The 56,592-nt window shown below is 74.0% G+C and carries 50 protein-coding genes (2 of these 50 cut by a window edge); 19 read left to right on the plus strand and 31 right to left on the minus strand.

Features of this window, described 5'->3' with window-relative positions; genetic code table 11:
• Window positions 1-919, plus strand: the 3' portion of a protein-coding gene (gabT, locus tag ACIBPB_RS01040; protein ID WP_396838148.1) for a 4-aminobutyrate--2-oxoglutarate transaminase. Its footprint begins 353 nt before the window's first position; the window shows 919 of its 1,272 coding nt (coding positions 354-1,272); the start codon falls outside the window, past its left edge; its stop codon occupies window positions 917-919.
• 40 nt (window positions 920-959) lie between these two features.
• On the opposite strand, the gene ACIBPB_RS01045 is transcribed toward gabT, so the two are convergent.
• Complete coding sequence (locus ACIBPB_RS01045; RefSeq protein WP_396837615.1) at window positions 960-1,220, minus strand: hypothetical protein; 261 nt, start codon at window positions 1,218-1,220, stop codon at window positions 960-962.
• Between the two features lie 155 nt (window positions 1,221-1,375).
• On the opposite strand from ACIBPB_RS01045, the gene ACIBPB_RS01050 reads away from it, so the two are divergent.
• Genes ACIBPB_RS01050 through ACIBPB_RS01060 form a run of 3 tightly spaced genes read left to right on the plus strand, consistent with a single transcriptional unit; the run spans window position 1,376 to window position 3,668 of the window.
• Window positions 1,376-1,780 carry a GntR family transcriptional regulator gene (locus ACIBPB_RS01050; protein ID WP_357315639.1) on the plus strand — a complete coding sequence of 135 codons (405 nt, stop codon included), beginning with the start codon at window positions 1,376-1,378 and terminating at the stop codon, window positions 1,778-1,780.
• Between the two features lie 11 nt (window positions 1,781-1,791).
• Complete coding sequence (locus tag ACIBPB_RS01055; protein ID WP_396837616.1) at window positions 1,792-2,682, plus strand: ABC transporter ATP-binding protein; 891 nt, start codon at window positions 1,792-1,794, stop codon at window positions 2,680-2,682.
• Window positions 2,679-3,668 carry a transporter gene (locus tag ACIBPB_RS01060; RefSeq protein ID WP_396837617.1) on the plus strand — a complete coding sequence of 330 codons (990 nt, stop codon included), beginning with the start codon at window positions 2,679-2,681 and terminating at the stop codon, window positions 3,666-3,668. The genes ACIBPB_RS01055 and ACIBPB_RS01060 overlap by 4 nt, the downstream gene beginning before the upstream one ends.
• Before the next feature lie 67 nt (window positions 3,669-3,735).
• Here the strand turns inward: ACIBPB_RS01060 and ACIBPB_RS01065 are convergent, their stop codons facing one another.
• From ACIBPB_RS01065 to ACIBPB_RS01090, 6 genes are all read right to left on the minus strand, one after another.
• Window positions 3,736-4,428 carry a hypothetical protein gene (locus ACIBPB_RS01065; RefSeq protein ID WP_396837618.1) on the minus strand — a complete coding sequence of 231 codons (693 nt, stop codon included), beginning with the start codon at window positions 4,426-4,428 and terminating at the stop codon, window positions 3,736-3,738.
• Window positions 4,429-4,509: 81 nt separating this feature from the next.
• A complete protein-coding gene (locus ACIBPB_RS01070) occupies window positions 4,510-5,145 on the minus strand; it encodes a M15 family metallopeptidase (protein ID WP_396837619.1) in 636 nt (211 codons plus the stop codon).
• A complete protein-coding gene (locus tag ACIBPB_RS01075; protein WP_396837620.1) occupies window positions 5,142-6,275 on the minus strand; it encodes a D-alanine--D-alanine ligase family protein in 1,134 nt (377 codons plus the stop codon). Before ACIBPB_RS01075 ends, ACIBPB_RS01070 begins: the two co-directional genes overlap by 4 nt.
• Complete coding sequence (locus ACIBPB_RS01080) at window positions 6,272-8,377, minus strand: pyridoxal-phosphate dependent enzyme (protein ID WP_396837621.1); 2,106 nt, start codon at window positions 8,375-8,377, stop codon at window positions 6,272-6,274. The genes ACIBPB_RS01075 and ACIBPB_RS01080 overlap by 4 nt, the downstream gene beginning before the upstream one ends.
• Window positions 8,378-8,477: 100 nt before the next feature.
• A complete protein-coding gene (locus ACIBPB_RS01085; RefSeq protein WP_396837622.1) occupies window positions 8,478-9,530 on the minus strand; it encodes a sensor histidine kinase in 1,053 nt (350 codons plus the stop codon).
• Window positions 9,527-10,192 (minus strand): response regulator transcription factor, encoded by a 666-nt coding sequence (locus ACIBPB_RS01090; protein WP_396837623.1) that lies wholly within the window; start codon window positions 10,190-10,192, stop codon window positions 9,527-9,529. The genes ACIBPB_RS01085 and ACIBPB_RS01090 overlap by 4 nt, the downstream gene beginning before the upstream one ends.
• A 307-nt stretch (window positions 10,193-10,499) precedes the next feature.
• Here ACIBPB_RS01090 and ACIBPB_RS01095 point away from each other — a divergent pair, with 307 nt between their 5' ends.
• Genes ACIBPB_RS01095 through ACIBPB_RS01105 form a run of 3 tightly spaced genes read left to right on the plus strand, consistent with a single transcriptional unit; the run spans window position 10,500 to window position 13,676 of the window.
• A complete protein-coding gene (locus ACIBPB_RS01095) occupies window positions 10,500-11,786 on the plus strand; it encodes a GAF domain-containing protein (protein ID WP_396837624.1) in 1,287 nt (428 codons plus the stop codon).
• A 40-nt stretch (window positions 11,787-11,826) separates the two neighbouring features.
• Window positions 11,827-13,332 carry an aldehyde dehydrogenase gene (gene adh / locus ACIBPB_RS01100; protein ID WP_396837625.1) on the plus strand — a complete coding sequence of 502 codons (1,506 nt, stop codon included), beginning with the start codon at window positions 11,827-11,829 and terminating at the stop codon, window positions 13,330-13,332.
• The gene (locus ACIBPB_RS01105) at window positions 13,332-13,676 is read left to right on the plus strand and encodes a DUF779 domain-containing protein (RefSeq protein ID WP_396837626.1); all 345 of its coding nucleotides are present in this window, start codon (window positions 13,332-13,334) and stop codon (window positions 13,674-13,676) included. The genes adh and ACIBPB_RS01105 overlap by 1 nt, the downstream gene beginning before the upstream one ends.
• 282 nt (window positions 13,677-13,958) lie before the next feature.
• On the opposite strand, the gene ACIBPB_RS01110 is transcribed toward ACIBPB_RS01105, so the two are convergent.
• The 9 genes from ACIBPB_RS01110 to ACIBPB_RS01150 form a co-directional block, all read right to left on the minus strand.
• On the minus strand, window positions 13,959-14,705 hold the full coding sequence (locus ACIBPB_RS01110; RefSeq protein ID WP_396837627.1) for a LamG-like jellyroll fold domain-containing protein: 747 nt from the start codon (window positions 14,703-14,705) through the stop codon (window positions 13,959-13,961).
• 274 nt (window positions 14,706-14,979) lie between these two features.
• Complete coding sequence (locus ACIBPB_RS01115) at window positions 14,980-15,657, minus strand: DUF559 domain-containing protein (protein ID WP_396837628.1); 678 nt, start codon at window positions 15,655-15,657, stop codon at window positions 14,980-14,982.
• Between the two features lie 418 nt (window positions 15,658-16,075).
• Window positions 16,076-17,089, minus strand: coding sequence for an agmatinase (gene speB / locus ACIBPB_RS01120; protein WP_396837629.1), 1,014 nt, complete (start codon window positions 17,087-17,089; stop codon window positions 16,076-16,078).
• Window positions 17,086-18,288 (minus strand): saccharopine dehydrogenase family protein, encoded by a 1,203-nt coding sequence (locus ACIBPB_RS01125; protein ID WP_396837630.1) that lies wholly within the window; start codon window positions 18,286-18,288, stop codon window positions 17,086-17,088. Before ACIBPB_RS01125 ends, speB begins: the two co-directional genes overlap by 4 nt.
• Window positions 18,288-19,709: an NAD(P)/FAD-dependent oxidoreductase gene (locus ACIBPB_RS01130; RefSeq protein WP_396837631.1), complete on the minus strand. Its 1,422-nt coding sequence runs from the start codon at window positions 19,707-19,709 to the stop codon at window positions 18,288-18,290. The genes ACIBPB_RS01125 and ACIBPB_RS01130 overlap by 1 nt, the downstream gene beginning before the upstream one ends.
• On the minus strand, window positions 19,706-20,542 hold the full coding sequence (locus ACIBPB_RS01135) for an ABC transporter permease (RefSeq protein WP_396837632.1): 837 nt from the start codon (window positions 20,540-20,542) through the stop codon (window positions 19,706-19,708). The genes ACIBPB_RS01130 and ACIBPB_RS01135 overlap by 4 nt, the downstream gene beginning before the upstream one ends.
• 55 nt (window positions 20,543-20,597) lie before the next feature.
• Entirely contained in the window at window positions 20,598-21,509 is a 912-nt protein-coding gene (locus ACIBPB_RS01140; RefSeq protein WP_396837633.1) for an ABC transporter permease, read from the minus strand.
• Window positions 21,506-22,660, minus strand: coding sequence for an ABC transporter ATP-binding protein (locus tag ACIBPB_RS01145; RefSeq protein WP_396837634.1), 1,155 nt, complete (start codon window positions 22,658-22,660; stop codon window positions 21,506-21,508). The genes ACIBPB_RS01140 and ACIBPB_RS01145 overlap by 4 nt, the downstream gene beginning before the upstream one ends.
• 5 nt (window positions 22,661-22,665) lie before the next feature.
• Entirely contained in the window at window positions 22,666-23,850 is a 1,185-nt protein-coding gene (locus ACIBPB_RS01150) for an extracellular solute-binding protein (RefSeq protein ID WP_396837635.1), read from the minus strand.
• Between the two features lie 209 nt (window positions 23,851-24,059).
• On the opposite strand from ACIBPB_RS01150, the gene ACIBPB_RS01155 reads away from it, so the two are divergent.
• From ACIBPB_RS01155 to ACIBPB_RS01170, 4 genes are all read left to right on the plus strand, one after another.
• Window positions 24,060-24,572, plus strand: coding sequence for an Lrp/AsnC family transcriptional regulator (locus ACIBPB_RS01155; RefSeq protein ID WP_396838149.1), 513 nt, complete (start codon window positions 24,060-24,062; stop codon window positions 24,570-24,572).
• Window positions 24,573-24,720: 148 nt separating this feature from the next.
• On the plus strand, window positions 24,721-26,067 hold the full coding sequence (locus tag ACIBPB_RS01160; RefSeq protein WP_396837636.1) for an aspartate aminotransferase family protein: 1,347 nt from the start codon (window positions 24,721-24,723) through the stop codon (window positions 26,065-26,067).
• A complete protein-coding gene (locus ACIBPB_RS01165) occupies window positions 26,052-26,819 on the plus strand; it encodes a pyridoxamine 5'-phosphate oxidase family protein (protein WP_396837637.1) in 768 nt (255 codons plus the stop codon). The genes ACIBPB_RS01160 and ACIBPB_RS01165 overlap by 16 nt, the downstream gene beginning before the upstream one ends.
• Window positions 26,819-28,195: an NAD(P)/FAD-dependent oxidoreductase gene (locus ACIBPB_RS01170; protein ID WP_396837638.1), complete on the plus strand. Its 1,377-nt coding sequence runs from the start codon at window positions 26,819-26,821 to the stop codon at window positions 28,193-28,195. Before ACIBPB_RS01165 ends, ACIBPB_RS01170 begins: the two co-directional genes overlap by 1 nt.
• A gap of 23 nt (window positions 28,196-28,218) precedes the next feature.
• On the opposite strand, the gene ACIBPB_RS01175 is transcribed toward ACIBPB_RS01170, so the two are convergent.
• A complete protein-coding gene (locus tag ACIBPB_RS01175; protein WP_357315723.1) occupies window positions 28,219-28,587 on the minus strand; it encodes a DUF3499 domain-containing protein in 369 nt (122 codons plus the stop codon).
• 154 nt (window positions 28,588-28,741) lie between these two features.
• Here ACIBPB_RS01175 and ACIBPB_RS01180 point away from each other — a divergent pair, with 154 nt between their 5' ends.
• Window positions 28,742-29,191 carry a metallopeptidase family protein gene (locus ACIBPB_RS01180; protein ID WP_046562606.1) on the plus strand — a complete coding sequence of 150 codons (450 nt, stop codon included), beginning with the start codon at window positions 28,742-28,744 and terminating at the stop codon, window positions 29,189-29,191.
• A 97-nt stretch (window positions 29,192-29,288) separates the two neighbouring features.
• Here ACIBPB_RS01180 and ACIBPB_RS01185 read toward each other — a convergent pair whose 3' ends face one another.
• From ACIBPB_RS01185 to ACIBPB_RS01210, 6 genes are all read right to left on the minus strand, one after another.
• Window positions 29,289-29,549, minus strand: coding sequence for a WhiB family transcriptional regulator (locus ACIBPB_RS01185; protein WP_013284161.1), 261 nt, complete (start codon window positions 29,547-29,549; stop codon window positions 29,289-29,291).
• A gap of 492 nt (window positions 29,550-30,041) precedes the next feature.
• Window positions 30,042-30,383: a phospholipase gene (locus ACIBPB_RS01190; RefSeq protein WP_396837639.1), complete on the minus strand. Its 342-nt coding sequence runs from the start codon at window positions 30,381-30,383 to the stop codon at window positions 30,042-30,044.
• A gap of 11 nt (window positions 30,384-30,394) precedes the next feature.
• Complete coding sequence (locus ACIBPB_RS01195; protein WP_396837640.1) at window positions 30,395-31,792, minus strand: DUF4331 domain-containing protein; 1,398 nt, start codon at window positions 31,790-31,792, stop codon at window positions 30,395-30,397.
• A gap of 97 nt (window positions 31,793-31,889) precedes the next feature.
• Entirely contained in the window at window positions 31,890-32,168 is a 279-nt protein-coding gene (locus ACIBPB_RS01200; protein ID WP_396837641.1) for a hypothetical protein, read from the minus strand.
• A gap of 152 nt (window positions 32,169-32,320) precedes the next feature.
• Window positions 32,321-34,894: a bifunctional FO biosynthesis protein CofGH gene (locus tag ACIBPB_RS01205; protein ID WP_396837642.1), complete on the minus strand. Its 2,574-nt coding sequence runs from the start codon at window positions 34,892-34,894 to the stop codon at window positions 32,321-32,323.
• A 99-nt stretch (window positions 34,895-34,993) separates the two neighbouring features.
• Window positions 34,994-35,929 carry a hypothetical protein gene (locus tag ACIBPB_RS01210; RefSeq protein WP_396837643.1) on the minus strand — a complete coding sequence of 312 codons (936 nt, stop codon included), beginning with the start codon at window positions 35,927-35,929 and terminating at the stop codon, window positions 34,994-34,996.
• Window positions 35,930-36,029: 100 nt separating this feature from the next.
• On the opposite strand from ACIBPB_RS01210, the gene cofD reads away from it, so the two are divergent.
• A complete protein-coding gene (gene cofD, locus ACIBPB_RS01215) occupies window positions 36,030-36,977 on the plus strand; it encodes a 2-phospho-L-lactate transferase (protein WP_357315742.1) in 948 nt (315 codons plus the stop codon).
• The gene (locus ACIBPB_RS01220; RefSeq protein ID WP_396837644.1) at window positions 36,974-38,062 is read left to right on the plus strand and encodes a coenzyme F420-0:L-glutamate ligase; all 1,089 of its coding nucleotides are present in this window, start codon (window positions 36,974-36,976) and stop codon (window positions 38,060-38,062) included. Before cofD ends, ACIBPB_RS01220 begins: the two co-directional genes overlap by 4 nt.
• A 124-nt stretch (window positions 38,063-38,186) precedes the next feature.
• Here ACIBPB_RS01220 and ACIBPB_RS01225 read toward each other — a convergent pair whose 3' ends face one another.
• Window positions 38,187-39,182: an ArsR/SmtB family transcription factor gene (locus ACIBPB_RS01225; RefSeq protein ID WP_396837645.1), complete on the minus strand. Its 996-nt coding sequence runs from the start codon at window positions 39,180-39,182 to the stop codon at window positions 38,187-38,189.
• 310 nt (window positions 39,183-39,492) lie between these two features.
• Here ACIBPB_RS01225 and ACIBPB_RS01230 point away from each other — a divergent pair, with 310 nt between their 5' ends.
• Window positions 39,493-40,068 carry an NUDIX hydrolase gene (locus ACIBPB_RS01230; protein WP_396837646.1) on the plus strand — a complete coding sequence of 192 codons (576 nt, stop codon included), beginning with the start codon at window positions 39,493-39,495 and terminating at the stop codon, window positions 40,066-40,068.
• Window positions 40,069-40,071: 3 nt separating this feature from the next.
• On the opposite strand, the gene ACIBPB_RS01235 is transcribed toward ACIBPB_RS01230, so the two are convergent.
• On the minus strand, window positions 40,072-41,163 hold the full coding sequence (locus ACIBPB_RS01235) for a mannose-1-phosphate guanylyltransferase (protein WP_396837647.1): 1,092 nt from the start codon (window positions 41,161-41,163) through the stop codon (window positions 40,072-40,074).
• Between the two features lie 65 nt (window positions 41,164-41,228).
• Window positions 41,229-42,374 carry a glycosyltransferase family 4 protein gene (locus ACIBPB_RS01240; RefSeq protein ID WP_396837648.1) on the minus strand — a complete coding sequence of 382 codons (1,146 nt, stop codon included), beginning with the start codon at window positions 42,372-42,374 and terminating at the stop codon, window positions 41,229-41,231.
• A 150-nt stretch (window positions 42,375-42,524) separates the two neighbouring features.
• On the opposite strand from ACIBPB_RS01240, the gene ACIBPB_RS01245 reads away from it, so the two are divergent.
• Window positions 42,525-43,214 (plus strand): TIGR03089 family protein, encoded by a 690-nt coding sequence (locus tag ACIBPB_RS01245; RefSeq protein WP_396837649.1) that lies wholly within the window; start codon window positions 42,525-42,527, stop codon window positions 43,212-43,214.
• An 89-nt stretch (window positions 43,215-43,303) separates the two neighbouring features.
• On the opposite strand, the gene ACIBPB_RS01250 is transcribed toward ACIBPB_RS01245, so the two are convergent.
• Both ACIBPB_RS01250 and ACIBPB_RS01255 read right to left on the minus strand, forming a co-directional pair.
• Window positions 43,304-45,292, minus strand: a complete 1,989-nt coding sequence (locus tag ACIBPB_RS01250; protein ID WP_396837650.1) for an acetoacetate--CoA ligase — start codon at window positions 45,290-45,292, stop codon at window positions 43,304-43,306.
• A gap of 208 nt (window positions 45,293-45,500) precedes the next feature.
• Complete coding sequence (locus tag ACIBPB_RS01255) at window positions 45,501-46,019, minus strand: acyl-CoA thioesterase (protein ID WP_357315765.1); 519 nt, start codon at window positions 46,017-46,019, stop codon at window positions 45,501-45,503.
• Between the two features lie 23 nt (window positions 46,020-46,042).
• Between ACIBPB_RS01255 and ACIBPB_RS01260 the strand changes: the two genes are divergently transcribed.
• Window positions 46,043-46,696 (plus strand): hypothetical protein, encoded by a 654-nt coding sequence (locus ACIBPB_RS01260; RefSeq protein ID WP_396837651.1) that lies wholly within the window; start codon window positions 46,043-46,045, stop codon window positions 46,694-46,696.
• Between the two features lie 49 nt (window positions 46,697-46,745).
• Here ACIBPB_RS01260 and ACIBPB_RS01265 read toward each other — a convergent pair whose 3' ends face one another.
• Window positions 46,746-47,909, minus strand: coding sequence for an acyl-CoA dehydrogenase family protein (locus ACIBPB_RS01265; RefSeq protein ID WP_396837652.1), 1,164 nt, complete (start codon window positions 47,907-47,909; stop codon window positions 46,746-46,748).
• Window positions 47,910-48,155: 246 nt separating this feature from the next.
• On the opposite strand from ACIBPB_RS01265, the gene ACIBPB_RS01270 reads away from it, so the two are divergent.
• Window positions 48,156-49,583 carry a UDP-glucose dehydrogenase family protein gene (locus ACIBPB_RS01270; protein WP_396837653.1) on the plus strand — a complete coding sequence of 476 codons (1,428 nt, stop codon included), beginning with the start codon at window positions 48,156-48,158 and terminating at the stop codon, window positions 49,581-49,583.
• Between the two features lie 150 nt (window positions 49,584-49,733).
• Complete coding sequence (locus ACIBPB_RS01275) at window positions 49,734-54,629, plus strand: SCO7613 C-terminal domain-containing membrane protein (RefSeq protein WP_396837654.1); 4,896 nt, start codon at window positions 49,734-49,736, stop codon at window positions 54,627-54,629.
• Window positions 54,630-54,891: 262 nt separating this feature from the next.
• On the opposite strand, the gene purE is transcribed toward ACIBPB_RS01275, so the two are convergent.
• Window positions 54,892-55,383: a 5-(carboxyamino)imidazole ribonucleotide mutase gene (purE, locus tag ACIBPB_RS01280; protein ID WP_396837655.1), complete on the minus strand. Its 492-nt coding sequence runs from the start codon at window positions 55,381-55,383 to the stop codon at window positions 54,892-54,894.
• A gap of 53 nt (window positions 55,384-55,436) precedes the next feature.
• Window positions 55,437-56,592 carry the 3' portion of a 5-(carboxyamino)imidazole ribonucleotide synthase gene (locus ACIBPB_RS01285; RefSeq protein WP_396837656.1) on the minus strand. 5 nt of this gene lie beyond the right edge of the window, so the window shows 1,156 of its 1,161 coding nt (coding positions 6-1,161); its start codon lies off the right edge, out of view — the gene reads right to left on this strand; the stop codon is at window positions 55,437-55,439.

Raw genomic sequence — 56,592 nt, forward strand, 5'->3', positions numbered from 1 at the left:
CGTGAAGATCGCCCGGCACGCCACCGGGCGGCCGGCGGTGGTGGTCTTCGACCACGCGTACCACGGCCGGACCAACCTGACCATGGCGTTGACCGCGAAGAACATGCCGTACAAGCACCGGTTCGGGCCGTTCGCCGGGGAGATCTACCGGGTGCCGATGTCGTACCCGCTGCGCGACGGTGGCCTCGACGGGGCGACCGCGGCGGCCCGGGCGATCGAGCTGGTGGAGAAGCAGGTCGGCGCGGAGAACGTGGCGGCGCTGCTGATCGAGCCGATCCAGGGCGAGGGCGGTTTCGTGGTACCGGCGGAGGGTTTCCTGCCGGCGCTGCGCGAGTGGGCGACGGCCGCCGGGGTGGTCTTCGTCGCCGACGAGATCCAGACCGGGTTCTGTCGCACCGGCGACTGGTTCGCCTGCCAGCACGAGGGCGTCGAGCCGGACCTGATCACGCTGGCCAAGGGGATCGCCGGCGGCCTGCCGCTGGCCGCCGTCACGGGCCGGGCCGAGCTGATGGACGCGGTGCACGTCGGCGGTCTGGGCGGCACGTACGGCGGCAACCCGATCGCCTGCGCGGCCGCGCTGGCCGCGATCGAGACCATGCGCGAGCTGGACCTGGTCGCCGCCGCCCGCCGGATCGGCGCGGTCATGGCGGACCGGCTGCGCGCGATCGCCGCCCGCGATCCGCGGATCGCCGAGGTGCGCGGCCGGGGCGCGATGCTCGCCGTGGAGCTGGTGCAGCCCGGCACCCTGACCCCGGACCCGGCCGCCACGGCGGCGGTCTCGGCGGCCTGCCACGCCGCCGGCCTGCTCACCCTCACCTGCGGCACGTACGGCAACGTGCTGCGCTTCCTGCCGCCACTGGTCATCTCCGACGACGAACTGGCGCGGGGTCTGGACATCCTGGACGCCGCCTTCGGCTGACCGGCGGTCGGCCGCGCCCGTGCTCCGCCGCCCTGATCGATCAGGCCAGGCGGGACGGCAGCGCGGCCACCTCCTCGCCCGTCGAGCGCGAGCTCAACCCGACCACCGACGTGCTGCTCCACGGCCGGCCCGGCCGCCTCGCCTCCGTCCATCCGGTGCGCGGCGACGGTGGCATCGCCGCGTTCATCTGGCGCAGCGGACCCGTGCCCGGCGGCGCCGCGTCCTCAGTGTCACTGTTCGGCGCGGGGTCGAGCCGGGCGATGGCGGGGCGTACCCGCTCGCGCGGACGCCGGCCGAGCACCATATCGCCCTCGGGCAGGGCCTGAAGGCCGGCGCAAGGTCGGTCGACGGCACCGCCGCTGAGGGCTCTCCGACACGCCCGATCGCCACAGGGGTCCCAACCGCCGCCATCCTGTCCTATAGTCCTACTGTCGTAGGACAATAGAAGGGCCCCTCGTGATCGAGTTCGTATTGGACGGCCGGTCCAAGGTGAACACCTATGTGCAGCTGATCCAGCAGGTCAAACAGGCCTTACGGGTGGGGCTGCTGACGCCGGGCGACCAGTTGCCGAAGGTCCGCGACGTCGCGCAGTCGCTGGCCATCAACCCCAACACGGTGCTGAAGGCGTACCGCGAGCTGGAGATCGAGGGTCTGGTCGAGGGACGCCCCGGCGTCGGCACCTTCGTCCGCCGGACCCTCGCCGGCTCAGCGCTGGCCGATCAGACCGAGCTTCGCGACGAGCTGGTCGCCTGGCTGCACCGCGCCCGCGCCGCCGGGCTCACCCCGGAAGACGTCACCGCCCTGGTCGAGACCACCATGCGGGCCGGCACGACGAGCGCCGAACCCGCCTCAGCAGGATGAGAGGACAGCCGATGGACATCGCGCTCGAGGCCGAGCAGCTTGGCAAACGGTACGGAAGAACCTGGGCGCTGCGGGACTGCTCGCTGCGTCTGCCCACCGGGCGGATCGCCGCCCTGGTCGGCCCCAACGGCGCCGGCAAGAGCACGCTGCTGCACCTCTCGGTCGGACTGCTGCGGCCGGACGCCGGCGCGGTACGGATCTTCGGCGAAGCGCCCTACGCCAACCCGTCGGTGCTGCCCGACATCGGCTTCGTCGCCCAGGACACCCCGCTCTACCGGGACTTCACCGCGGCCGAGCTGGTGGAGCTGGGCCGCCGGATGAACAAGCGCTGGGACGGGGCACTCGCCCGCAACCGGCTCGCCCAGCTCGGCATCCCGCCGAAGCTGCCCGTCGGCAAGCTGTCCGGCGGCCAGCGGGCGCAGGTCGCGCTGGCGCTCGCCCTCGCGAAGCGGCCCCGGCTGCTGCTCCTGGACGAACCGGTCGCCAGCCTCGATCCGCTGGCGCGCCGCGAGTTCCTGCAGTCGCTGATGGGCAGCGTCGCCGACTCGGAGACGACCGTGCTGCTCTCCTCGCACCTGCTGGCCGACCTGGAACGGGTCTGCGACTACCTGGTCGTGCTGCAGGCCGCCCGGGTGCACCTGGTCGGCGGGGTTGACGATCTGGTCGCCGCACACCGGCAGCTGGTCGGGCCCCGGCACGGCGGCGAACCGATCAAGGGCGTGGCGGCCGTGGTCCGGGCCAGCCACACCGCTCGCCAGTCGACCCTGCTGGTCCGGACCGACGGCGACATCACCGATCCGGAGTGGGCGGTGCACGACGTGACACTGGAGGACCTCGTGCTGGCCTACCTCGCCGACGGCGAGACCACCACGAGCCACGCGGCCTGGGAGGTGCCGGCATGATCTGGCTGGCCTGGCGGCAACACCGCAAGCAACTGCTCTTCACCCTGATCGGCTTCGCCGCGCTCGCCGCCCTGATGATCCCGATCGGCCTGTCGATGCGGCACAGCTTCACCGAGCTCGGGCTGCCGAACTGCGTCACCCAGCTGGCGCGTCCGGACGTCGACCCGATCACCGCGAACGGCTGTGAGTCCGCGTTCCACCAGTTCAGCAACCGCTACGCGAGTTTGAACCTGGTGGCGGTCCTGCTCATCACCCTGCCGGCGCTGGTCGGTCTGTTCTGGGGCGCCCCGCTGGTCGCCCGGGAGGTGGAGCACGGCACGCACCGGTTCGCCTGGACGCAGGGCATCGGCCGGACGCGGTGGGCCCTGGTGAAGTTCGGCCTGGTCGTCGTGGTCACGGTGACCCTGGCCATCGGCTACGGACTGGGCATGGCCTGGTGGGTCAGCCCGCTGACCGAGGCCGCGCGTGAGGGCCGCCTCGGCGTCATCGTCTTCGACCTGCAGGGCATCGCCCCGATCGGTTACACCCTCTTCGCGGTGGCGCTCGGCATCTTCGCCGGCACCCTCTGGCGCCGGATGCTGCCCGCCATGGGCGTCACCCTGGCCGCGTTCATCGGCGTTCGGGCGGCGGTGGCGATCCTGGCCAGGCCGCACTACCAGCCCGCCCGCACCCGCACCTTCCCGATCGAAGGGGCCGATCTGCCGCGGGAGTCCAGGGGCGACTGGCTCCTCGCCAGCGGCGTACGCAACCCCGACGGGAAGATGGTGTCGGCCGACACCCGGATCATGTGCCCGCCGGGCGCCAAGGCACCGGACGGCGGCCGCTGCGGGGCCGAGCTCGGTGCCCAACCCGGCGCCTACAACTGGGAGCTCTACCAGCCGGCGGACCGGTTCTGGCTGTTCCAGTGGATCGAGACCGGCATCTTCGTCGCCCTGGCCGCGCTCCTGCTCTACCTCGCCGTACGCCGGCTCCGCCGGATCGCCTGAGCGGCCCGGCCGGTGGAACGCCACGGCGCAGCCGCCCTGGCGTTCCACCGGCGCGCCACGGGAACGGTCAGCGCAGCAGCTCCACCGTGTTGCGCCGGACCAGGTTCTTGCCGGGCTCCCGGATCAGGTCCATGGCCGCCGCGTTGAGCAGCACACAACTGCCCGACGGACCGGTCACCGTGACCGTCGCGGCCCGGCCGTTGTCCAGGTTGGTCACCCGCAGCCGGGTACCCGCCGGGAACCGGTCGCTGGTCGCCGCCGGCGCGCCGGCCTCCGCCGAGAAGGTGATCGCCCCGGCGCAGACGCTGCCGGCCGCCGGGGGGCGGGCCGGCGGCTGGGCGTTGCCCGGGCGGACGTCCGGCCCGGCCGGGGCGCCGCCGCCCGGACGACCCGCCCCGCCGGCCGCCGCACCGTCCAGCCGTTCCACCACGTTGCGCCGGATCACGTTCCTGCCGGGCTCGCGGACCAGCTCCATGGCAGCCGCGTTGAGCAGCACGCAGCTACCCGACGGGCCGGTCACCGTGACCGTCGCGACCTTGCCGTTGTCCAGGTTGGTCACCCGCAGCCGGGTACCCACCGGGAACCGGTCGCTGGTCGCCGCCGGCGCGCCACCCTCCGCCGAGAAGGTCACCGACCCCGCGCAGGCCGACCGCGCGGGCGGGGCGGTCTCCGCGAACCCCATCCCGGTACCCACCGCGACGACCGCCGAGGCGGCCAGCGCCACCGTCGCCGCCAGCACGTGCCTGCGTTGCACCTTCACGTTGTCACTCCCGTCGTCCGGTGGTCTCGTTCGACGCCTGGTACGGACGGGACGGCCGGACCGTTCAGCCGGGTCGGCAGATCACAACGGACCGTAACGGGTGTGCGGCGCTTCGGTGAGCAACGCCCAGTACCGGTCGCCGTAGGACCAGTGCCACCACTCGGTCGGGTAGTTCACCAGCCCCGCCCCGCTCAGCGCGGCCACCAGGACCTGTCGGTTCCGCCACGCGCTCACCGGGATGTGCCGGGCCGCGGTGAAGCAGGCGTCGGCGCTCGCCTCCGGGGTGGCGTCGAGCGCCGTGCCCATGTCCAGCTCGACGCCGTCGGCGTCACAGAGGGTGAGGTCCACGGCCCCGCCGGTGCTGTGCGGCGCCACCTCGACCGGCGAGACGAACTTGGTGGTCTCCCGGTGCAGCCGCTCGGGCGACCAGTCCGGATAGCGCCGGCGCAACTCGTCCCGGTAGCCGGTGAAGATGTCCAGCTGTGACCGGTACGGCCGGTACCCCTCGACGACGAGCAGACGCAGGCCGTCCGGCAGCGCGCGCTGCGCGGCCAGCAACCGGTCCGCGACCCCGCGCCGCACCCGGGCGTACGCCCCGGCGGGGTCGGCGGCCCGGGTGTCCAGCCGCAGCTCCGGCAGGTCCCGCAGGTCGACCAGCGGGTCGCCGTCGTCCCGGCTGGACACCGCGGCGACCCGGGGATCGGAGAGCAGGATCATGCCGCACCGCCCTCGGGGCGTACGCCCGGGCGGGCCGCGTGCCGCGCGAAGGCGAGCGCGACCAGCCGGTCCACCAGCTCGGGGTAGTCGACGCCGGACGCCGCCCACACCTTCGGGTACATGGAGTGCGCCGTGAAGCCGGGCAGCGTGTTCAGTTCGTTGACGAACACCTCGCCGGCCGTCTCGTCGTAGAGGAAGTCGACCCGGGCCAGGCCCCAGCCGCCGATCGCCGTGAAGGCCCGCACCGACAGCTCGCGGATCCGCTCGGTGATCTCGGCGGGCAGCGGCGCCGGCACGACCATCGGATCGGCGTCGCCGAAGTACTTCTGCCGGTAGTCGAACCAGCCGCCCTCGACCCGGACCTCGCCGACCGCCGACGCCTCCGGACGCCAGCCACCCAGCACGCCGCACTCCAACTCGCGGCCGGTCACCCCCTGCTCGACCAGCACCACCTGGTCGTGCCGGAGCGCCTCCTCGACCGCCGCCACCAGGTCGTCACCCTCGGCCACCCGGGAGATCCCGATCGAGGAACCCATCCGGGCCGGCTTGACGAACAGCGGCCAGCGCAGCCCGACGACCAGCTTCTCCGGGTCCTGCGCGGCCTGCCAGGTCGCGGCGTCGAACCAGACGTGCGGGGTGGTGGGCACGCCCTCGGCCCGCAGCGCCCGCTTCATCGCCACCTTGTCCATCCCGACGGCGGAGGCGAGGATGCCGCACCCGACGTACGGCACGCCGAGCGATTCGAGCAGTCCCTGCACCACGCCGTCCTCGCCGTACGGGCCGTGCAGCACCGGGAAGGCCACGTCCAGCTCGGCGTACCGGCTGGCCGGCGCCTCGGCGGCGGTGACCGCGGCCGTGCCGGGACGGCTCCCGCGCCGCAGTTCGACGGGCGGCCCGGTCACCGGCAGCCGGTCGTCGATGGCCCGCCCGGCGGCCACGCTCGCGAGGTGCCGCGCCAGCACCGGCTCCGGCACCAGCCGCAGCGTCCCGTCGCGGTCGATCCCGAGCGCGACCACCCGGTGCCCCCGCTCGGTCAGGGCCCGGGCCACGCCGAGCGCCGAGGCGCAGGAGACCTCGTGCTCCGCCGACGGGCCACCGAACAGGACACCGATCCGTACCGCAGCGCTCACGCCGCCACCCCTTCCACACGTGCCAGGTCGGCGACGACTCCGGCCGCCAACCGGGCGACCAGTTCCGCCTCGACGTTGCCGCCGGTCAACACCACGCCGACCGTCCGGTACCGGCCGCCCTCGGGGCCGGCGGCCAGCCGCAGCGCGCCGGCCAGCCCGGCCGCGCCGGACGGCTCGACGAGCACCTTCAGCTCCAGCAGCAGCAGCCGGAACGCCTCGGCGATCGCGTCGTCGTCGACCCGGACGACGCCCCGGACGGCGTCCCGCGCCACCGCGAACGGCAGGTCCCCGACGCAGCCCGGACGGAGCCCGTCGGCGATGGTGGCCGCCGGCACGACCGGGGTGGGCCGGCCGGCGGCGAGGCTGCGGGCCAGCGAGTCGCAGCCGACCGGCTCGACGCCGTACACCTCGATCGGGGTGCCGGCGGCGGCCAGGCAGGCCCCGGCGACGCCGCCGCCCCCGCCCACCGGCACCACGAGCGCGTCCAGCGGGGTGCCGGCGCGCGCCGCCTCCTCGATCAGCTCCAGGCTGGCGCTGCCCTGCCCGGCCACCACGTCCGGGTGGTCGTACGCGTCGACCAGCGGGTGACCGGCGGTCTCGGCGACCTGGCGGGCGGCGGCCAGCCGCTCCTCGACGGTGGTGCCGGCCAGGACGACCCGCGCCCCGGCCGCCCGGGCCCGGGCCACCTTGACCGGCGCGGCGTCGACCGGCAGCACCACGGTCGCGGCCAGGCCGTGCCGGCGGGCGGCGAGGGCCACCGCCACCGCGTGGTTGCCGGTGCTCTGCGCGACCACCCCGTGCTGGCCGGCCGCGGCGAGCCGGCCCACCGCGAGCATCGCGCCGCGCATCTTGTAGGAGCCCCCGGTCTGGAGGTTCTCCGCCTTCAGCAGGATCCGGGCGCCGGCCAGCCGGTCGATCACCGGGCTGTTCAGCACGGGGGTACGCACCACCCGGCCGGACAGCCACCGGGCGGCCTCCTCGACGCTGGCCCGGTCCGGCAGGACCGGGACGTGGCTGCGGGACATGGTCTCTCCTTCTGGGTTGTGGTTCTGGCCGGCGCGGCGCGGCAGGTCGAACAGCCAGCGCGCGCCGGCGGCGGTGAGCCCGCGGTGGACGGCCAGGCTGAGCGCCAGCACCACCGCGGTGAGCAGGGCCGGATAGCCGACCGCCAGCAGCAGCCGACCGGGTCCGTTCAGCTCGGCGACCGGCCCGGCGAGGAGCCGGTGCAGCAGCGCCAGCACCGGCATGTGGAGCACGTAGATCGGCAGCGTGCGGCGGCCGAGCCGGGCCAGCGCCGCGCCGATCACCGGGAGCCGGGCCAGCCGGGCCGCCGCGGTGAGGCCGAACGCCACCGCGACGGCCGACACCAGCAGCCGGACCCCCGGCCAGCCCGCGGCCCCGGCCAGCGCCGTGCCGGCCAGCGCGGCGGCGTAGGCGGCGCCGAGCCCGGCGAGCCGGCGCGCGGTGGCGGCCGCCGCCCAGCGCTGGAGGTGTCCCCGCGCGTGCACACCGGCCAGGAAGAACACCAGGTTCTGGTAGACCTGCCCGCGGTTGCCGGGACCGTCCAGCAGGCCGGTCGCCGCGAGCGCGGAGAGCGCGCCCGCGCCGGCCAGCAGCACCGCCGGGTGGACCCGGCGCAGCGCCTTGGCCAGCGCGAAGTAGACGGCCAGGGCGTACAGGTACCACAGGTTGGAGGGGGTGACGGTGAGCTGGGCGAGCAGGCCGCCGAGGCTGGTGGCCCGGTCGGTGGGGAAGCCCGGCGCGAGGGCCAGCAGGGCAGTGTGGATGAGCAGCCAGGTGGCGTAGAGGTAGAGGGTGCGGGCGATCCGGGGGCGGGCGGCGACCCGCCACGGCCGGGCCACGGCGTGCGCCGCGAAGATCCCGGAGATGGTGAAGAAGAGCGGCATCCGCAGCGGGAGCAGTTGCTCGCCGAACAGCCCCCACGCCCCCGGCAGCGGCAGGTCGAGCCGCCAGTCGATCTGCAGGTAGTGCTTGACGATGACGTGCCAGAGCACCACGAGGATGATGCAGGCACCCTTGGCCACGTCGGCCCAGAGCACCCGGCCGGCCGGCGGCCCGGACTGATCGGTACGGGTCGGCACCGCGGTCTCCTCTCCCGGCGTCGCACGCCGTCGGTTGTTTCGGGGCAGGGGTCATCGCGGGAGGCCGCGTCGGCGGCGCCCGGTGGTGGTACGGGATGGGTCAGGTCAGGGCGGGTAGCTGGACGTCGACCCGCAGGCCACCGTCCTCGCCCGGCCGGGCGGCGATGATGCCGCCGTGCGCCTGGGTGATCGAGCGGGCGATGGCCAGGCCGAGCCCGGCTCCGCCGCCCTGGTTGGTCCGGTCCCGGGCCAGGCGCCGGAACGGTTCGAAGAGCCCGTCGACCGCCTCGCCCGGCACGGTCTGCCCGGTGTTGACCACGGTCAGCGCGGGGTTCCCGCCGACCGTGACGGTGAGCCGGCCGCCCGGCCGGTTGTACTTGATCCCGTTCTCGACCAGGTTGGTGACCAGGCGCTCCAGCAGCACCCGCTCGCCCGGCACGAGCCGCGGCGTCAGCTGGCTCGCCACCGTGACCCCGGCCTCGGCCGCCCGGTCGGCGTACACGGCCAGCACGGTGGCGACGATCTCGTCGAGGCGCTGCGGGGTGGCGGAACGCAGCCCCTGGTCGCTCTCGCTGAGCGCGAGCAGCCCTTCGATGAGCCGCTCGTTGCGCTCGTTGGTGGCCAGCAGTTGGGCGGTGAGCAGGTCGAGCTGCTCGGCGGTGAGCGACTGGGCCATGCCCACCTCGATCAGGGTCCGCTGCACCGCCAGGGGCGTACGCAGCTCGTGCGAGGCGTTCGCGGCGAACCGCCGCTGCCCCTCGTAGCCGGCGGTGACCCGGTCCATCATGTCGTCGATCGCGCGGGAGAGCCGGGCCAGCTCGTCCCGGCCGCCGCGCCGGATCCGGTAGCCGAGGTTCTGCGGGCCGAGGTTGGCGATCGGGCCGGCGAGGTCGCCCACCGGGCGCAGGCACCAGCGGGCCGCCGCCCACACCGCGGCACCCCCGACCGCCAGCACCGCCAACTCGGTGAGCAGGGGCAGCAGCGGCACGAACGGGCGGGCCGGCTCGCACACCGCGCCGATGGTGGCCACACCGCAGAACCGCTGGATCCGCCACCACAGCAGTCCGAGCAGCCACTTGAGCACATTGGGCAGCAGGAAGCCGGCGAGCAGGGCGAGCACCCCGACCAGCAGGACCCGGCGACGGGGGCTCACGCCGGCTCGCCGATCCGGTAACCGGCCTTCGGCACGGTGTGGATGACGGAGGGCGCGCCGAGCTTCTTGCGCAACGTCATCACGGTGACCCGGACCGCGTTGGTGAACGGGTCAGCGAACTCATCCCAGGCCTGTTCGAGCAGCTCCTCGGCGCTGACCACGCCACCACCGGCCCGCATCAGCACGTGCAGGACGGCGAACTCCTTGGGGCTCAGGCCCAGCGGCCGCCCGTCCCGGCTGACCGTGTGCCGGGCCACGTCGAGCACCACCCCGTGCCGCTCCAGCACCGGGGGCACCGCCGGGGCGGACCGCCGGCCCAGCGCCTGCACCCGGGCCACCAGTTCGGCGAAGGCGAACGGCTTGGTCAGGTAGTCGTCGGCGCCGAGCCCGAGACCCGCCACCCGGTCCCGGATCCCGGCCGCCGCGGTGAGCAGCAGCACCCGGGTGCCCGCGGCGGAGCCGGCGAGGCTGCGGCAGACCTCGTCGCCGGTGGCCCCGGGCATGTCCCGGTCCAGCACGGCCACGTCGTACCGGTTGACCCCGATCCGTTCCAGCGCGCCGTCGCCGTCGTAGCAGACGTCGACCGCCATCGAGAACCGACGCAGCCCCTCGGCGACCGTGTCCGCCAGCAACCGCTCGTCGTCCGCCACCAGTACCCGCACCGCGCTCCGCTCCCCCGTGCTCCTCGTCCGTCCCACCTACGGTCCCAGGCCGGAGATAAGGGTTCCGTAAGCGCCGCCGCAGCCATCCTCCACTCCGCCGGGGCCGGAACAACCGCAGCTCGCAAAGGGTGTCACCCGATGCGCCGGGTTGCGGCGTTCGTCCCGCCCGCGGTGACCCGCGCGAGCCCCGCGGGTGAGCCGGATCACGCCCGGCGGGACCAGGGTCCGGGATTCGCGATGGGACGGGCCCGGCGCGGGTTGGCGATCAGAGGTGAGCTGGGTCACCATGGGCGCGAGGAGGTCGCCGATGACCGACCCGTGGCTCGCCCTGGAGTTCGGCGCCGATCCGGCGGAGCGGATCGCGCAGGTCGGCGCCGCCCACGAAGCGTTCCTCACCGCCGGCACCACCCCCGACCGGGTCCGCGACGTGGTGCGCCGGTCCTGGGAGCGCTCCGCGCTGCTCGACCCGGAGGCCACCGCCCCGGTCGACCTCGCCGACGACGCGCTGGACAGCTACCGGGCCGGGCATCCGCTGGCCCGCGTGCTGCCGCTCTTCCGCGACCTGCTCGGCGGCATCGCCCAGGACGGCGCACACCTGATGGCGGTCTGCGACGCGTACGGGCGGCTGCTCTGGGTGGAGGGGCACCCGGGGGTGCTCCGGCACGCCGAGCGGATGAACTTCGTGCCCGGCGCCCGCTGGGACGAGGCGCACGCCGGCACCAACGCCCCCGGCACCGCCCTGGCCGTCGACCACAGCGTGCAGATCTTCGCGACCGAGCACTTCGTCCGGCCGGTGCAGCGCTGGACCTGCGCCGCCGCGCCGATCCACGACCCGCTCAGCGGGCGGCTGCTCGGCGCCGTCGACATCACCGGGGGCGACCACCTGGCCACCCCGCAGAGCCTCGCCCTGGTCCGGGCCACCGCCCGCGCCGCCGAGGCGTTCCTGCTGGCCGGCGCGGCACCCGCCGAGCCGGACGTGCTGCACGTCGCCGCCCTCGGCCGGGACGAGGCGCAGCTGCGGGTCGGCGGCCGGCGGATCCGGCTCGGCCGCCGGCACAGCGAACTGCTGGTGCTGCTGACCGAACACCCGGAGGGGCGCACCGGCGAGCAACTCGGCCTCGACCTGTACGGCGACGACCGGCTGCACCCGGTCACCCTGCGCGCCGAACTGTCCCGGCTGCGCCGGGCGCTCGGCGAGGAACTCCTCGACTCCCGCCCGTACCGGCTGCGCCCAGCCGTGCGCGCCGACTTCCGTACCGTCACCGAACTGCTGGAACGCGGCGATCCGGCGGGGGCGCTCCAGGCGTACGCCGGGCCCCTGCTGCCCGGGTCGGACGCGCCGGGAGTGGCACGACTGCGCCGCCTGCTCGACGGCCAGCTCCGCGCGGCCGTGCTGGCCACCGCCGACGCCGGCCTGCTGGCGGACTGGACCGCCACGCCCGCCGGCGCCGGCGACCTCACCGCCTGGCAGGCCCTGGCGCGGGCGCTGCCGCCGGGCACGCCGCGCCGGCCCCTCGCCCTCGCCCGGGCCCGCCAGCTCGCCCAGGAGTACGACCTGCCCCGCGCAACGTCGCTGCAACGTCCCCGAAACTAGCGTCGGCGCCGTCCACCCCTCACGGACGGCGGAGGTACCCATGACGCGCTACGACGCCCCCACCCACTGGCAGTCCCGCTACGACCACTTCATCGGCGGCGAGTACGTGAAACCGCACGGCGGCCGGTACTTCGAGAACCCCACCCCGGTCACCGGCGAGACCTTCTGCGAGGTGGCCCGCGGCACCGCCGAGGACGTCGAGAAGGCCCTCGACGCCGCGCACGGTGCCGCCGACGCCTGGGGTCGCACCCCGGTCGCCGAGCGCTCGCTGATCCTCAACCGGATCGCCGACCGGATGCAGGAGAACCTGGAGTCCCTGGCCATCGCCGAGACCTGGGAGAACGGCAAGGCGGTACGCGAGTCCCTGGCCGCCGACATTCCGCTCGCGATCGACCACTTCCGCTACTTCGCCGGCGCCATCCGAGCCCAGGAGGGCTCGCTCGGCGAGCTGGACGACGACACCGTGGCGTACCACTTCCACGAGCCGCTGGGCGTGGTCGGGCAGATCATCCCGTGGAACTTCCCGATCCTCATGGCGGTCTGGAAGCTCGCCCCGGCGCTCGCCGCCGGCAACGCCGTGGTGCTCAAACCCGCCGAGCAGACGCCCGCCTCGATCCACTACCTGCTCTCGCTCGTCGGCGACCTGCTCCCGCCGGGCGTGCTGAACGTGGTCAACGGCTTCGGTGTCGAGGCGGGCAAGCCGCTGGCGTCCTCGCCCCGGGTGGCGAAGGTGGCGTTCACCGGCGAGACCACCACCGGGCGGCTGATCATGCAGTACGCCAGCGAGAACATCAAGCCGGTCACCCTGGAGCTGGGCGGCAAGAGCCCGAACATCTTCTTCGACGATGTCAGCGCCGCCTCCGACGACTTCCGGGACAAGGCGCTCGAAGGCTTCACCATGTTCGCCCTCAACCAGGGCGAGGTGTGCACCTGCCCGTCCCGGGCGCTGATCCAGCAGGGCCACTACGCCGACTTCCTCGCCGCGGCGGTGGCGCGTACCGAGGCGATCGTCGCCGGGCACCCGCTCGACACCGAGACGATGATCGGCGCGCAGGCCTCCAACGACCAGCTGGAGAAGATCCTCTCCTACCTGGACATCGGGCGGCAGGAGGGTGCGCGCGTCCTGACCGGCGGGGAGCGGGCCGACCTGGGCGGCGAACTGTCCGGCGGCTACTACGTGCAGCCGACGATCTTCGAGGGCGACAACTCGATGCGGATCTTCCAGGAGGAGATCTTCGGACCGGTGGTGTCGGTGACCTCCTTCGCCGACCTGGACGACGCCGTGAAGATCGCCAACGACACCCTGTACGGGCTCGGGGCCGGCGTGTGGACCCGGGACCTGAACACCGCGTACCGGGCCGGGCGGGCGATCCAGGCCGGCCGGGTCTGGACCAACTGCTACCACGCCTACCCGGCGCACGCCGCGTTCGGCGGGTACAAGCAGTCCGGCATCGGCCGGGAGAACCACAAGATGATGCTGGAGCACTACCAGCAGACCAAGAACCTGCTGGTCAGCTACTCCCCCAAGAAGCTGGGCTTCTTCTGATGGGTGACCCGGTCACCCTGACCCCCGCGGCGGCCGACCTGATCCGGTCGCTGCGGGGGCAGCACGGCCCGCTGATGTTCCACCAGTCCGGCGGCTGCTGCGACGGCAGCGCCCCGATGTGCTATCCCGCCGGCGAGTTCCGCACCGGCGGATCGGACGTGCTGCTCGCGGCGCTCGCGGTCGACGGGGTGCCCGAGCCGGTCGAGTTCTGGATGTCCGCCGCCCAGTGGGAGCTGTGGAAGCACACCCGGCTCACGGTCGACGTGGTGCCGGGCCGCGGCAGCGGCTTCTCGCTGGAAGCCCCCGAGGGCGTCCGCTTCCTCATCCGCTCCCGACTGGCCTGACGGTCACCGGGGCAGGCCGGCGCTCGATACCGCCTGCCCCGGCCGGGCCGGCCCGCTCTGGCCGGCCCGGCCGGCCCGGCCTGCTCTCTGGCTGGCCCGGCCGGCCCGGCCCGCTCTGGCCGGCCCGGCCGGCCCGGCCTGCTCTCTGGCTGGCCCGGCCGGTCCGGCCTGCTCTCTGGCTGGCCCGGCCGGGCCGGCCTGCTCTCTGGCTGGCCCGGCCGGCCGGTCCGGCCTCCGCCGGGGCGGGCCGACGATCGCGCCCGCCCCGGGCGGAGGTCCAGGTCAGCCGAGGCTGAAGAGGACGTTGTCCAGCTGGCCGCGGAACTGGTCGTTGTTGGTCAGCCCGGTCCCCTTGGCCCCGATGTTCACGTTGGCGGTGTTGCTGATGTTCATGCTGGCCTTCTCATTGGTGTCCACCGGTTGGTTGTCCACCAGCAGGGTCAGCACGTTGCCCCGCCGCTTGCACTGGACGAACTTCCAGCCCTGGTCGGCGATCGAGGTGGGCGAGGTGAGCCGGACCTCGGCCGTCGTGCCGTCGGCCAACGTGCCCTTGATGCGGCAGCCCGGCAGGCCGCCGTCCAGCTGGAGCTTCCACTGCGTCGGGTCGTTGAACACGCCCTTCTGCACCAGGTTCGCCCCGGTGGTCACCTGGGCCGAGGTCACCTTGGCCAGCGCGCTGACCGTGAAGTCCCCGCTGCCCGGGTTCAGGGCCGCGGCGTGCGGGACCTGGACGATGGCGCTGCCCGTGGCGGGGAAGGCGAGTGCCGGACTGCTGCCCGTACCGTTCGGCCGGGTCGCCCGCGAGATGCTGCCCCCACCGTTCACCGCGATGCAACCGGAATCGCCCGGCGTGGCGAGGTCGGCGAAGCATCCCGCCGTCCAGGGTCCCGGCTCGACCTGGCCGGTGGGCGTGGCGTCGAAGTCGAGGCGCAACTGCTCGGTGGCGGCGTACGCGGGCGCGGTGTCCACCAGCGCGGCGGCGGCCAGGGTGACGGCGCCCAGAGCGAGCGCGGACATGGTTCGACCCATGACAGGTCCTCCGAAGAGTAGTGCCGCGGTCCCCCGTATGGCCGCAGCGTCCCCACATGATCACCACACCCACCACGTCTGTCAATGCCTGCCCCCAACCCCACCCCACCCTCGCCCTCCCCACTCCACCCCCGCGATCATGGAGTTGTGGCGCCTCGGATGTCCGCCTATTCGGCTTTCGTCAGGTGCCACAACTCCATGATCGACGGCGACCGGGTGGGGGGGCGGCGGGTTGACGACGGCTCCTGACGTGGGGCGAGCCGGGCTGGGAAGGTCAGGGGGCGAGGAGGAGGGGGCGGAGGGTGGCGAGGATGTGTTGGGGGCGGCGGTAGAGGTCGGTTGCCGTGAAGTGGCGCATGCGCCAGCCATTGGCGGCGAGCCAGTTGAGGCGGGACCGATCGTGGTGCAGGCGATCAGGGTCCAGGTGGGAGCGGCCGTCGTACTCGACGCCGACCCGCTGCTCCCGGTAGCCCAGGTCCAGCCGGTAGATGTGCACCCCGTCCTGGTCCGGGACCCAGAGTTGCGGCTCCGGCGCCGGAAGGCCGCCGTCGATCAGCAACAGCCGCAGTTGGCTCTCCTGCCGGCACTCGGCGCGCGGATCGGCGAGTTCCGTCAGCCGACGTGCCTGCCGCACCCCACGCAGGCGGGCGTGCAGCGCGACCTCGGCGAGTAGTTCGTCGCGGCTGCACGCGCCCGCTCGCAGTGACAGGTCCAACAGCGGCAGGGCGTCCATCCGCCGCAGCACCCGAGCGAGATCAACGGCCGACCGGGCAGCCGGCGCACACGGCACCCCGGAGATCTCCACGACGGTGGAGACGGGCAGCACCGCCTCGTGCGCCGCGACCCCTTGGATTTTCGGTACTCCGCTGCCCGCGGGAACGATGACATGCACCTGTGCGCTCGGTGCCGCGCCGAATCCATGCAGTCGGGCAGCGGTCTGGAAGCCGGCCACGGCACCCGAAGGCAACCGACGGAACAGGGCATGCAGCCAACTCAGCTCGTCCTCGTACCTGCCGTAGACCCCCCTTGACAACCGGCTCAGACTCCCCCTCTCGAGCCGGTGCCGGAGTTCCCCCCGGCTGACCCCCGCCGCCCGCAACTCCCGATACCGCTCCACCACCCGCCCACCCTGACCCCCCACCCCCACCCCCACCCCACGCACCCACCCCTGTGGACAACCCGCCCCTGTGGAAACCCCCCACCCCCACCCCCTCCCGTGCTATCCCCCACCCCAAGCCCGTCGTCGATCAAGGACTTGTGGTCGCTGACAAAAGCCGCAAAGTACGCCTTCGAGGCGCCACAACTCCATGATCGACGCGGAGGGGGGCGGGGGCGGGGGGCGGGGGGCGGGGGCGGGGGGGGGCGGGGGGTCAGCGGGAGTCGAGGAGGGGTTGGGTGGGGTTCCAGGGTGGGGCGCCGGCGGCGTCGCGGCGGCGGCGGGCGATCGCCGACAGGGCCTCCAGGACGACCCGGTTGCCGAGGAAGGCGGTGATGTCGGCGTGGTCGTACGGCGGGGCGACCTCGACCACGTCGACCCCGACCACGGGCAGTTCGTAGCAGCAGCGGCGGACGGCGTCCAGGAGTTGCCGGGAGGTCAGTCCGCCCGGTTCCGGGGTACCGGTGCCGGGCGCCATGCCGGGGTCGACCACGTCCACGTCGACGGAGAGGAAGACGCCCTCGCACTCGTCGACCGCGATCCCGAACGCCTCGGTGAGGCAGGTGTCCAGCCCGCGCGCGACCACCTCGGTCATCTCGTACGAGCGCATCCGCTGCTGCGCCATCCAGGCCAGGGTCGGCGGGTCGGGCCAGTAGCCGCGCAGGCCGATCTGGAGGAAGCGGTCGCCGCGTACCGCGCCGGACTCGATGAGCCGGCGCATCGGCTGGCCGTGCCCGTGCAGCGAGCCGAACTCGATGTCCCCGGTGTCGGCGTGCGCGTCGAAGTGGACCAGCGGCACCCGGCCGAGCCCGTGGTGCCGGGCCACTCCGGTGGCGTCGGGCAGGGCGATGGAGTGGTCGCCGCCGAGCACGATCGGGATCGCCCCGGCGGCGGCGACCGCGTGCACGGCGGTCTCCAGCGCGGCCAGCGACCGTTCGATGTCGCCGGAGAACATCTCCACGTCGCCCGCGTCGTACACGCGCAGGTCCCGCAGGCCGTCGACGCGCAGCGCCAGCGACGGGCGGGAGCCGTCGTGCGGTAGGTAGCAGGCCTGCCGGATGGCGGACGGGCCGAACCGGGTGCCGGGCCGGTGCGAGGTGCCGCCGTCGAAGGGCGCGCCGACGATCACCACGTCCGCGTCGGCGTAGGTGACCGGCTCCTCCAGGGTGCAGGGCGGTATGCCGAGGAAGGTGATGTCGGGGCCGTACATCGGGCCGTAGCGGGTCACCGTTCCTCCATCCCCCACGGCGAGCCGTAGGCGGTCAGCAGGTCGAGGAAGGGTAGCGGGGGCAGGGCCTCCGGGCCGAGCACCCCGCTGCCGGACCAGGCGCCGGTGGCCAGCAGTTCCAGGGCGACGACCGGGTTGACGGCGGTCTGCCAGACCACCGCCTGGTGGCCGTACTCCGCCATCGACCACTCGTTGTCGACCACGTGGTAGAGGTAGACCCGGCGGGGCCGGCCGTCCACGCCGGTGCCGGTCACGTACGTGCCGGCGCAGGTCTTGCCGCGCATCCGGTCGCCGAGGGTGGCCGGGTCGGGCAGGCAGGCGGCCACGACGTCGCGGGGCGCGACCGAGGCGCCGCCCACCCGTACCGGGGTGACCGCGTCGAGGCCGAGCTTGTGCAGCGTCTTCAGCACCTCGATGAACTCGTCGCCGAGGCCGTACTTGAAGGTGACCCGCTTCGCCTCGATCCAGCGCGGGATGAGCAGCACCTCCTCGTGCTCGACGTTGACGCACTCGACCGGGCCGATCCCGGCCGGGAACTCGAACACCTCCGGCTCGGAGAAGGGCGCCGTGGTGTACCAGCCGCGGCCGGCCTCCCAGACCACCGGCGGGTTCAGGCACTCCTCGATGGTGGTCCAGATGGAGAACGACGGCGCGAAGTCGTAGCCGTCGACGGTGAGGTTCGCCCCGTCGCGTACCCCGATCTCGTCGATCTCGGCGAAGAGTTCGTCGGCGGCGTAGCGGGCGAAGACGTCGGAGAGGCCGGGCTCCACGCCGATCCCGCAGAGCGCCAGCCGGCCGGCGTCCGCCCAGGCGGGTGCCGCCGCGAACTGCTCGTCGCCGAGCTTCACGCCGGTCTCCGCGTGCGGCGCCGACGGGTGTGGTCGGGACAGGGACATCGCCATGTCGAGGTAGTCGGCCCCGGCGGCGAACGCGCCGTCGAAGATCGGCATGACGAAGCGCGGGTCGACCGCGTTGAGCACGTGGGTGATCCGGTGCTCCCGGCAGAGCGCGGCGACCGCGTCGGCGGAGGAGGCGTCGACGGTCGCGGCGACGAACCGGTCGCCGTGGCCGGCCACCGCCCGCGCGGCGCGGGCCGGGTCGTGGTCGGCGACGACCATGGTCTCGAAGAAGGAGCGGCGGGCGGCGATGGCGACGGCGGCGGAGCCGACGCCGCCGGCGCCGACGAGCAGGATGCGCATCAGGAATCGAACCCCAGTCCAAGACGATCGAGAGTACGGAGCCAGAGGTTGCGCCGGCCCTCGTGCGCGTCGGCGCGGGCGAGCGACCAGCGGGTGAGGTGGATGCCGGCGGCCCGGACCGGCTCCGGCGGGAACGGCAGCGGCTTGCGGCGGACCAGGTCGAGCCGGGTCAGCGGGGTCTCCTCGCCACCGAGCAGGTCGAGCATCACCCGGGCGCCGAAGCGGGTGGCGCCGACGCCGAGCCCGGTGAACCCGGCCGCGTACGCGAGCCGCCCCTGGTAGCCGGTGCCGAAGAACGCGCAGAACCGGGTGCAGGTGTCGATGACCCCGCCCCAGCGGTGGCTGAACCGCAGCCCCGCCAGTTGCGGGAAGGTGGTGAAGAAGTGGTCGGCGAGGGCGGTGAAGGTGGCCGCCCGCTGTTCCAGCGACGGTGCCATCCGGTTGCCGTAGTGGTAGACCGCGTCGTAGCCGCCGAACAGGATCCGGCCGTCGGCGGTGATCCGGTAGTAGTGGAACTGGTTGCCGGTGTCGGCGAGCCCTTGCCGGTTGGCCCACCCGATCGCGTCCCGCTGTGCCGGGGTCAGCGGTTCGGTCATCAGCGCGTAGTCGTAGACCGGCACCAGCCAGGCGCGCAGCCGGCGCAGCAGCGGCGGGAACGCGTTGGTGGCGAGCGCCACCTGCCGGGCCCGGACCGCGCCCGGGGCGGCGTCCGGACCGCCGGCCGTGGTCGCGCGCAGCGCGCCACCGTCCCGGGCCAGGCCGGTGACCCGGGTGTGTTCGTGGATGCGTACGCCGAGGTCGAGGGCGGCCCGGCGGAGTCCCCAGGCCAGCCGCGCCGGGTCGAGCAGGGCCACCCGGTCCCGGTCCCACAGCCCGCCGAGGTACGTCGGCGAGTGCACCTCGGCCCGTACCTCGTCGCGGTCGAGCAGGTGGACGTCGTGGCCGTACCGGCGTCCCAGCTCGGCGTCGGCGGCCAGCCCGGCGAGCTGGTACGGCTCGACGGCCACGGCCAGTTCGCCGCTGCGGACGAAGTCGCAGTCGATGCCGTGCCGCGCCACGGTCGCCGCGATGGCGTCCAGGTTCTCCCGGCCGAGCCGGTCCAGCTCGGCGATCTCGCCGGGGAACCGGTCGACGCCGTTGGCCAGGCCGTGGGTGAGGGACGCGGCGCAGAAGCCGCCGTTGCGCCCCGACGCCGCCCAGCCGCAGGTGCCGGCCTCGACCAGGAGCACGTCCCGGTCGGGTCGGGCCTCCTTGGCCAGCAGCGCCGTCCAGAGCCCGGCGTACCCGCCGCCGACGATCAGCAGGTCGGCCTGGTGCGGGCCGGCCAGCGGCGGCAGCGGGTCGGGACGGTCCGGCCGGTCGAGCCAGTACGGGACGGGCGCGGCGTCGGCCAGCGCCCGGCCGGTATGCGGGAGGGTCATGACGCGCTCTTCGGCGCCCCGACGGCGGCGACGGGCGCCGCGAGAGCCGCGCGCCGGGCCCGACGGCCCCGGAGCGAGCTGGCCCCGACCACCGCCAGCGCGATCACGAACATCGCCGTGCCGATGACGTTGACCTGGGGTGGGATGCCCTTCCCGGCGGCGCCCCAGACGTACATCGGGAAGGTGACGGTGGTGCCCGAGTTGAAGTTCGTGATGATGAAGTCGTCGAAGCTGAGCGAGAAGGCCAGCAACGCGGCGGCCACGATGCCGGGCAGCACCAGCGGCAGGGTGATCCGCCGGAAGGTCTGCCAATCGCTGGCGTACAGGTCCATGGCGGCCTCCTCGAGCCGCCGGTCCATGCCGGCGAGGCGGGCCTTCACGGTGACCACGACGAACGACACGCAGAACATGACGTGCGCGATGACGATGGTCCAGAAGCCCAGCGGGATCTGCGCGGCGACGAAGAGGGCGAGCAGCGAGGTGCCCATCACCAGTTCGGGGGTGGCCATCGGCAGGAAGATCAGCCCGTTGATCCCGGCCCGGCCCCGGAAGCCGTGCCGGACCAGGGCGAACGCCATCAGAGTGCCGAGGACGGTGGAGATGACCGTGGCGATCAGGCCGATCTCGATGCTGCGGACCACCGCGTCGCGCATCTCCACAGTGGGGAAGGGATGGGTCCAGTTGTCCAGGGTGAACTCGTGGAAGTCGTAGGACAGCCGGCTGGAGGGCCGGTTGAAGGAGAGCCCGGCCACCACGATGATCGGCAGCGAGAGGTAGAGCAGGACGAGCAGGGCCACCCCCATCACCCACCGGTCGGCGAGCCAGCGGCGCATCACCACGCACCGCCGTTCGCGACCGCGGGGCTCCGCTTCGCCGCACTTCGCGCGCTCACAGAACCTCCTCCGTGCCGGCCTTGCGCAGGTAGCCGAAGACGATCGCGAGGATCGCCGCCATCAGCAGGAACGACAGGGCCGCGCCCTGCGGGTAGTCCAGCCGGACCAGGAACGCCGAGTCGATGACGTTGCCGATCATGTACTCGTTCGGCGTGCCGAGCAGTTCGGCGTTGATGTAGTCGCCGGTGGCCGGGATGAAGAAGAGCAGCGTGCCGGCGATCACCCCGGGCATGGACAGCGGCAGGGTGACCTTCTGGAAGGCCCGCAGCGGGCTGGCGTACAGGTCGCTCGCCGCCTCCAGCAGGCGCGGGTCGAGCCGCTCCAGGCTCGCGTACAGCGGCAGGACCAGGAAGGGCAGGAAGTTGTAGGTGAGGCCGAGCACCACCGCGAACGGGGTGGCCAGCAACCGGCCGTCCGGGCCGAGCAGGTGCACGTCGCGCAGCAGCCCGACCACCCAGCCGTGGTCCGACAGGATGGTCTTCCAGGCCAGGGTGCGGACCAGGAAGCTGGTGAACATCGGCGCGACCACGGCGACCAGCAGCAGGTTCTTCCACCGGCCGGCCTTCTGGGCGATCCCGTACGCCAGCGGGTAGCCCATCAGCAGGGCCAGCACGAGTGCGATCGCGGAGTAGCCGAACGAGCGGGCGAGCTGCGGCCAGTACTGCTCGAGCGCGGCCGGGTAGTTGCCGAAGGACCAGGTCATCGCGTACCCGGTGGCGAGCGATCCGCTCGGGTCGTAGAGGCTGGCGGCGGCGAGTTGGAGCAGCGGCAGGGCGAAGAAGACCAGCAGCCAGGCCGCGCCCGGCAGCAGCAGCAGGTACGGCAGCAGCCGGTGGCGCCCCCGGCGGGGGGCCGGCGGCGCTGCCGGCTCCCCCGCCGGGGTGGACACGTGCGCCAGGGCGGTCATGACCCGACACCCACCGGTGGCTCGTCGAGCAGCGGTGCGGTCTGGTCGTCCTCGCCGGGCGCGCGGGGCAGCAGGAAGGCGTGCCGCGGGTCCCAGTGCGCGGTCACCGGGGTGCCGAGGGCGAACCGGCCGCCGACCCCGCTGTTCGCGACGAAGACCGACAGCTCGCTGCCCCAGGCCGTGCGGATCAGGTACTGGGTGCTCACTCCGACGTAGGAGGCGTCGGTGACCACACCGCCGAGGTGCTGGTGCGCGCCGGGCACCGCGCCGGGGTCGGCGGCCAGGTGCAGCTTCTCGGGGCGTACCCCGAGGAAGACCGGCCCGTGGTCGACGCGGACCCGGGCCGCCGGCACCGCGAAGCGCGAGCCGTGCGCGGTGACCGGCACCTCGTCGCCGGCCCGTCCGGACGCCTCGCCGGCGAGCAGGTTGGACTGGCCGAGGAAGTTCGCGACGAACGCGGTCGCCGGGTACTCGTAGAGGTCGGCGGGGGCGCCGAGCTGTTCGATCCGGCCGGCGTTCATCACCGCGACCGTGTCGGCCATGGTCATGGCCTCCTCCTGGTCGTGGGTGACGTGCACGAAGGTGATGCCGACCTCGGTCTGGATCCGCTTCAGCTCGATCTGCATCTGCCGGCGCAGCTTCAGGTCGAGCGCGCCGAGCGGCTCGTCGAGCAGCAGCACCTGCGGGTGGTTGATCAGGGCGCGGGCCAGCGCGACCCGCTGCTGCTGGCCGCCGGAGAGCTGGGCCGGTTTGCGCCGGCCGTACCCGTCGAGCTGCACCAGCGCGAGCATCCGCTCGACCTGATCGGTCACCTTGCGGATGCCGCGCCGGCGCAGCCCGAAGGCGACGTTCTCGTGGATGTCGAGGTGCGGGAAGAGCGCGTAGCTCTGGAACACGGTGTTCACCGGCCGCTTGTACGGCCGCAGCCCGGCGATGTCCCGGTCGCCGAGCAGCACCTGCCCGCTGGTCGGTTCCTCCAGTCCGGCGATTATCCGCAGGGTGGTGGTCTTGCCGCAGCCGGACGCCCCGAGCAGGGCGAAGAACGAGCCCTGCGGGACGGTCAGGCTGAGGTCGTCGACCGCGGTGAAGACGCCGAACCGCTTGGTCAGGTTGGCCAGCCGCAGGTCGCCGGCCGGTGTCTCGGATGCCATCCTGGTCACGCCCCGATGACCTGCTGGAACTTGGTCTCGTACTCCTTCTCCCGCTTTTCGTCCAGGGCCATGAAGACCTTGGACTTCGACAGCATCGCGTCGTCGGGGAAGATGAGCGGGTTGCTCGCCAGGTCCGGGTCGATCTTCTCCATCTCGGCCTGGGCGCCCTTGACCGGGCAGATGTAGTTGACGTACGCGGCCAGCTTCGCGGCCACCGCCGGGTCGTAGTAGTAGTTGATCAGCTCTTCGGCGTTGGCCCGGTGGCTGGCCTTGTTCGGCACCAGCATGTTGTCCGACCAGAGCATCACGCCGGACTCGGGCACCACGAACTTGATCTTCTCGTCCTCGAAGCCGAGCTGGATCACGTCGCCGGACCAGCCGATGCACGCGGCGATGTCGCCCTTGGCCAGGTCGGGAGCGTAGTCGTTGCCGGTGAACTTGCGGATCTGCTTGGCGTCGACGGCCTTCTTGAGCTTGTTGAGGGCGTCGTCGAACTGGGCCGTGGTGAAGTTGGCCGGGTCGTGTCCGTTGGACTGGAGCAGCAGCCCCATCGTGTCGCGCATCTCGGACAGCGCGGTCACCTTGCCCTTGAGGTCGGGGCGGGTGAGCAGCTCGTCGACGCTGCGGATCTCCTTGGTCACCTTGGCGTTGTACGCGAGCCCGGCGAGGCCGGACTGCCACGGGATGGCGAGCTGGTTGTCGCTGTCGAAGGAGCGGTTGCGCAGCGAGGGCAGCAGGTTGGCGTCGACGTTGGGCAGCTTGGCCTTGTCCAGCTTCTGGATCCAGCCGAGCCGGATCATCCGGGCGGCCATCCAGTCGGTGAGCACCATGATGTCCCGCCCGGTGGTCTGGCAGCCGGCGAGCTGGTTCTGCACCTTGCCGAAGAACTCGTTGTTGTCGTTGACGTCCTCGGTGTACGTGACCTGGACGCCCGACTTGGCGATGAACGCGTCGAGGGTGGGGCGCTTGGACTCGTCCTTCTCGTCGACGTCCATGTACTGCGGCCAGTTCGAGAAGGCCAGCTTCTTCTCCGTCGCGGAGAGGTCCTCGCTCTTGCAGCCGGCCTCGGTCTGCTGGGCGCCCTTCGTGCCGCAGCCGGCCAGCGTGCCCGCGGTGGCGAGCAGCGCGGCCGAGCCGAGGGTGCCGGTGAGCAGACCACGCCGGGTGAGGGGCCGGAGGGGACTACGCATGTGACGACTCCTCTGGGGGTCATCGTCGGCGGCGGGACGGGGGTGGCGCGCCGGCGGGAGGGTCAATGGCGATGGACGACTGATCCTGACATGCAGTGACCTTCCTTACAAGGGATTCCGTTGCGGGAATAGCGATGGACCACGAAATACGCCAGACTGCGCGCGGGCACTACGCTCAGCCGCAAGGATCCGGACAAGTGGGAGCGACGATGGCCAACCGGCAGCTCGAGAACGGAAACGGGACGCGGCGCGTCACTGTGCGTGAAGGAGCCAGTCACGCGCTGCTCGACGACGTGGCCAAGCAGATCATCGAGCAGCTCCAGGAGGACGGGCGGCGCCCGTACGCGACCATCGGCAAGGCGGTCGGGCTCTCCGAGGCGGCGGTCCGGCAGCGGGTGCAGCGGCTGCTCGACGCCGGCGTCATGCAGATCGTCGCGGTGACCGATCCGCTCCAGCTCGGCTTCCCCCGCCAGGCCATGATCGGCCTGCGCACCGACGGCGACCTGGAGGCCGTGGCGGACCGGCTCGCCGAGTTCGAGGAGATCGACTACGTGGTGATCACCGCCGGCTCGTTCGACCTGCTGGCCGAGGTGGTCTGCCGCAACGACGAGCACCTGCTGGAGATCCTGCAGAAGCTGCGTGCCGTCACCGGGGTGCTGGCGACCGAGGCGTTCGTCTACCTCAAGCTGCGCAAGCAGACCTACAGCTGGGGCACCGCCTGATACGGATTCCGTTGCGTTGGCAAACGCCTCTCGCTGAATCCGTTGCATGAAGCCTCGGAGACTTGCGTTATCAGCAACGCCTGTGCGATAACCGTGGGCAGAGCGGCCGGTGTCACCCCTGACCGGCCCGAGACCCGATGGGGCTGACATGGCCAACGCCACCGACCACCTCTGGATGCACTTCACCCGGATGGCCAGCTACTCCGCCGGCGAGATACCGACCATCGTGCGCGGCGAGGGCGCGTACGTCTGGGACTCGCAGGGCCGCCGCTACCTGGACGGACTCGCCGGGCTCTTCGTCGTCAACGCCGGCCACGGCCGGACCGAACTCGCCGAGGCGGCCGCCAAGCAGGCCGCCGAGCTGGCCTACTTCCCGCTCTGGTCGTACGCCCACCCGACCGCCGTCGAGCTGGCCGAGAAGGTCGCGGCGCTGGCCCCCGGCGACCTGAACCGGGTCTTCTTCACCACCGGCGGCTCGGAGGCCGTCGAGGCGGCGTGGAAGCTGGCCCGGGCCTACTTCAAGCGCACCGGCCAGCCGAACAAGTACAAGGTGGTCAGCCGCTACATCGCCTACCACGGCACCTCGATGGGGGCGCTGTCGATCACCGGCCTGCCCGGCATCAAGAGCGACTTCGAGCCGCTGGTGCCCGGCGGCATCAAGGTGCCGAACACCAACTTCTACCGGGCGCCCGAGCACGGCGACGACGCCGAGGCGTTCGGCCGCTGGGCGGCCGACGAGATCGGCCGGGCGATCGAGCGGGAGGGGCCGGACACCGTCGCCGCGGTCTTCCTGGAGCCGGTGCAGAACTCCGGCGGCTGCTTCCCGCCGCCGCCCGGCTACTTCCAGCGGGTCCGCGAGATCTGCGACGCCTACGACGTGCTGCTGGTCAGCGACGAGGTGATCTGCTCCTGGGGCCGGCTCGGCGAGTACTTCGGCGCCAACCGGTACGGCTACCAGCCCGACATCATCACCACCGCCAAGGGCATCACCTCCGGGTACGCCCCGCTCGGCGCCATGATCGCCAGCGACCGGCTGATGGCGCCGTTCCTCACCGAGACCGGCATGTTCGCCCACGGGGTGACCTTCGGCGGCCACCCGGTCTCCTGCGCGGTGGCCCTGGCCAACCTGGAGGTCTTCGCCCGCGAGGACCTGATCGGCCACGTCCGGGCCAACGAGGCGGCGTTCCGGTCCACCCTGGAGAAGCTGACCGACCTGCCGATCGTCGGTGACGTCCGGGGCGACGGCTACTTCTACGGCATCGAACTGGTCAAGGACAAGGCGACCCGGGAGACCTTCGACGAGGCCGAGTCCGAGCGGCTGCTGCGCGGCTACCTCTCCACCGCGCTCTTCCAGGCCGGGCTCTACTGCCGCGCCGACGACCGCGGCGACCCGGTGGTGCAGCTCGCCCCGCCGCTGATCGCCGACCAGCAGCAGTTCGACGAGATCGAGCAGATCCTGCGCGCCGTGCTGACCGAGGCATGGTCCCGCCTCTGACCGGCGGCTCAGGGCCGGCCGGGACCGACCGGTCCCGGCCCGGCCCCGCCGACGCCGCCGACCCGGACGGGACCGAGCGGTCCCGGCCCGGCCCCGCCGAACCGGCCGGGACCGTCGAGGAGCCGGCCGCCGTCGGCGGCACCGACCGGACCCGGGTACGCCGGCTGCCCGACCTCGCCGTCCACGACCGGGCGGCGCTGCACGCCGTGCTCGACGCCGGCCGGGTCGCGCACCTGGCCGTCGTCGACGGCGACCAGCCGTACGCGCTGCCCGTGGCGTACGCCCGGGACGGGGAGCGGGTGCTGGTGCACGGCTCCACCGGCAGCCGGCTGTTCCGGCACCTCGCCGCCGGCGCGCCGGCCTGCCTCACCGTCACCCTGCTCGACGGCCTGGTGCTGGCTCGCAGCGCCTTCGAGTCCTCGATGAACTACCGCTGCGCCATGGTGCTCGGCACCCTCACCGCGCTCACCGGCGAAGCCAAGCTGGCCGCGCTGCACCGCCTCTCCGAGCACCTGCTGCCCGGTCGCTGGGCGGAGATCCGGCCGCCCTCGGCCAGGGAACTTGCCGCCACGCTGGTGCTCGCCCTCCCGCTGCACGAGTGCTCGGTGAAGGTCAGCGCCGGCCCGCCCGACGACCCCGAGGACGACCTCGACCGGCCGGTCTGGGCCGGGGTGGTGCCGGTCGTCGAGGCGTACGGGATTCCGCGGCCCGACCCTCGGCTGCGCCACGACCTGCCCCCACCGGAGTGGTGATGCGCTACCAGGAGCTGTCGTACTGGCTGTCCACCGTGCACGAGCCGCTGACCCCGCGCCCCGGGCTGGCCGGCGACACCGACGCCGACGTGGTCATCGTCGGCGCCGGCTACACCGGGCTCTGGACCGCGTACTACCTCGCCGTGACCGACCCGACGCTGCGGATCGTGGTGCTGGAAAAGGAGATCGCCGGGTACGGCGCCTCCGGGCGCAACGGTGGCTGGTGCTCCGCGCTCTTCCCCACCTCGCTGCCCGCGCTGGCCCGCCGGCACGGCCGGGACCGGGCGCTGGCCATGCAGCGGGCCATGCGGGAGACCGTCCGCGAGGTCGGCCGGGTGGTCGCCGCCGAGGGCATCGACTGCGACTGGCGGGCCGGCGGGACCGTGGTGCTGGCCCGCAGCGAGGTCCAGCTCGGCCGGGCCCGGGCCGCCGTCGCCGAGGCCCGCGAGTACGGGCTCGCCGACGCCGACCTGGTGCTGCTCGACGCCGCCGAGGCCGCCGCCCGCTGCCACGCCGACGGGGTACGCGGCGGCACGTACACCCCGCACTGCGCCGCCGTGCACCCGGCGAAGCTGGTCCGCGGCCTGGCCCGGGCGGCGGAGCGTCGGGGCGTACGGATCCTCGAGCGGACCCCGGTGACCGCGCTCCGGCCCGGTGCCGCCGTGACCCCGGCGGGGGTGGTCCGTGCCCCGGTGGTGGTCCGGGCGACCGAGGGCTTCACCCCGGCCCTGCCCGGGCAGCGGCGGGCCGTCGCACCGGTCTACTCGCTGATGGTGGCCACCGAGCCGCTGTCCGCGGCGACCTGGGCGGAGATCGGCCTGGCCGAGCGGGAGACGTTCTCCGACTACCGGCACGTCATCATCTACGGCCAGCGCACCGCCGACGGCCGGCTCGCCTTCGGCGGGCGGGGCGCCCCCTACCACTACGGCTCGCGGGTCCGTCCCGGCTACGACCGGGAGCCCCGGGTCTTCGCGGCGCTGCGCCGGGTGCTCGGCGAACTCTTTCCGGTGCTCGGGCCGGAGGTGCCGGTCAGCCACAGCTGGGGCGGGCCGCTCGGGGTGGCCCGGGACTGGGCCGCCTCGGTGGGGCTGGACCGGAGCACCGGTCTCGCCTGGGCCGGCGGGTACGTCGGCGACGGGGTGGGCACCAGCAACCTGGCCGGCCGTACCCTGGCCGACCTGATCCGGGGCGCGGAGAGCGACCTGACCGCGCTGCCCTGGGTCAACCACCGCTCCCCCCGCTGGGAGCCGGAGCCGCTGCGCTGGCTGGCCGTCAACGCCGGCCTGCGGGTGATGTTCTCCGCCGACGCCGCCGAGTCCCGCACCGGCCGCCCGGCCCGCCGCGCCACCGCCCTCTCCCGCCTCCTGGGCCACTGACCCCGGCCCTCCGGAGGAGGGGATCAGTGGGTGGGCGGGATGACCCGGAGGTGGCCGCGGCGGCCCTGTTGGGGGGTCTGGGGGTTGAGGTGGTCGTCCTCGGGGGGACGCGGGGGTGCGGGGCGGGCGGCCTCGCGTACCGCCTCGGCCAGCGCGACCAGGTCGTCGGTGGTGGGCGGCGGCGGCTCGAACTCGCCCTCGTGCCGGACCACGTCCCAGCCGCGCGGGGCGGTCAGGCTCCGCGCGTGCGGCTCGCAGAGGTCGTAGGTGTGCGGTTCGGCGAAGGCCGCGAGCGGACCCACCACGGCGGTCGACTCGTTGTAGACATAGGTCAATGTGGCGACCGCTTGCCGGGGGCAGCCGTTACGGGAGCAGCGCCGTGGTGACCTCACGGCGGCAGGGTATCCCCATTACCGGGTCCGGCGCACCGCTTCGCGTTGCGACACGCCCGTCGTGGTGATCACAATTCGTCCGATCGGCGGCCGGGCGCGGCGCACCGGCGGCGCAACGGCGGGCGGCCGGGACCTGCGGGCTACCCTTTGCGTCATGACGAGCCCGGAGAACCGCCGCCCCGGCTCCGGCCGGCGCACCCACCGTGACCGGCACGGACGCGGGTTGCGCGGGCGGCTGGTGCCGGCCACCGTGCCGCTGGCCCGGACCAAGGCCGAGGTCTTCGACGACCTGGTGCTGGACACCGTCGAGACGCTGGAACGCCGCTTCGCCAAGGAACTGGCCGGGGTCGAGTTCGCCGTCGAGGACGTCCCGCCGGAGCTGAACGTCTACGACTCCGACGTGCTGGAGGACGGCGAGGTGCCGCTCGCCCGGCTGCTGCCCGGCCGGCCGGGCCGGCAGGAGGTGCCGCCGCGGATCGTGCTCTACCGCCGGCCGCTGGAGTTCCGCGCGATGGACCGGGAGGACCTCGCGGATCTCGTCCACGACGTGATCATCGAGCAGGTGGCGAACCTGCTCGGGGTCGACCCCGACGAACTGGCCTGAGCCCGCTCGTCGACGCGGTGCCGTGGACCGGCCGGCCCCCGCCGGCCGGGTCGTCGGCCCGAGCCGGGCGGCCCCCACCGCCCCGACCCGGTACACGTCAGGCGGCGACCCGCCGCTTCAACTTGCGCCGCTCCCGCTCGGAGAGCCCACCCCAGATCCCGAACCGCTCGTCGTGACCGAGGGCGTATTCCAGGCATTCCGTCTTGACCTCACACCGCGAGCAGATGCGCTTCGCCTCGCGGGTCGAGCCGCCCTTCTCGGGAAAGAACGCCTCCGGGTCGGTCTGCGAGCAGAGCGCCCGCTCCTGCCACTCCGGCGCGTTTCCGAGCAGGTCGGCCACCTCGAGCTGGCCGTCCATCAGTTGCCTCCTTGTCGCGCACCGGCGTCATCGCCGCTGCAACCCCCCACGCGAAAGGCGTGCCTGTCCGTCCGCACCCAATTTGTTGTGTTCCGAACGAACAACCCCATTCAAATTACACGCGTGTAATGCGTGCGCCGTCAAGCCAAACTTGATAATGGAGTCGCCCTCCCGACACCTCCGGACGACCACCGAGCCGCCCGAGCCTCGCAACCTGCCCTATCGATTCAAACCCCCGACGAGTAACGCCCTCCCCGGCGAGTTGCCCGAGATTTTCGCCGTGGCGCACCCGGTCCCGGCCCCGTCGGACGCCCCCCGTTGCGGCTCCGGCGGACCGTCGCCGGGCGGCTCCCGGAGTCCCGTCCAAGATCAGCATTGTGGTGGGGGAAAGGTTAACCCGGCCGCCGCAGAACCGCTCGTCGAGCCCGCCAACGCCGACCGCGCCCCGCCCACATCGTGGGCAGGGCGCGGCAGCGGGCAGGGCCGGTACGGTCAGCGCGTACCCGGGGGTGCGCTGGTCGGCAAGACGAACTCGGCGACGGCGCCGCCGGTGACCGAGATCGCTCCGGCCGGGGTCCGATCGTCCCACCAGACGGTATAGACGTCCGCCGGCAGGCCCGGATAGACGGCACTGTGGAACAGCCCGTCGCGGACGTGCCGCGCCCGGACGGCCGAGTGGGTACGCGCCCCGTCCCGGCCGGCCGGACTGATCTCGATCTCCCGGCCGTGCAGGTCCGGTCCCGTGTAGACGACCAGGGCGCCGCAGTCGCCGCCCAGTTCGAGCACGACGCTGCCGCGCTCCGACGGCCCGAGGGTGTGCTGATGCTGGTGCACGCGGACGCTCCTCAGGACTTCCCGGCCGGCGGGTTGCCGAACCCGTCGTACGGGGTGCCGAGGAACGGGAAGTCGGCGAGGAACGGGGCGGTCACGTCGGCGGCGCTGAGTCCCGGGGTGAGCGTGGCCGCCGCCGGATCGGGCTTGAACGTCCTGTCCACCAGCGGCACGGTCAACCCGGCGATCGCCCGCAACGCGATGCTCACCACGTCGTCACCGACCCGCCGGCCGTTCGGGAAGCCGGCCAGGTCGCCGCCGAGCACGCCGAACCGGTCCGGCTTTCGGGTGGGCGGGATCGCCGTGTTCAGCCGCAGCATGTCCGCCTGCACGTCCCCGGTGGTGTTGGCGAAGCCGTCGATCAGGCCCGCCGGAATGCCGGTGAGCAGGATCGCGACCAGGTCGGCCCGGGGCTTCTTCGACCGGTTCAGCGCGTCCAGGTTGGGAAAGACCCCCGGGTAGAGGGTGGGCAGCAGGGCGGCCAGCTCGGGATGCTCGACGAACTGGGCGAACCGCCTGTCCTCCGTGGGCGGCAGCGTGTTCCACCGGTCCTTCCTGGACATCGGCACGAGGACCTCGTTGAACAACGGGTTGCCCAACCGGGAGACCTGGGTGAACGGACCGGCCGCGGTGTCCGCGGCCTCCCGGTCGCCGAGCACCCGGACCTGCTGCCGGGACGCCGTGGTCCACACCCCGACCGTCGAGGCGCGGTCGGCGTAGCCGTACCGGCTGGCCTTGCGGCGTACGGTGGCCAGCGGCACCTGCACCGCGATGCTGTGCACGTTGGTGCGGTCCAGCGCGTTGACCGGCTCACCCTCGGTCCTGAACAGCCGCTTGCCGGCCACGTGCAGCTGCTGGAACGGGCGGAGCGTGCCGAGGTCGAAGACGGCCCCCAGGTCGACGAAGAAGCCGTCCGCCCGCTGCCCGGCGAAGACCCGCTCGCCGGTGGAGAGCCGGTAGGTGGCCTGCCGGACCAGTTCCTGGTACTTCGGGGTGGAGAGCGGCCCCACGTTGCACGGCGGGCAGGGCAGTTTGTGCGCCAGCACGCGCGCCCGCCCGTCCACCACCCGGGTCAGCCGGTAGAACTGCCGCCGGTTCCAGTTCTTGCTGTCCAGCGACTCGATCGGCCCGGTGTTGTAAAGAAAGCTGTTCGGATTCGTGATCTCGGTGCTGAATTCGAACCGATAGGTGACATCCGGATAACCGTCGCCGTCGTTGTCGAGGTGAATCTCGTACCGCACGTCGTCGCCGAACTCGAAGAAGTTCGGACCGCCCGAGGGGAGCTGCACCGGCACGTAGTTGGCGATCAACGTGACCGTGTCGGGGTGGCTCGGGCTGACGAACGCGTACAGGTCGGAGCTGTCGGCGACCGGATCCTTGGCTATCTCCGGGGCTTCACGGTGAGAGGACATGGCGGACCACACCTTCGTCGAGGGGGAAGTCGATGCGGGACCGGCGGCGGGAACCCGCGCCGGGAGGAGGTGACGCCGCCGGGGCGGCACGCGCGGGTCAGCGCCGTCCGGCGGCCCGGACCAGCCGGTTCGCCAGGCCCCGGTCGCGTACCTCGATCCGGGTGCTGCCGACGAAGACGTCCAGCGCGCCGGAGGCCGCGTCGCGGAGGTGGACCACGATCGGCTCGTCCCGGCGGCCCGCCGAGGGCGCGTTCTGGGCGGCCGACAGGCCCGGCACGGTGAGGGCGGCGGCGCCCAGGGTGGCGCTCGCCGCGGCGGTCAACGTCTGCCGGCGGGTCAGGCGCGGCCAGGGCCGCTTCCGCTGATCACTGGTCATGGGCAACCTTTCCGGGCCGGCGCCGCAGCGCCCGCAGTGGACGGGGACCCGGGCACCGCCGGAGGCCCCGGTTCGGGGTCGCCGGCGGCGGTTCTCGCCGCGACCGCCGCCGGCATCCACTGGTACGGCCGGCGGCGGGGAAAGGTTCGACGTCAGGCGCCGGCGTGACCGTACGCGGTCGTCCGCCTGCGGGCCGGCCGGCCGGCGGTCGCCGCGATCGCCCGCAACTGCTCCTCGGTACGCGCCGAGCCGTTGCCCGAGCCGGCCATCCGGGAGATCGTCTCCTCCATCAGCGTGCCGCCCAGGTCGTTGCAGCCGCCCTGGAGCATCGCCACGGTCCCGGCGTCGCCGAGCTTGACCCAGGAGCACTGGATGTTGGCGATCCGGCCGTGCAGCAGCAGCCGGGACATCGCGTGCACGGCCCGGTTCTCCCGCCAGGTCGGCCCCGGACGGGCGATCCCGGCGAGGTAGATCGGCGCGTTGGTGTGCACGAAGGGCAGCGCCACGAACTCGGTGAAGCCGCCCGTCCGGTCCTGCACGCCGGCCAGCACCCGGAAGTGGGCCAGCCACTGCCCGGGATGGTCGACGTGGCCGTACATCATCGTGGAGCTGGACCGGATGCCCAGCTCGTGGGCCGTGCTGACCACCTCGACCCAGGCGGCGGCCGGCAGCTTGCCCTTGGTGAGCACCCAGCGCACGTCGTCGTCGAGGATCTCCGCGGCGGTGCCCGGGATGGTGTCCAGCCCGGCGTCGCGGAGCTGGAGCAGCCACTCCTTCACCGGCACGCCGGCCTTCGCGGCGGCGGTGACGATCTCCATCGGGGAGAACGCGTGCACGTGCAGCCCGGGCACCCGCGCCTTGATCGACCGGACGATGTCGAGGTAGCCGGTGACCGGCAGCTTCGGGTCGATGCCGCCCTGGAGGCAGACCTCGGTGGCGCCGGCCGCCCAGGCCTCCTCGGCGCGGTCGGCGACCTGCTGCACGGAGAGCCGGAACGCGTCCGCGTCGGACTCCCGCTGGGCGAAGGCGCAGAACCGGCACCCGACGTAGCAGACGTTGGTGAAGTTGATGTTGCGGTTGACCACGTAGGTCACGTCGTCGCCGACCGCGTCGCGGCGGACGTCGTCGGCGATCCGGCACAGCTCGTCCAGCGCCGGCCCGTCCGCGCCGAACAGCGCCAGCGCCGCCGCCTCGTGCGCCGGCGCGAGCAGCGCCGCCGGGTCGGCCGCGGCCAGCCGCAGGCCCGCCCGCAGGTCACCGTCCGCGCCGCCCGTGTTCCCGTCCCCGGGTGCCCGCGCGGCCGCGCTTGCCGTGCTCGCGTTCCCGGGTACCCGCGCGAGCGCCTCCGGCGCGATCCGGCCCGCCACCTCGGACCAGTCGCCGTAGACCTGGTCGAAGTCGCCCCGCCGGTCCCCGGTGCGCCCGGTGGTGTCGATGGTGGCGTGCAGGTCGGCCCGGCCGCCGAAGACCTCCTCCGGCTCCTGCCAGGGCCGGCCCACCGGCCGGGCCGCCTCGACGGCGAGCCCGGTGGCCGGGTCGGCGAGGGCGCGCACGTGCGGCAGCAGGCGCGGGTCCAGCCACGGGTCGCCGGCCCGGACGTACTCCGGGTAGACGGTCAGCCGCTCCCGCAGGGTGAACCCGGCGCTCGCGGTACGCCGGGCCAACTCGTCGAGGTGCGGCCAGGGGCGTTCCGGGTTGACGTGGTCCGGGGTGACCGGCGAGACGCCGCCCCAGTCGTCGATGCCGGCCCGCAGCAGCAGGTCGTACTCGCCCTCGATGAGGTTCGGTGGGGCCTGGATCCGGGCCTTCGGGCCGAGCAGCACCCGGGCCACCGCCACCGTGGCCGCCAGGTCGTGCAGTTCCGCGTCGGGCATGCCGCGCATCGCGGTGTCCGGCTTGGCGCGGAAGTTCTGCACGATCACCTCCTGGAGGTGGCCGTACTCCCGGTGCGCGCGGCGGATCGCGAAGAGCGCGTCGACCCGCTCGGCCGGGGTCTCACCGATGCCGATCAGCAGGCCGGTGGTGAACGGCACGCCGACCCGGCCGGCGTCCTCGAGGACCCGTAGCCGCACCGCCGGCTCCTTGTCCGGCGAGCCGTAGTGCGGGCCGCCCGGCTCCGACCAGAGCCGGGTAGCGGTGGTCTCCAGCATCATGCCCATGCTCGGCGCCACCGGCTTGAGCCGCTGCAACTCGGACCAGGACAGCACGCCCGGGTTGAGGTGCGGCAGCAGGCCGGTCTCCTCCAGCACCGCCACCGCGCAGGCGCGCAGGTAGTCGAGGGTGGAGTCGTAACCCCGCTCGTCCAGCCAGCGCCGGGCCGCCGGCCAGCGCTCCTCCGGCCGGTCACCGAGGGTGAACAGGGCCTCCTTGCAGCCCTGCGCGGCGCCCGCCCGGGCGACCGCGAGCACCTCGTCCCTCTCCAGGTACGCGGCGGGCAGCCGGTGCGGCACGGTGGCGAACGTGCAGTAGTGGCAGCGGTCCCGGCAGAGCCGGGTCAGCGGGATGAACACCTTCTTGGAGAAGGTGACCACGCCCGGTCGGCCGGCCTCGCGCAGCCCGGCGTCGCGCACCTCGCCGGCGATCCGGAGCAGGTCGGCCAGGGCGTCCCCGCGCGCGGCCAGCAGCGCGCTCGCCTCGTCGAGGTCCAGCGCCCGCCCGGCGGCGGCCCGGCCCAGCGCCCGCCGGATGCTCGCCTCGGTCGGGCCGGACTCGCTGCGATCAACCATCCGTCCAGCCTAGGCGCTGGCCGGAGCGGGCCGGACCGGCCCCGGTCAGGTCCACCGACGGGCCGGCGGCGGTCCGGGACGGACCGCCGCCGGGGGCCGTCAGCGCGGGTGGTTCGGGTCGTCCCGGTCGAAGCGCTCGGTGCGGTCGCCGTCGTGCGGGGCGGGTTCCGCCGGCTGGCGCGGGATGGCCTGGGTCGGGTCGGCCGACGGCGGCTGGCCGAACGGCGGCGCCGGCTGCGGGGCGCCGTACGGGGGTCCGGACTGCGGGGCGCCGTACGGCGGGCCGGACTGCGGGGTGTGCGGCGGGGCGGTGTTGAACGGCGGCGCGGACTGCGGGTGGCCGTACTGGCCCGGCACCGGGTGGCCGGGCTGCGGCGGCGCGCCGGCGCCCGGGTACCCGCCCGGTCCCGGGTAGCCGCCCGGCTGGCCCGGCTGGCCCGGCTGGCCCGGGAAACCGCCCGGCTGGCCCGGGTAGCCACCCGGCTGGCCCGGCTGCTGCGGCCAGCCCGGCTGCGGCTGGCCGTACATGCCGGGCTGGGGCTTCGGGCGGGGGACGAAGTAGAGCGTGCGCCAGATCCGGAACACCACGAACGCGGCGATCCCGAAGATCGCCAGCCCGGCGAGCCGGCTCAGCATGCCGAGGAAGGCGTCCAGCACCGCCGCGTCGGTGAGCCGGCCGACCAGCCAGACCAGGAAGGTGAGCGCGCCGAAGAGGGCGGCGAAGGCGTACTCGGCGAGCGCCACCTGGGTGATCAGCTTCGCCCTGGCCAGGGTGGGGCGCACGTGGGTGGCCAGCAGGACGGCCAGCAGCGGCAGCACGGCCGACTCGATGCCGACGAACCCGTAGTGGGTGGAGCCGGCCCGGTCGGTGAACGTGCCGTAGCCGTCCAGCGGCAGCAGCAGGCGCAGCAGACTCACGAAGAGCAGCACGGCGTTCGCGCCGAGCAGGACGAGCGCGGCCAGTTCGCGCAGTGGCTTGGTCACCTGGCTGGCCTGCGTCGCGTCGCTGGACGCCGGCTCGGCGGGGCTGGTCACGGACTCCCCCTGGGGACGATGACGGACAGTTGCCGGACGTGAGCCTAGTCGCATCGGGCACCGGCCGATCGATGGCCGCGCGTGCGGAAGGATGGACACCATGCGCATCGTGGTTCTGACCGGCGGGATCGGGGGCGCCCGCTTCCTGCTCGGCGTCCGGGCGTACGCCCGGGAGGTGGGGGCCGAGGTGACCGCCGTGGTCAACGTCGGCGACGACCTGCTGCTGCACGGGTTGAAGGTCTGCCCCGACCTGGACAGCGTGATGTACACGCTGGGCGGCGGCGCCGACCCGGAGCGGGGCTGGGGCCGGGTCGGCGAGACCTGGACGGTCAAGTCCGAGCTGGCCGCGTACGGCGCCGAGCCGACCTGGTTCGGCCTCGGCGACAAGGACATCGCCACCCACCTGGTGCGCACCACCATGCTCAACGCAGGCTATCCGCTCTCCGCGGTGACGCGGGCGCTGGCCACCCGGTGGGAGCCCGGCCTGGCCCTGCTGCCGGCCACCGACGACCGGCTGGAGACCCACGTGGTGGTCGACGGCGAGCAGGGGCAGCGGGCGATCCACTTCCAGGAGTGGTGGGTGCGCTACCGGGCGGACATCCCGACCCACCGCTTCGTCTTCGTCGGGGCCGAGACGGCGAAGCCCGCGCCCGGGGTGCTGGCGGCGCTCGAGGCCGCCGACGTGGTGCTGATCGCGCCGAGCAACCCGGTGGTGAGCATCGCGCCGATCCTGGCGGTGCCGGGGCTGCGGGAGGCGGTGGCCGGCGGGCCGGCGCCCGTGGTCGGGGTCTCCCCGATCATCGGCGGTGCCCCGGTGCGGGGGATGGCCGACCGCTGCCTCGCCGTGCTCGGCGTCGAGTGCAGCGCGGCCGGGGTGGGCGGCCTCTACGCTGGCCGGTCGGCCGGCGGGCTGCTCGACGGCTGGCTGGTCGCGCCCGAGGACGAGGGGACACTGGTGCCGGCGGTGACCGTACGCTCGGCACCGCTGCGGATGACCGACGAGGCGGCCACGGCGACGATGGTCCGGGCCGCGTTGGAGCTGGTGTGAGGTTGGAGATCCTGCCGGTGCTGGGCATCGGCGACGTGACCGAGGGCGACGACCTGGCGGCGCTGATCGCCACCGCGGCGCCGTGGCTGCGCGACGGGGACGTGCTGGTGGTGACCAGCAAGATCGTGTCCAAGGCGGAGGGCCGGCTGGTCGACGTGCCGGCGGACGGGCCCGAGCGGCTCGCCGCCCGGGACGAGGTGCTGGCCGGGGAGACGGCCCGGGTGGTGGCCAGCCGGGGCGCGACCCGGATCGTGCAGACCCACCACGGCTTCGTGATGGCTTCCGCCGGCATCGACGCCTCGAACGTGGACAAGACCCGGCTGGTGCTGCTGCCGGCGGACCCCGACGCGTCCGCGCGGGCGCTGCGAGCCGCGCTGCGCGACCGCTACCGGCTGGACGTCGCGGTGATCATCAGCGACACCATGGGCCGGCCGTGGCGCAACGGCCTCACCGACGTGGCGCTCGGGGTGGCCGGGATGCCGGCGATCCGCGACCACCGGGGTGAGATCGACCCGTACGGCAACGAGCTCCAGCTCACCCAGATGGCGGTGGTGGACGAGCTGGCCGGTGCCGGCGAGCTGATCAAGGGCAAGTGCGACCAGGTGCCGGTGGCGGTGGTCCGCGGCTACCTGGGCGTGGGGCGGGACGACGACAGCGCGGGCGCCCGGGCGTTGGTCCGCGACGCCGAGCTGGACCTCTTCTCGCTCGGCACGGCCGAGGCACGGGCCGCCGGTCTGCGCGAGGCCGCCACGCTGGCCGACGGCCCCGGCCCGACGCCGGCCGACCCGGCCGCCGTGGACCGGGCGATCGCCGCGGTGGCCGGGGTGCTCGCGCCCGGCACGGTGCTCACCCACGTCACCGACGAGGCGGTACGCGCCGGACTGGTCGCCACCGTGCCCGGCTGGCCGGCCCACGCCACCGGGCTGGTGCTGGGCGCCCCGCCCACCCCGGTCGACGCGGCGGACCTGGTGCGCTTCGGCGCCGACCTGCAACGGCTGCGGACCGCGCTGGCCGCCGAAGGGGTCCCCTCGGCGCTGCTGCCGCCACCGCCCGCCACCACCGCCGGCGCCGCGCTGGCCGTCTGACCCGGCCCTGTTGCCGGCGCCGCGCTGGCCGTCTGACCCGGGCCTGCTGCCGGCGCCGCGCTGGTCGTCTGACCGGGGCCTGCTGCCGGCGCCGCGCTGGCCGTCTGACCGGGGCCTCGGCGGGTCAGGCGTCGAGGACGGCCCGGCCCAGCGGGGTCAGGGTGTGCAGCACCGTGTTGCGGTCCCGGTGGCTGACCAGCAGGCCGGCGTTGCGCAGCACCGTGGCGTGCTGGCTGGCCGCCGCCGCCGAGATGGACAGCCGACGGGCCAGCTCGCCGGTGGTGCACCCGTCGTCCGACGCGGCCAGCACGGCGGCCCGGGTCCGGCCGAGCAGGGCGGCGAGGGCCTCCCGGCCGCCGTCCGGCTCGGCGGCGGCACCGGCGCCGACCGCCAGCCCGCCGAGCCGGTCCACCGGATAGACCAGCACCGGCGGCAGCGCCGGGTCGAGCAGCGCCACCGGGGTCCGGGCGCAGAAGAAGGCCGGCACCAGCATCAGCCCCCGACCGTCCAGGTGCAGCTCGCGGCTGTCCGGGTAGTCGACCACCTCGAGCACGCCGTCGGCCCACCGCATGCCGGGCCGCAGGCTGGCCAGCAGCCCTTCCGGCCCGCCGTCGAGCATCGCCCGGGCCCGCCGCGCCCGGTCGGCCTCGACGGCGGCCTGGATCCGGGGCCAGTACGGGGCGATGGCCACGCTCCGGTAGCGCGTCATCGAGCTGGTGAGATGGGTCATGATCTCCGGCTCGCCACGGGCCAGCGCCGCCGCCGAGGTGGGCAGCTCGTTCTCCTCCGCCAGCACGGTCAGGTCACGGCGCAGCAGGTCGATCGGGGTGCCCCGGACCGCTTCCAGCCCTGCCTCGAAGCCTTCCCGGCTGGCGTACGGGGTGAGGAAGTCGGGAAAGTAGCCGCGTGGCGGGTTGAGCGCGAGCAGCAGGCGGAACTGCTCGGCCGCGGTCTCCGCCCGTAGCGCACGGGCCACCGAGCGGCGCCACTCCAGCAGCAGCGGCTGGCGCTCCCGGCCCTGGAGCAGGTGCAGGCTGAGGACCAGCTCCCACATCGGATCCGGGGCAGGGGCGACCCTGGTCCGCAGGATGTCCTCGCTCGAGAAGAAGATCTTCAGCATGGAGCACTCCCGAAGGCGGGCGGAGGGAAAGCCCTTACCTTCACCCCGCACTCTACCGTCGGCAGTAATCTCCATCTTTAAGCGTGGACTGAAAGACCTCGACGGCGGCCCGGCCGGCTGGGCAGACTGCTGGTGCCCGTCGGACCAGGCGGTACCGGCGTTCGGGGGTGGGGCGGGCGACCGGGCGGCAGCACGAGGGTCCGCGGAGACACTCCGCGGAGGTGCCACCCGGTCGTTCCGTGTCCGGCCCACTCCACCGGTCGCCGGGTCACCGGCCCGGGTAGGGAGCGGACGCTCGTAGAGTGTCGGCGTGCACACCGACCTGGGGACGTACGCCGACCTGCACGCCGACGCCACCGCGCTGCTGAGCCGCTGGACGGCGACCAGCCCGGCCGCCGCCACCAACCGGGACCGCACCCTGGAGCTGCTGGCCGCCGGGCCGGTGGCGCTGAGCCGCGCGCACCGGCCCGGGCACGTGACCGCCAGCGCGCTGGTGCTCGACGCCACCGGCGAGCGGGTGCTGCTCTGCCTGCACGGCAGGTTCCACAAGTGGGTGCAGCTCGGCGGGCACTGCGAGCCCGGCGACCCGACGCTGGTGGCTGCCGCGCTGCGCGAGGCGACCGAGGAGTCCGGGATCGCCGGGCTGACGATCGACCCGGAGCCGATCGACGTGGACATCCACCCGGTCGCCTGCCAGGGCGGCTCGCTGCACTACGACGTCCGGTTCGCCGTGTTCGCCCCGGCCGGCGCGGCCGAGCGGGTCAGCGCCGAAAGCGCGGCGCTGGGCTGGTTCCCGCCGGACCGGCTGCCCGAGCCGCTGGCCGACGGGACCGTCCAACTGATCGCGCCGGCCCTGGCCACGCTGGCCCGCCGCACCGCCGGCTGACCGTCAGAGCAGGCCCTCCTCGCCGCGCTCCTTCAACTCGTCGACCAGCTTCTTCACGTCCTGCGCGCGGTCGCGCGGGCAGACCAGCACGGCGTCCGGGGTGTCCACCACGATCAGGTCGTGCACCCCGACCGCGGCCACCAGCCGGCCGGACTGCGGGACCACCACGCTGCCGGTGGTGTCGTGCAGCAGCACACCCGGCTTGGCGTCGCTGCCGAGCACCACGTTGCCGTCGGCGTCGGCGGGCAGCACCTCGCCGAGGGTGTGGAAGTCACCGACGTCGTTCCAGCCGAAGTCGCCGGGGACGGTCGCCACCCGGCCGGCGGTCGCCGCGCCCTCCATCACCGCGTAGTCGACGGAGATCTTGGGCAGGGTCGGCCAGACGGTGCCCAGCACGTCGTCCTGTTCCGGGCTGCCCCATGCCGCCGCGATGGCGGTGATCCCGGCGTGCATGGCCGGCTGCTGCCGGGCCAGTTCGGCCAGGAAGACGTCCACCCGCCAGACGAACATGCTGGCGTTCCAGAGGTGCCGACCGGAGCGGACGTAGCCCTCGGCCACCTCGGCGGCCGGCTTCTCCTTGAACTCGGTCACCGGGCGCTGCGGGCCGTCGCCCACCGGATCCCCGGTCTCCAGGTAGCCGTAGCCGGTCTCGGGCCGGGTCGGGGTGATGCCCACGGTCATCAGCAGCCCCTGCTCGGCCCCGCCGATGGCCTGGCGTACCACCTCGGCCAGCCGGGCCGGGTCGCCGATCAGGTGGTCGGCGGCGAACGAGCCCATCACCGCCGCCGGGTCACGCTCCGCGATCACCGCGGCGGCCAGCGCGATGGCCGCGCAGGAGTCCCGCGGTGAGGGCTCGACCAGGATGTTCTCCTCGGGCAGGCCAGCCAGTTGCCGGGCCACCGCCGCGACGTGCGCGGCCCCGGTGACCACCAGTGTGCGCTCCGGCGTGGTCAACGGCGACAACCGGTCCACCGTCGCCTGCAGCAGCGAGGCGGGCGTACCGGTCAGCGGGTGGAGGAACTTGGGATGGCCGGCACGGGACAACGGCCACAACCTCGTGCCACTGCCACCCGCCGGGATCACGGCGTAGAACATCAGCACATCATGCCCGAAGCGGGCGCGCGGTCAGGGGCGCTCGCGCCCACCGGGGGCCGGGACGGTCAGGACCGGGCCCGGCTCCAGGCGGCGGTGTGCACCTCGGCGCTGGACTCCCAGGTGAACTCCTTGGCCCGGTCGAAACCGGCCTTGGCCAGGGCGAGCCGGCGCTGCTCGTCGTCGAGCAGGGCGCCCAGATCGGTGGCGATCTGGTCCGGGTCCTCGCTGGTGTACGCCACCGCGTCGCCACCCACCTCGGGCAGCGAGAGCCGCGGCGTGGTCAGCACCGGCGCGGCGCACGCCATCGCCTCCAGGATGGGCAGGCCGAAACCCTCGCCGTACGACGGGTAGGCGGCGACCAGGGCACCGCCGAGGAAGCCGGGCAGGTCGGCGTAGCGGAGGTAGCCCGGACGCAGCAGCCGCAGGTGGGACGGGACCTCGGCCACCGCCCGGTCGATGTCGTCGTCGTGCCCCTGGCCACCGGCGAGCACCAGGGCCGGCGGGTCGTCCCGGTCGGCCACGGCGCGGGCCCAGCCGCGGATCAGGTTGGGCACGTTCTTGCGCGGCTCCTTGGCCCCGAGGAAGGCCACGTAGCTGCTGCTGCCCAGCCCGAGGCGGGCCCGGACCCGGGCCTTCTCCTCCTCGCTCGGGGCGTGGAAGGCGGCCTGGTCGACCCCGTGGTAGGCCACGTCGATCCGGGTCGGGTCGGCGTCCAGCAGGCGGATCAGCTCGTCGCGGGTGGCCTTGCTCGGCACGATCACCCGCTCGGCGCGACGCAACGAGGTCTTGATCGCGCTGCGGAAGAACGTCCGGCGGGACTTGTCGTAGTGCTCCGGCTCGGTGAAGAAGGTCGCATCGTGCACGGTGACCGTGACCGGGCAGCCGGCCCGCAGCGGGCAGGTGTAGAAGGGCGAGTGCAGCACCTCGGCGCCCACCTGCTGGGCCAGCAGCGGCAGGCCGGTCTGCTCCCAGGCGAGCCGCGCCGGGCGGTGCGCCACCGCCGCCGGCGCAGGGATCACCTCGGCCGCCGGCAGCATCCGGGTGTACCGCTCCAGATCGGTGCGGAGGCTCACCACCACCAGGTCGACGGCGGAGCCGCAGACCCGGCCGAGGGCGCCGAGCAGGCCGTCGACGTATCTACCGACGCCGCCACGGTCGGCGGGGACACTCGTGGCGTCGATGAGCACGCGGGGCGGGCGACCGGCGGTCACTGGGCGACTCCTCAGCAAGTCCAGTTGTGGGGAACAACACTGTCGGCAAGCCTACGCCGGGCCTGGGTCCCGGCGGTGACCGCGACCCGACGGTACGCCGACTTGTCCTTGTCATCGAGTACGGGCCACCGGCGCGTATCGTTCGCGCCGATGGCCGACAACATTGCCCGGGTGTTCGCCGACGCGATCGCGACCGACCCCACCCGCCCCCTCCTGACCTGGTACGACGACGCCACCGGCGAGCGCACCGAACTGTCCGGCGCGACCCTGGCGAACTGGGCCGCCAAGACGGCGAACCTGCTCGTCGACGAGGTCGGCCTCGCGCCCGGTGACACGGCCGCCGTGCTGCTGCCGCCGCACTGGCAGACCGCCGCCGTGCTGCTCGGCTGCTGGTCGGCGAAGCTGGCCGTGGTGGACGCCCCGGGCGACGTGGACGTCCTCTTCGCCGCCGCCGGGCGGGCCGCCGAGGCGGCGCAGTGGTCGGCCGGCGAGCGGTACGCGCTCCCCCTCGACCCGTTCGCCCTGCCGCTGCGGCAGGTGCCGGCCGGCTTCACCGACTTCGTGTCGTCGGTACGCGGCCACGGCGACCACTTCACCCCGTACCCCCAGGGGGGATCGGGGGACGCGGAGCTGCTGGCCCGCGCGCAGGCCCGGGCCGCGGAGCTCTGCCTGACCCCCGGCGACCGGGTGTTGATCGACACCGACCAGCACCCCGACCCGGTCGACTGGCTGCTGGCCCCCCTCACCGCCAACGCCACCCTGGTGGCCTGCGCCCACCTCGACCCGTCCCGCCTGGACTCCCGCACCGCCGCGGAAAAGATCACCCGCACCGTCACCTAGCGTCGATCATGGAGTTGTGGCGCCCGGAAGGAGGCGTTACGCCCCCCTGGTGAGGTGCCACAACTCCATGATCGGCAGGGCCGGGAGGGTCAGGCCGGGGTGGCGTGGTCGGTGGGGGCGCGGCGTTGGGCGAAGGCGGCGAAGGCCGTCAGGGAATCCGGGTTGGCCAGGGCGCCCTTGGCGGCGGCGCGGTCGACCGGGGTGCCGGTCAGGATCTTCTTGACCGGGACCTCCAGCTTCTTCGCCGAGAGGGTGCGCGGGACCGCGCGGACCTGGTGGATCTCGTCGGGCACGTGCCGGGGCGACAGCGCGGTCCGCAGCTCGCGGCAGATCGTGCGGCGCAGCGCGTCGTCGAGCTCCAGCCCTTCCGCGAGCACCACGAAGAGCAGCAGCTCGCCGGCGCCGCCCTCGTCGTCCTCCAGGTGCACGACCACCGAGTCGACCACCTCGTCCAGCCCTTCCACCACCGAGTAGAACTCGGCGGTGCCGAGCCGCACGCCGCCCCGGTTCAGGGTGGCGTCGGAGCGGCCGGTGATCACGCAGCCGCCGCGCTCGTTGATGGTGATCCAGTCGCCGTGCCGCCAGACCCCCGGATAGACCTCGAAGTACGCCTCGCGGTAGCGGGAGCCGTCGGTGTCGTTCCAGAACCCCACCGGCATGCTCGGCATCGGCTCGGTGATCACCAGCTCGCCGAGCTGGCCGATGACCGGGCTGCCGTCGCCCGAGCGGGCCTCCACCTTCGCGCCGAGCGCCCGGCAGGTGATCTCGCCGGCGTGCACCGGCAGCAGCGGCACCCCACCGACGAAGCCGGTGCAGACGTCGGTGCCGCCGGAGAGCGACTGGAGCTGGAGGTGGTCACCGACGTTCTCGTACACCCAGGTGAAGCCCTCGGCGGGCAGCGGTGCGCCGGTCGAGCCGAGGCCGCGCAGCGCGCCGAGGTCGGCGATCTCGCGCGGCACCAGGCCGGCCTTGCGGCAGGCCAGCAGGAACGGCGCGGACGTGCCGAAATAGGTGGTGCCGGTCGTCGCGGCCAGCCGCCACAGCGCGCCCAGGTCCGGGTGGCCGGGGTTGCCGTCGAAGAGCACGATCGTCGCGCCCACCGCCGGGCCGGAGACCAGGAAGTTCCACATCATCCAGCCGGTGGTGGTGAACCAGAAGAACCGGTCCGCCGGGCCCAGGTCGTGCTGCAGGGCCAGCATCTTCAGGTGCTCCAGCAGGATGCCCCCGTGGCCGTGCACGATCGGCTTCGGCAGGCCGGTGGTGCCGGAGGAGTAGAGCACGTAGAGCGGGTGGTCGAAGGGCACCGGCGTGAAGGTCAGCGGCTCGTCGGTCGCCGCCGCCAGCTCGGCCCAGCTCAGCGCGCCCGCCGGCGGCGACCCGGCCGGGTCCAGGTAGGCGATGTCGACGGTGTGCTCCAGCGACGGCAGCGCGGCCCGGATCGCGGCCACCTCGCCGCGCCGGTCGACGGGCTTGTCGCCGTACCGGTAGCCGTCGACGGCCATGAGGACCTTCGGCTCGATCTGCTGCCAGCGGTCGGTGACGCTGCGGGTGCCGAACTCGGGCGCGCAGGAGGAGAAGATCGCGCCCAGGCTGGCGGTGGCCAGCAGCAGCACGAACGTCTCCGGGATGTTCGGCGCGTACGCGGCCACCCGGTCGCCGCGGCCGACGCCGAGCCGGCGCAGCCCGGCCGCCACCCGGCGGACCTGCTCGCGCAGCTCGGCGGCGGTCAGTGTCTCGGGCGCCCGGGTCTGCCCGTGCGCGACCACCACCGGGTCGTCGTCGCCCCGGCCGGGCATCCGCAGCACGTTCTCGGCGTAGTTGAGGGTGGCGCCGGGGAACCACCGGGCGCCGGGCATGGCCCGGTCGGCCAGGGTCGCCGTCGGCGGGGTGTGCGCGATCACCTCGAAGTAGTCCCAGATCGAGCGCCAGAAGGCGTCCAGGTCGGTCACCGACCAGCGCCACAACGCGTCGTAGTCGGCGAACTCGAGGCCCCGGTGCGCCGCCAGCCAGCGCAGGTAGTCACCGATCCGGGACCGCTCACGCACGTCGGCCGGCGGCGTCCACAGCACGTCACCCACTGATCCCACCCTCCCTGAGGCCCGTCACCACACTGTGCCTGGGCCTGGCGCAATCTTGCCCTACCCCGCCTGGCCATTGTCCGCACCGGGTGGCGCCGACGGGGCGTGGCCGGGACACACCCCGCGGTGCCTACGGGTGTGGGTCCGCCCGTTGAGCGGGTGCCCCCTGCCCCGAGGAGGCGTTGCGTGAGGGCCGCCGCCTCTCCCCTCAGCCGGCGCGGTGCGCCTGGATCGCACGCCGGCGGGCGAGCCGGTGGGCGCGGCGGATCTCCGCCTCCCGGTAGCGCCGCTCGTCCTCCGCCGTCTCCGGCAGCACCGGCCGCACCGGGCGGGGCGCGCCGCCCACGTCCACCCCCACGAAGACCAGGTACGCGGTGGCCACCCGCACCGGCTCGTCCTCGGCCGAGTCCCAGCGCTCGGCGACCACCTTCACCCCGATCTCCATCGAGGTGTGCCCGGTCCAGTTGACCTGGGCGTGCGCGTGCACCAGGTCGCCCACCCGGACCGGCTCGGAGAAGACGATCTCGTCGATCGACGCGGTGACCGCGGTGCCCCCGCTGTGCCGGGCGGCGGCCGCCCCGGCGACGTCGTCGACGAACTTCATCAGTACCCCACCGTGCACGGTCCCGTACAGATTGACATCGACGGCAGTCATGATCCGGCTGAGCGTTACCCGGGAGTACGAGGTCGGCTTGCCCGCCGGCACGGTGGAGGGGTGATCTGTCATGGCGGAAACGGTACGGTGCGCGGATGCGACATCTCTGGAGCTTCCTCGCCGGGTTGGTGGTGGCGCCCGTCACCTGGGTGCTCGTCACCCTCGGTCAGGACGGATCAGGACGCACCGTCCACCGCTGGGTGGAACTCGGTACGTACAGCACACCCAACCTGATCGAGCCGGCCGTCTACCTCGGCGTCGCCGGCATCCTGCTCGGCCTGCTCGCCACGCTGCGCTTCTCGCCGCTCGGTCCGCTCACGGCCGGGCTGCTGCTGGCCGTCCCGTACCTCGGGATGTTCGTCGCGCCGTTCACCGTGCGTGACGCGGTCCCGCAGAACTGGAAGATGCTCGGGGACCCGCTGCCGCTGCGCCAGCCGTTGGAGAACGGCACGCTGTTCCTCATCGGCGTGCTGCTGCTGATGGCCGTGTTCAGCGTGCAGCGCTGGCGGCGGTGGCCCGACCAGCCCACGGCCGAGGCGGAGCTGACCCCGGCCGCCAAGCCGGCCGAGCCCAGCCCCTCGCTCGGCGACTGGCCGCCGTCCGACGCGACCAAGGACACCGCCCCGCTGACCCTGGGCTATCCCGAGACCCCCACCGAACCCCTGCCCCGCCGCACCGGCGGCGAGTCGCCGTGGTCCGCGCCCCCGCGCCCCGCGAGCCGACCGGAGGGCACCACCGAGTTCCGCTGAACGCCCGCGGGCGGGCCGGCACCCCGGCCCGCCCGCCCGACCTGCCGGGTCAGCCCTTGAGCAGCTGGCGGGCCATGACGATGCGCTGCACCTGGTTGGTGCCCTCGTAGATCTGGGTGATCTTGGCGTCCCGCATCATCCGCTCGACCGGGTAGTCGCGGGTGTAGCCGTAGCCACCGAGCAACTGCACGGCGTCGGTGGTGATCTCCATGGCGGCGTCCGAGGCGAAACACTTCGCGGCCGCACCGAAGTAGGTCAGGTCGGCGTCGCCCCGCTCCGACTTGCCGGCGGCGGCGTAGGTGAGCTGGCGGGCCGCCTCCAGCTTCATGCCCATGTCGGCGAGCATGAACTGGATGCCCTGGAAGTCCGCGACCGGCTTGCCGAACTGCTTGCGCTCCTGGACGTAGCCCTTGGCATAGTCCAGCGCGCCCTGGGCGATCCCGAGCGCCTGGGCGGCGATGGTCACCCGGGTGTGGTCCAGGGTCCGCATCGCGGTGGCGAAACCGGTGCCCTCGGCACCGATCATCCGGTCCGCCGGGATCCGCACGTTGTCGAAGTAGACCTCGCGGGTCGGCGAGCCCTTGATGCCGAGCTTCTTCTCCGGCGCGCCGAAGCTCACCCCGGCGTCCGACTTCTCCACCACGAAGGCCGAGATGCCCCGGGAACGGGCTGTGGGATCGGTCACCGCGAAGACCGTGTAGTACTCCGAGACGCCCGCGTTGGTGATCCACCGCTTCACGCCGTTGAGCACCCAGTGGTCGCCGTCCCGGACCGCCTTGGTGGTCATCGAGGCGGCGTCGCTGCCCGCCTCCGGCTCGGAGAGGCAGTACGAGAACATCGCGTCACCCGCGGCGACCGGGGTGAGGTACTTCCGCTTGAGCTCCTCCGAGCCGGCCAGCAGCAGCGGCATGGTGCCCAGCTTGTTCACCGCCGGGATCAGCGAGGACGAGGCGCAGGCCCGGGCGACCTCCTCGATCACGATGGCGGTGGCCAGCGCGTCCGCGCCGGCGCCGCCGTACTCGACGGGGATGTGCGGGGCGTGGAAGTCGGCTGCCCGCAGCGCGTCGTAGGACGCCTTCGGGAACTCAGCGGTCTCGTCCGCCTCGGCGGCGTGCGGGGCGACCTTCGCCGCACAGACCTCACGGACCGCCTCCCGGACCGCCTCGTGCTCCTCCGGCAACCGGTAAACGTCGAACGACTGCTCTGCGGCCATGTCGGCCCCTCCCCTTCACCGCTAAAATGCGCAGTCTGTGACGCCCCGAGGCCGCCGACTGCCGCAGACTGAAGGATAGCGACCAGGGTTCAGCCGGACCTTACCGGCGGGTAGGCTCGCGCACGACAGGCGCCGAGACGGCACAACTACCCTCACCCGAAGACAGACGACCCCTCGGTGCCCGGGCGTGGCGCCCAGCCGATCGCGACGCAACGAAGCGCCGCCAGTGCGAGCGGAGAGACAGGCGTGACGATTCCGTACCCGAACACCCAGCCGGTACCGGCCATCGCCGCGGTGACCCCGCCCTCGGGTGCGGCCCGGCCCCGGGTCACGTTCCTGGGCACCGGGTACCTCGGTGCGACGTACGCGATCTGCTACGCCGAACTGGGCTACGAGGTGCTCGGCTTCGACGTCGACGCTGACAAGATCGCCAAGCTGAACGCCGGTGAGGTGCCGATCCACGAGCCCGGCCTGGACGAGCTGCTGCGGCGCAACCTGGCCGCCGGCCGGCTGCGGTTCAGCACCGACATCCAGGAGACCGCCGACTTCGGCGACGTGCACTTCATCTGCGTGGGCACCCCCCAGCGGGCCGACGGCATGGGCGCCGACCTCTCCTACGTCGAGGCGTCGGTGACCAACCTCGCCCAGCACCTGACCCGCAAGGCGCTGATCGTGGGCAAGTCGACCGTCCCGGTCGGCACCGCCGAGTGGGTGGAACAGCTCGTCGGCAAGCACACCCCGGTTGACCTGGGCGTCGAGGTGGCCTGGAGCCCCGAGTTCCTCCAGGAGGGCTTCGCCGTCGACGACGTGCTGCGCCCCAACCGGATCGTGGTCGGGGTCAAGAGCGAGTGGGCCAACGGGATGCTCTACGCCGCGCACAAGGGCGTCTTCGACCTCGCCGCCACCGAGGACCGCGAGGTCCCGCTGGTGGTCACCGACTTCGCCACCGCCGAGCTGGTCAAGGTCGCCGCGAACGCCTTCCTGGCCACCAAGATCTCCTTCATCAACGCGATGGCCGAGGTCTGCGAGGCCGCCGGCGGTGACGTCACCCAACTGGCCCGCTCGATCGGCTACGACCCCCGGATCGGCAACCGCTTCCTCCAGGCCGGCCTCGGCTTCGGCGGCGCCTGCCTGCCCAAGGACATCCGCGCGTTCCAGGCCCGCGCCCAGGAGCTGGGCGCCGGCGAGGCGCTGCGCTTCCTGCACGAGGTCGACCTGATCAACCTGCGCCGGCGGAGCCGGGTGCTCCAGCTCGCCGCCGAGCTGCTCGGCCGCCGCTCCGGCCCGGCCGGCCCGGACCTCTCCGGCACCCGGATCGCCGTGCTCGGCGCCACCTTCAAGCCGAACACCGACGACGTCCGGGACGCCCCGGCGCTCGCGGTCGCCTCGCTGCTGCACAAGGCCGGCGCCGAGGTGCACGTGTTCGACCCGCAGGGCCTGGAGAACGCCCGCCGGGCGGTGCCCGAGCTGGCGTACGAGACGAGCATGACCGACGCGGTCCACGAGGCCGACCTGGTCTGCGTGCTCACCGAGTGGGCCGACTTCCGCAACGCCGACCCGGTCGCCCTCGGCGAGCTGGTCAACGGCCGCAAGGTGGTCGACGCCCGCAACTGCCTCGACTCGACACTGTGGACCCAGGCCGGCTGGGAGTACCGGGGCATGGGCCGCCCCTGACCGCGTCGCCCGACGCCGGCCGTGGACCCGCGCCACGGCCGGCGTCTTTTTGTCTCCCGAACGCGCCGACAATTGTCGAAATCCGCGCCCGGTCAAGGCATGCTGCGACTGTGGAGGTCCGCGCAGCGGGCCGGCCGGACGGAGGATGTCGTGCAGACCTTCAGGTGCGCCTCGTGCGGGCGGGAGATCAAGCCGGCCGTGATCTGCCCGCACTGCGGGGCGGACCAGCCACAGTGGGCCGAGCACCTGGCGGACATCGAGCGGTCCATCGCGGAGATGAAGGCGCGCGACGCCGAGATCGCCCGCGAGCAGCGGCAGATCGCGGCCAAGATGCAGGCCGCCCTCTTCCAGCGGGACATCCTCGCGCACGCCGGTGAGGAGCGGATCAAGCAGGCCACCCGGCCCCGCCGGGTGCTGCGCCGCCGGCCCGGCCGGCGCCCGCCGACGGCCACCACCGGCGCGCCGCCCCGGGTGCCCCGCCAGGGCACCCCGCCGCCCGCCCCGGACGACCTCCCGCCGCCCCGGGTCCGGGCACAGTGGCTCGACGTGGACGACCCGGAGCACCCGCCGGAGGCGTCCTCCCGGGAGGTGCAGAACATCCCCCTCGGGCTCGGCGCGCTGCTGCTCGGCGTCGCGGCCGTGGTCTTCGCCGCGGTCGCCACCAGCTCCATGGACGCGCTGGCCCGGCTCGGCGTGCTGCTGGTGGCCACCGTGCTCATGCTGCTCGCGCCCCCCGTGCTGGCCCGCCGCGGCCTCACCTCGACCGCGGAGACCATCGCCGCGGTGGGCCTGCTGCTGCTCCCGCTGGCCGGGTACGCGCTCTGGGCCGTGGACCGGATCGGCGGCGCCACCTCCGGCCCCGCCTTCGCCGGGTCGATCTTCCTGGTCACCACCGTGGTCGCCGTCGGCTACGCGTACGCGACGGGGCTGCGCGCGCCCCGCTTCGCCACCGTCCTCGCCGCGCAGCCGGTGCTGCCGCTGCTGACCTACGAGCGGATCACCGGGCCGGCAGGCTGGGCGCTGGTGCTGACCGTGGTGGCGGTGGCCGACCTCGCCCTGGTCCGCTCGGCGGTGGTGGTCGAACGCCCCGTCCGGCGGGACCTGCCCACCCCGCCGCCGGCCCCGGTCCCGCCCCGGCAACGGGCCACGGACGAGCGGCCCGAGGCGGCCCCGGAGGAGGCGGCCGAGGTGCTCGGCGGGGAGCCGGGCGGCGACCCGGTGACCGCGCCCGCCCGGCCGGTGCCCTGGCTGCGCGAGCTGACCTGGCTGCTGCACGGCACGGCGGTCGCCGTCGCCCTGGCGTACGCGGTCACCGCGCTGCTGCGCGCCGTCACGGTGCCGGCCGCCGCCGGGGCGGGCGTGGTGCTGCTGCTGGCCGCGCTGGTCGGGCTGACCGGCACCCTGGTGCTGCGCCGGCCGCCGCTGCCCGACCTGGGCGCCGGCATCGTCACACTCGCGGTGATCGGCGCGCTGGGCCGGGTCGCCTCGGTCGCCTTCCCCGGCCGGTCCCTGCTGCTCATCGCCGCGGTCATCGCGCTGACCGGGTTCGCGGTCCGGGCCGTGCCGGAGGCCGCCCGGCGGGGCCCGCAGCTCGCCTCGGCGGTCGCGCTGACGGTCAGCGGGCTCGTGGTGGCCGGCGGCGCGCTCCGCGCCGGCCTGGCCCCGGTGCGCGCGGCGCTGCCCGCCTGGTCGGCCGACCTGAGCGGCTGGCACGCCGAGCTGGCCACGGCGGTCGGGCCGACCAGCTGGCAGCTCGCCGCGAGCGCGCTGCTGCTCACCGTCGCCGCGGTGATCGCCCTGCCGCCGGAGATCCGGCGCGAGTTCGCGGTGGTCGGGGCGGCGCTGACCGCCCTCGCCGTGCCGGCCTCCCTCGGCCTGGGCTGGGCCGCCGCCTGCTGGCCGATGCTGCTCACCGCGGTGGCCATCGGGGTGCTCGGGCTCTCCGCCGGATCGCGGCGCGCCGCGGTGGCGCACGCGGTCACCGCCGCCGGGCTCGGCCTGGTCGGCGCGGGCGCCGCGCTCGCCCGGCCGGCGCTCACCGCGGCGGCGCTGACCCTGCTCTTCCTGGCCGGCGCGCTCGTCTCGCTGGCGCCCCGGGTCCGGATCGCCGCCACCGCCGCCGACACGGTGTGCGGCTGGGCCGCCGGCGGCGCCGCGTTCGCGCTGCCCGGAGCGGTGGCCGCGTTCGTCGCCGCCACCGAACCGGCCGCGCCGGCCCGCACCGCGGCCGACCTGCGCGAGCTGACCGTCCCGATCCTCGCGGCGAGCTTCCTCGGCGTCTGCGTCACGCTCGGCTACGCCGCCGTCGTCCAGGTCGCCCAGCGGCATCTCAGCGCCCCGCACGCGGTCGGCACCGTGCTGGGCGCCGTGGCGGTCGCCGCCGCCGGGTTCGGCGCGCCGGGCGCCACCGCCGCCGACGCCTGGGTGGGTGGCCTGCTGCTACTCGCCGCCGCGCTGCTGGCGCTGGCGCCCCGGATCGACGCGGGCCGCCGCTCCGATTTGACGCTGGACGGCTCCGACCTGGCCCTGGCGGCGACCACGGCGGCGCTCATCGCCACCCTGGTCCGGATCACCGCGGTGCTCGCTCCCGGCGGCCAGCTCGTGGTGGCGGCCGCGCTGGTGCTGGTGGTGGCCGTCGCCGCCCGCGCCCTGCCCGAGGAGTGGCGGCGCGGACCGACCCTCGGCGTCACCATCGGCGGCACGCTGATCGGCCTGCTCGCCGGCTGGACCGCGCTGCGCGGCGGCGTCGGTGTGCTCGCCACCCCCGGCCCGATCTGGGCCGGTGACCTCACCGGCTGGCCGGCCGCGCCCACCGGTGGGGCGACCTGGCAGGCCCCGGTGGCGCTGGCCCTGCTGGCGGTGACCGCCGGCATCCTGCTGCCGTCGCCCTGGCGCTACGACGTGTCCGGCGTCGCCGCCGTGCTCGCCACCATCGGCGCGCCGGCCGCCTTCGACCTGCCCTGGTGGTCGCCGGTGCTGGTGGGGGCCATGGTCGCCACGGTGTTCGGGATGGCGGCGGTGGCCGCGGCCGATCCGCGGGCCGCGCTGTCCCGGGCCACCGTGGCCGGGGTGGTCGCCCTGCACGCGGCCGGGGCCGGGCTGGTCCGGCCGTGGACCACCGCGCTGGCCCTGGGCAGCATCGTGTTGATCGGGGTGGTGGTGGCGGCTCTGGCCCGGGCGATCGCCCCGTCGCTGGTCGAGGACGTCCGCTCCGAGGGAATGCCCGGGCACCTGGTGCAGGTGGGGAGCGCGGCGCTGGGGGCCGCCCTGCTCGCGCTGCCCGGTGCGGTCGCCGCCCTGGCCGCCGAGTACGGGCGTTCCCCCCAGGTGGTGCTGACCGCCGCGCTCGCCGCGTCCAGCATCGGCCTGGCCGCCGTCGCGGCCGCCCGCCGGCAGATCCCGCAGTACCTGCCGTACGCGAGCGTCGCCGTGGCGGGCGGCGCCACGGTGAGCGCGATCGCCGCCGTCATCACCCACCTGCCGTCCGGCGTGTACGCGGCCGCGGCGGCGCTGCTCGGTGTCCTCGCCGAACTGGTCCGCGCCGCCACCGTCCCGCCGGCCGGCTCGGCCCAGCCGGTACGCCGCTGGTCGGTGCTGCTGAACGGGGCGCTGCGCCGCGACGGCGACACCGACCTGCGCTGGCGGGTCAGCCCGGCCGCCGGTGCGCTCGCCGCGGCCCTGCTGCCGACCGCGCTCGCCCTGGTCACGCTGCTCCCGCCGCTGGTCGTGGCGCTGGTCGGGCCGATGGAGGTGCTGTCCCGGGTGTGGCAGGGCCCGCCGCCCGAACTGCTCACCCCGCCGGCCGACGCGGTCGATCCGACCCACGTGCTGACCGCGTTCCTGCTGACCGTGACGGCGGCGCTCGCCGCCACCGGCTTCAGCGGCGGGCGGCGCAGCCGGGCGGTGCCGGTGGTGCTCCCCGGCGCGGCGGTGACGCTGCTGATCACGCCGGTGGCGCTGGGCCAGGGCTGGCCGGAGACCGCCCTGGCCGGGCTGGCCGTCTTCACCCTCGCCATGCTGGGCCTGGCGTTGACCCCGCCCCCGCCGCTGGTCGAGCCGGCCCGCTCGATCCGGGTCGCCCGGGTGCTGGTGTTCGCGATCGGGCTGGCCGCAGGGGGCGCCGGGCTGGCCGGCAGCCTCGCCACCCGGGAGCTGACCCTCTTCACGCTGGGCGGGGCGGTCGGCGTCGGGGCGGTGGCCGCGTTCTTCGGCACCACCCAGCGGGCCCGCATCCTCGGCTGGCTTTTCGGCTCGCTGATGGCGGAGCTGTTCGTGCTCACCCTCGGCCTGGTCGCCGGGCTCGCCACGGTCTGGTCGGCGTTCGGGGTGCTGGCCGTGGGCGCGGCGCTCCAGGTCTTCGCCGCCACCCTCCCCCGGCTACGCCGGCCCGAGGCCTACCGGGAGGCGGCCACCGTCGAGTGGAGCGGGTACGCCGCCGCGCTCATCGCGCTCGCCCTCGCGTACGACTCGCCCCGGCACATCGCCGCGCTGCTGGCCGGCTGGGGCGCCGTGCTCGGGGTGGCCGCCACCCGGCCCGGCCGCCGGCCGGTGGAGCGGCGGATCCTGTTCTGGGCGGTGGTGGTCTGCGAGATCAGCGCCTGGTGGATCCTGATGCGGGTGGCCGAGGTGGCGCTGCCGGAGGCGTACACGCTGCCGTTCGCCGCGCTCGCCCTGCTGGTCGGGGTGCTGGAGTTGCGCCACCGGCCGGACCTGTCGAGCTGGGTGGCGTACGGGCCGGCGCTGGTCGCCGCCTTCCTGCCGACGCTGGCGATCGTGGTGGCCACCGACTCCACCATGCTGCGCCAGGTGCTGCTGCTGCTCGGCGCGGTGGCGGTGCTGATCTTCGGGTCGATGACCCGGCAGCAGGCTCCGGTGATCGTCGGCGCCTCGGTCACCGCGATCGCCGCCGTGCACGCGCTGATCAGCCTCGGACCGTGGGTGGTGCTGATCCCCGTCGGCATCGTGCTGCTGGTGCTCGGCGCCAGCAACGAGCGCCGCCGCCGGGCCCAGGAGCGCCTGCAGACCGCGCTGCGCGGCATGCGATGACCCCGCCGACGCCCTTGATCCACTCCGAATGCGGCAGGTCGGGGCCTCCGGAGCGGCGGTAGCCCCGACCTGCCGAAAACCGAGTCGATCAAACGGACCGGCGGGCCAGGCCGAGCTGGGCCGAGGCCGAGCCGAGGCCGAGTCAGGCCCAGGCCGACGCGGGCCGGGGCCGACGCGGGCCGGGGCCGACGCGGGCCGGGGCCGACGCGGGCCGGGGCCGACGCGGGCCGGGGCCGACGCGGGCCGGGGCGGGGTCGAGGTGTCAGGACAGGGAGGCGCGGAGGGCGGCGTCCTTCTCGGCGACCAGCTTCTCCAGGCTCGCCTGGTAGTCGGCCATCCGCTTGAGCAGCGCCGGGTCGGACGCGCCCAGGATGCGCACGGCGAGCAGGCCGGCGTTGCGGGCGTTGCCGATGGAGACCGTGGCCACCGGCACGCCGGCCGGCATCTGGACGATGGAGAGCAGCGAGTCCATCCCGTCCAGGTGCTTCAGCGGCACCGGCACACCGATCACCGGCAGCGGGGTGACCGAGGCGACCATGCCCGGCAGGGCGGCCGCGCCGCCGGCGCCCGCGATGATCACCTTCACGCCCCGGTCGGCGGCGTCGCGGCCGTACTCGATCATCTTGACCGGGGTCCGGTGCGCGGAGATCACCTGGACCTCGTACGGCACGTCGAACTCGTCCAGCGCCTCGGCGGCGGCCTTCATGGTCGGCCAGTCCGAGTCGCTGCCCATGATCAGCCCGACGGTGCTCACTCTGGTTGTCCCTTCGTTCGCGGCTGCGGGGCTCGCCGGCTCACTCCGCGCGCTCACTGATGTCCGTCGCGCAGCCAGCGGGCGGCTCGGGCGGCGCGGGCCCGTACCTCGGCCAGGTCGGTGCCGAGCAGGGTGACGTGCCCGATCTTGCGGCCCGGGCGCACCTGCTTGCCGTACAGGTGGACCTTGGCGCCGGGCTCGGCGGCGAAGAGGTGGTGCAGCCGCTCGTCGAGGGAGATGCCGCCCGGCTCGCCGCCGAGCACGTTCGCCATCACGACGACCGGCGCGGTGAGCGACGTGTCGCCCATCGGGTAGTCGAGCACGGCCCGCAGGTGCTGCTCGAACTGCGAGGTCCGGGCCCCCTCGATGGTCCAGTGGCCGGAGTTGTGCGGCCGCATGGCCAGTTCGTTGACGATCAGCCCGTCGGGCGTCTCGAACAGCTCCACGGCGAGCAGGCCGACGACGCCGAGCGCGGTGGCCAGGTCGATGGCGAGCTGCTGGGCGGCGAGCGCCCGCTCCTCGGCCAGGCCGGGCGCGGGGGCCAGCACCTCGACACAGATGCCGTCCTGCTGCACCGTCTCCACCACCGGGTACGCGGCGACCTGCCCGAACGGCGAGCGGGCCACCTGCACGGCCAGCTCCCGGCGCAGCGCCACCCGCTCCTCGACGATCAGCGGGGTGCCGCCGGCGAGCAGCTTCGCGGCCAGTTCCTCGGCCTGGACCGCGTCGTCGACCAGCCAGACGCCCCGGCCGTCGTAGCCGCCGCGGGCCGCCTTGAGCACCACCGGCCAGCCGACCTCCGCGCCGAAGGCGACCAGGTCGGCGGGCTGCTCGACCGGACGCCACGCCGGGTTCGGCGCGCCCAGCTCACCGAGGCGCTCCCGCATCACCCGCTTGTCCTGGGCGTGCACCAGCGCCTCGGCGGGCGGGAACAGCTTCGCCCCCTCCTCGGTGAGGGTGCGGATGTGCGCGTTGGGCACGTGCTCGTGGTCGAAGGTGACCACGTCGCAGCCCTTGGCGAAGGTGCGCAGCGCGGCCAGGTCGGTGTGGTCGCCGTACTGGACGTCGGCGGCAACCAGGGCGGCGCCGTCGTCCGGGGCGAGCGCGAGCACGCGCAGCGACTGGCCGAGGGCGATGGCGGCCTGGTGGGTCATCCGGGCCAACTGGCCACCGCCCACCATGCCGACGACAGGCAGTCCGGTACGGGAA

It is taken from the genome of Micromonospora sp. NPDC049836, from assembly GCF_044465125.1.
Classification (GTDB): Bacteria; Actinomycetota; Actinomycetes; order Mycobacteriales; family Micromonosporaceae; genus Micromonospora.

What these genes read in the sequence shown, in the direction of transcription:
- ACIBPB_RS01055 (WP_396837616.1), top strand. Translation starts at nt 1,792, where the DNA reads ATGGACATCGCGCTCGAGGCCGAGCAGCTTGGCAAACGGTACGGAAGA.
- ACIBPB_RS01060 (WP_396837617.1), top strand. Translation starts at nt 2,679, where the DNA reads ATGATCTGGCTGGCCTGGCGGCAACACCGCAAGCAACTGCTCTTCACC.
- ACIBPB_RS01070 (WP_396837619.1), bottom strand. Translation starts at nt 5,145, where the DNA reads ATGATCCTGCTCTCCGATCCCCGGGTCGCCGCGGTGTCCAGCCGGGAC.
- ACIBPB_RS01095 (WP_396837624.1), top strand. Translation starts at nt 10,500, where the DNA reads ATGACCGACCCGTGGCTCGCCCTGGAGTTCGGCGCCGATCCGGCGGAG.
- adh (WP_396837625.1), top strand. Translation starts at nt 11,827, where the DNA reads ATGACGCGCTACGACGCCCCCACCCACTGGCAGTCCCGCTACGACCAC.
- ACIBPB_RS01105 (WP_396837626.1), top strand. Translation starts at nt 13,332, where the DNA reads ATGGGTGACCCGGTCACCCTGACCCCCGCGGCGGCCGACCTGATCCGG.
- ACIBPB_RS01110 (WP_396837627.1), bottom strand. Translation starts at nt 14,705, where the DNA reads ATGGGTCGAACCATGTCCGCGCTCGCTCTGGGCGCCGTCACCCTGGCC.
- ACIBPB_RS01125 (WP_396837630.1), bottom strand. Translation starts at nt 18,288, where the DNA reads ATGCGCATCCTGCTCGTCGGCGCCGGCGGCGTCGGCTCCGCCGCCGTC.
- ACIBPB_RS01130 (WP_396837631.1), bottom strand. Translation starts at nt 19,709, where the DNA reads ATGACCCTCCCGCATACCGGCCGGGCGCTGGCCGACGCCGCGCCCGTC.
- ACIBPB_RS01135 (WP_396837632.1), bottom strand. Translation starts at nt 20,542, where the DNA reads ATGCGCCGCTGGCTCGCCGACCGGTGGGTGATGGGGGTGGCCCTGCTC.
- ACIBPB_RS01140 (WP_396837633.1), bottom strand. Translation starts at nt 21,509, where the DNA reads ATGACCGCCCTGGCGCACGTGTCCACCCCGGCGGGGGAGCCGGCAGCG.
- ACIBPB_RS01145 (WP_396837634.1), bottom strand. Translation starts at nt 22,660, where the DNA reads ATGGCATCCGAGACACCGGCCGGCGACCTGCGGCTGGCCAACCTGACC.
- ACIBPB_RS01150 (WP_396837635.1), bottom strand. Translation starts at nt 23,850, where the DNA reads ATGCGTAGTCCCCTCCGGCCCCTCACCCGGCGTGGTCTGCTCACCGGC.
- ACIBPB_RS01155 (WP_396838149.1), top strand. Translation starts at nt 24,060, where the DNA reads ATGGCCAACCGGCAGCTCGAGAACGGAAACGGGACGCGGCGCGTCACT.
- ACIBPB_RS01160 (WP_396837636.1), top strand. Translation starts at nt 24,721, where the DNA reads ATGGCCAACGCCACCGACCACCTCTGGATGCACTTCACCCGGATGGCC.
- ACIBPB_RS01165 (WP_396837637.1), top strand. Translation starts at nt 26,052, where the DNA reads ATGGTCCCGCCTCTGACCGGCGGCTCAGGGCCGGCCGGGACCGACCGG.
- ACIBPB_RS01170 (WP_396837638.1), top strand. Translation starts at nt 26,819, where the DNA reads ATGCGCTACCAGGAGCTGTCGTACTGGCTGTCCACCGTGCACGAGCCG.
- ACIBPB_RS01180 (WP_046562606.1), top strand. Translation starts at nt 28,742, where the DNA reads ATGACGAGCCCGGAGAACCGCCGCCCCGGCTCCGGCCGGCGCACCCAC.
- ACIBPB_RS01185 (WP_013284161.1), bottom strand. Translation starts at nt 29,549, where the DNA reads ATGGACGGCCAGCTCGAGGTGGCCGACCTGCTCGGAAACGCGCCGGAG.
- ACIBPB_RS01195 (WP_396837640.1), bottom strand. Translation starts at nt 31,792, where the DNA reads ATGTCCTCTCACCGTGAAGCCCCGGAGATAGCCAAGGATCCGGTCGCC.
- ACIBPB_RS01200 (WP_396837641.1), bottom strand. Translation starts at nt 32,168, where the DNA reads ATGACCAGTGATCAGCGGAAGCGGCCCTGGCCGCGCCTGACCCGCCGG.
- ACIBPB_RS01205 (WP_396837642.1), bottom strand. Translation starts at nt 34,894, where the DNA reads ATGGTTGATCGCAGCGAGTCCGGCCCGACCGAGGCGAGCATCCGGCGG.
- cofD (WP_357315742.1), top strand. Translation starts at nt 36,030, where the DNA reads ATGCGCATCGTGGTTCTGACCGGCGGGATCGGGGGCGCCCGCTTCCTG.
- ACIBPB_RS01225 (WP_396837645.1), bottom strand. Translation starts at nt 39,182, where the DNA reads ATGCTGAAGATCTTCTTCTCGAGCGAGGACATCCTGCGGACCAGGGTC.
- ACIBPB_RS01235 (WP_396837647.1), bottom strand. Translation starts at nt 41,163, where the DNA reads ATGTTCTACGCCGTGATCCCGGCGGGTGGCAGTGGCACGAGGTTGTGG.
- ACIBPB_RS01245 (WP_396837649.1), top strand. Translation starts at nt 42,525, where the DNA reads ATGGCCGACAACATTGCCCGGGTGTTCGCCGACGCGATCGCGACCGAC.
- ACIBPB_RS01255 (WP_357315765.1), bottom strand. Translation starts at nt 46,019, where the DNA reads ATGACAGATCACCCCTCCACCGTGCCGGCGGGCAAGCCGACCTCGTAC.
- ACIBPB_RS01260 (WP_396837651.1), top strand. Translation starts at nt 46,043, where the DNA reads ATGCGACATCTCTGGAGCTTCCTCGCCGGGTTGGTGGTGGCGCCCGTC.
- ACIBPB_RS01265 (WP_396837652.1), bottom strand. Translation starts at nt 47,909, where the DNA reads ATGGCCGCAGAGCAGTCGTTCGACGTTTACCGGTTGCCGGAGGAGCAC.